Consider the following 55,924-nt stretch of genomic DNA (forward strand, 5'->3'; position numbering starts at 1 on the left):
GCCGCAGGTCAGTCCTGGATGCGCTTTCCGGTGGCTGCGTCGAACCAGTGGGCCGGGTGCTCGCCGTCCAGCCCAACAACGATCTCGTCGCCGATGGACAAGGTGCGTTCGCGAGTTTCGGCCACGGCACAGCGCAGCACCAGCGGCTGTTCGCCCCAACGGGCGTGAATCAATTGCTCGGACCCGAGGATCTCGATCATTTCGATCCTGACGCGCAGGCCCGGCACGCCGAGCCGCAGGTGTTCGGGGCGCAGCCCCAGGATCAGTGATGACGCGGCACCCGTGGGCGCCGCCAGGGGCAGGGCAGAGCCGTCCGGACCCGCGGCGCGGCCCTGGGCGTCCACGGCTACCTGCAGCAGATTCATGGGCGGCGACCCGATGAACCCGGCCACGAAAACGGTGGCCGGGCGCTCGAAGACTTCGGAGGGCGTGCCGATCTGTTCGGGCACGCCCTTGTTCATGACGACCATGCGGTGGGCCAGCGTCATGGCCTCGACCTGGTCATGGGTGACATACAGGCTGGTGGTGCCCAGGCGCTGGTGCAGTTTCTGGATTTCCAGGCGCATCTGCACACGCAGTTTGGCGTCCAGGTTGGACAGGGGCTCGTCGAACAGGAATACGGCCGGTTCGCGCACGATGGCGCGGCCCATGGCGACGCGCTGGCGCTGTCCCCCGGACAACTGGCGCGGCCGCCGTTCCAGCAACTGGTCCAGTTCCAGGATGCGGGCTGCGTCCTGGACGCGCCGGCGGATTTCGTCGCGCCCCAGACGGCGGATCTTCAGGCCGTAGGCCATGTTGTCGAATACGCTCATGTGGGGATAGAGCGCATAGTTCTGGAACACCATGGCGATGTCGCGCTCGGCGGGCTCAAGGTCGTTGACCACCCGGCCGCCGATGGCGATCTCGCCCGCGGTGATGGATTCCAGGCCCGCCACCATGCGCATCAGGGTCGATTTGCCGCAGCCTGAAGGCCCGACGATCACGACGAATTCGCCGTCCTGCACTTCCATGTCGATGCCGTGGATGACGGCCACGCCACCGGGGTAGGTTTTGCGCACATTGCGAAAACTGAGTGTTGCCATGAGGATGCGGTGTCCTTATTTTTCCGAGTCGACCAGGCCCTTCACGAACCATTTCTGCATCAGGATGACGACGGCCGCGGGCGGCAGCATGGCCAGCATGGCGGTGGCCATGACCAGGTTCCATTCGGTCACGCTGTCGCCGCCGGCGATCATGCGGCGGATGCCGACCACCACCGGGTACATGTCTTCGTGCGTGGTGATGATCAGCGGCCAGAGATATTGATTCCAGCCGTAGATGAACTGGATCACGAACAGGGCGGCGATGCTTGTGCGCGACAGCGGCAGCAGGATGTCCTTGAAGAAACGCATGGGGCCTGCGCCGTCGATGCGCGCGGCCTCGACCAGTTCGTCGGGCACGGTCAGGAAGAACTGGCGGAACAGGAAGGTGGCCGTGGCCGAAGCGATCAGCGGCAGGGTCAGGCCGGCATAGCTGTTGAGCATGCCCAGGCCGGACACCACCGCGTAGGTGGGGGCGATGCGGACTTCCACCGGCAGCATCAGGGTGACGAAGATCATCCAGAAGCACAGCATGCGCAGGGGAAAGCGGAAATAGACCACGGCGAAGGCCGACAGCATGGAAATGGCGATCTTGCCGATGGCGATCGCCAGTGCCATGAAGGTGCTGATCCACAGCATGCGTCCCACGGGGGGCGTGTTGACCGCACCGCCCTTCAGCACGGTCCAGTAGTTGTCCAGGAAATGGGCGCCTGGAATCAGGGACATCGGCGCGCGGGCCACTTCCTGGGCCGTCTGGGTGGAAGCGGTGAATGCCACGTACAGCGGAAAGGCGATCACCGCGACGCCCAGGATCAGCGTGAGGTGAGAGACGATGTCCAGCAGCGGGCGGCGTTCAACCACGGGCGGCTCCGGAAGGGAAAAGTGCGGCTTGCATCAGTAGTTCACCTTGCGGTCGACGTAGCGGAACTGCAGGGCAGTCAGGCCGATGACGATCAGCATCAGGATCACCGACTGGGCGGCCGACGACCCCAGGTCCAGGCCCTTGAAGCCGGCGTTGTAGACCTTGTAGACCAGGATGTCGGTGGCGTGCCCCGGCCCGCCCTGCGTGACCACGTCGATCACCGCGAAGGTGTCGAAGAAGGCGTAGATGAAGTTGATCACCAGCAGGAAGAAGGTCGTGGGCGACAGCAGCGGGAAGACGATGGTGGCGAAGCGCCGGACGGGGCCCGCGCCGTCGATGGCCGCGGCCTCGATGAGCGAGCGGGGAATGGATTGCAGGCCGGCCAGGAAGAACAGGAAGTTGTAGGACACCTGCTTCCAGATCGATGCGAAGACGACCAGCGCCATGGCATCGTTGCCGTCCAGGCGGGGGTTCCAGTCGAAGCCGAGCTGGGCCATGTAGACGGCCAGGATGCCGACCGAGGGCGAGAACAGGAACAGCCACAGCACCCCGGCAACCGCGGCCGCGACCGCGTAGGGCCAGATCAGCAGGGTCTTGTAGATTCCCGCACCGCGCACCACCCGATCGGCCATGACGGCCAGCAGCAGCGAAATGGCCAGCCCCCCGAAGGCTACCAGCGCAGAAAACCAGAGCGTGGTGCGGAACGAGCCCAGGTAATCCGCGTTGGCGAACAGGTCGGCGAAGTTGTCCAGGCCCGCAAACCGCGAGGACAGGCCGAAGGGGTCCTCGAGACGAAAGGACTGCCACAGGGCCTGACCCGCGGGCCAGAAAAAGAACACCAGGGTGATCGCCAGCTGCGGCGCCAGCAGCAGCCAGGGCAGGCTGCGGTGGCGGAAGACGACGCGTTTCTCCATCGACCTACTGGACGCTCTTCTCGAAGCGTTCGAGCAGGGCGTTGCCCTCGGTGCTCATCTTCTTCAGGCCGTCTTCAGGGCTCGTCTTGCCGGCGAAGATCTGTTCCATGGTGCTGTCCTCGATGTCGCGGATCTGCGGCAGGTAGCCCAGCCGGATGCCCCGCGAATTGGCGGTGGTGTTGGCATCGAGCTGCTTGACCGCGATTTCCGTACCCGGATTCTTTTCATAGAAGCCGGATTCCTTGGTGGCCTGGTAACCGGCCTTGGTGACGGGGACGTAGCCGGTGCCCTGGTGCCAGGCAGCGGCCTGCTCGGGATTGGACAGGAACTTGAAGAACTTGATCACGCCTTTGTAGGTGGCTTCGGACTTGCCCGAGAACACCCACAGCGATGCGCCGCCGATGATGGAGTTCTGCGGTGCGCCCTGGACATCGGGGTAATAGGGCAGGGTGCTGGTGCCGAAGGCGAAGCCGCCCGTCTTGATGATGGACGCGCGCATCCCGCTGGAGCCGGTGTACATGCCGCACTTGCCCGAGGTGAACAGTGCATTGCCTGCGTCGCCGCGCCCGCCGTAGGTGAAGGTGCCGGCCTTGGCCATGTCGGCCAGGAAGCCCAGGTGCTTGCGGAACAGGGGGCTGTCGAGCTGCAGGCGTGCATCCAGGCCACCGAAGCCGTTGTCCTTGCTGGCATAGGGTACGTTGTGCCAGGCGGCGAAATTTTCCAGCAGGACCCAGGACGGCCAGGCCGACGAATAGCCGCATTCCATGCCGGCGGCACGCAGTTTCTTGGCGGCTTCGGCCACTTCGGGCCAGGTCTTGGGCGGGGCTTCGGGGTCCAGCCCGGCCTTCTTGAAGGCATCCTTGTTGTAGTACAGCACCGGCGTGGAGCTGTTGAAGGGCATGGAGACCAGCTTGCCGTCGGGGGCCGAATAATAGCCAGCCACCGCACCCAGGAATGCGGACGGATCGATGGGATCGCCGACGGTTTCGGACAGCGCCTGGACGGGCTTGATGGCGCCCTTGGCGTACATCATGGTGGCGGTGCCGACCTCGAAGACCTGCAGGATGTCGGGCGCGTTGCCCGCCCTGAAGGCGGCGATCCCGGCATTCATGGATTCGCCGTAATTGCCCTTGTAGACGGCATGCACGACGTAGTCGGACTGGCTGGCGTTGAAATCCTGCGCGAGCTTGGCGACTCGCTCGCCGAGAGGGCCTTCCATCGAGTGCCAGAACGTGACGTCGGTGGCGGCCTGGGCCGTGCCTGCGCTGGTCAGCAGGGCGGCCAGGGCGGTCGCGCGGAACAAGGAAAATGCCATGGTGGGTCTCCTGTGGTTGTGCCCCCGATCCCGCCTGGGTAGGGGCGGAGGGGATTATAGGAAGCCATTGTGATGGCCTGATGACAGCTTTGGCAATCCCTGATTTCCTGGTTTTGGACGCATTTTTCTTGCTCGGCGGGCCTTCTACGCGGCGGCGCTTGTCCGTACAATGCCGATCATGAAACAAGAACTTTCTCTCGCCCTCATCGGCGGCGGCAATATGGCCACCGCCCTGGCCAGTGGCCTGATCGGCCGGCGCTGCGCGGCGGCCGACGTGCACGTGATCGACCCCAATGTGGCCACCCGCGAGCGCTGGAACGCGCTGGGCACCACCACGGCTGCGGCGCCCGATGCCCGACTGTCCGGATGCCGCGTCTGGTTCTTCGCCGTCAAGCCCCAGGTCATGGCCGAAGTCGTGCGCCAGTGCCGTCCCTGGCTGCGCCCCGACACGTTGGTCATCAGCATTGCCGCCGGCATTCCGGGCGAAGCGATCTCGCGCTGGCTGGGCACCGCCGAGCAGCCCTATGAGCGCATCGTGCGCTGCATGCCCAACACCCCCGCGCTGATCGCCAGCGGCATGACCGGCATGGCGTCCCTTGGCGGCGTGGACGAAACCGATCGCGCCCTGGCCGAGGAACTGCTGGGCGCTGTCGGCCAGGTCATCTGGGTGCGGGACGATGCCGCCATCGACGCCGTCACGGCGGTCTCGGGCAGCGGCCCGGCCTATGTCTTCCTGTTCCTCGAAGCCCTGATCGAGGCCGGTGTCGAGCAGGGCCTGACACCCGAGCAGGCGCGCCAATTGGCGCTGGGCACTTTCCATGGCGCGACCCAGCTGGCATCGCTGTCGCCGGATTCGCCCGCCGTCCTGCGTGAACGGGTCACCTCAAAGGGCGGCACCACGGCTGCGGCCCTGGCGGTCTTCCAGGAACGTGGCCTGCCCGACATCATGCGCCAGGCGGTTGCGGCCGCCGCACGCAGGGCCGGCGAACTGGCACGGGAATTTTCCAACTGATCCGTCCCCATATGGCTCGGGGCATATCAAGTCGTGTCCTGACCTAAGGGATTAACCGTAGTGACACCCCCAGGGTGAGTCGTCAGAATACGCCTGCCGCTCAGGGCGGAAGCAAAAAACCAAGGCTTGGCGCCCCTGGCTTCAACCCCGACCGGGACGTTGTAACGGCCAGCGGCGCCTCTACCGGAGACTATCGAATGAAGTTCAAACTGCGCATTACCCCCTGCATTCTCGCGTTCGGGGCACTGGCTCTGGCTGCCGGCGCCCACGCCGACACCCTGAAGATCGGCATTCCTCAGCCGATGACCGGCCCCAATACCCAGTACGGCGATCAGATCCAGGCGGGCGCCCTGACGGCGATCGATGCGCTCAACGAAGCCGGCGGCATCAAGGGCATGAAGATCGAGCCCCTGCTGATCGACGACGGCTGCGAACCCAAGCAAGCCGTGCCGGCCGCCAACCGCGTGGTGAACTCCGGCGCCAAGTTCGCCGTGGCCCATGCCTGCTCCGGCACCACCGTTCCCGCGGTCAACGTCTACGAACAGGAAGGCATCGTCGCCATCACCCCGGGCGCCACGTCTCCGCTGGTCACCGATACGATCAAGCCGCACTTCTTCTTCCGCACCATCGGCCGCGACGACCAACAAGGCCCCTTCGCCGCCGAATACATTGCCAAGCAGCTCAAGCCGAAAAAGGTCGCCATCCTGCACGACAAGCAGACCTACGGCTCGGGCGTGGCCACCCAGGTCCAGAAATCCCTTGAAAAGGACGGCGTGAACATCGCCATGTTCGAGGGCATCAATGTCGGCGACAGCGACTATTCCGCCGTGATCTCGAAACTGAAGGCCCTGGGTCCCGACCTGATCTATTTCGGCGGCTACCACCCCGAACTGGGCCTGCTGCTGCGCCAGGCGCGCGAGCAAGGTCTGGAAACCCAGTTCATGGGCCCCGAAGGCGTGGCCAACAAGGATCTGGCCGCCATCGCCGGCCCGGCCGTGGACAAGCTGCTGGTGACGCTGCCCGCCGACTTCACCAAGCGCAAGGGCAACGAGCAGATCCTCGAGCACTTCAAGAAATACCAGCGCAGCCCGGACGGCGCCTTCACCATGACGGCCTATGCGGCGGTCCAGGTGCTGGCCGACAGCATCAACGCCGTCGGCACCGACCCGTCCAAGGTCGCCGACTACATGCACGAACACAGCTTCGATACCGCCATCGGCAAGGTCGACTATGATGCCAAGGGCGACCTCAAGCACTTCGAATTTGCGGTCTTCCGCTGGGATGCCAACGGCAACCTGACCCAAATCCAGCCCTGACGGGCTCGGACGGCCCCGGTTCGCGCCGGGGCCGCCGGTGCGGTTCTTTCCGGGCGCCTGCCGCCCGGCCGTCTTTTCGTCTCACTCCCCCGACATCATGTCCGACCTGCTACCTCTATTGACGCAACAGCTGTTCAACGGCTTGTCGCTGGGCGCCATTTATGCCTTGATCGCCATCGGCTACACCATGGTCTACGGCATCATTGGCATGATCAACTTCGCCCACGGCGAGATCTACATGATCGGCGCCTACGTGGGCCTGGTCACGCTTTCGGCCATCGGCGTGGGCAGCGGCCTGCCGCTGCCCCTGATGGTGCTGGTCATGCTGATCATGGCTGTGCTGGTGACGGCGGTCTACGGCTTTGCCGTCGAGAAGATCGCCTATGCGCCGCTGCGCAACAGCCCGCGCCTGGTGCCGCTCATTTCCGCCATCGGGATGTCGATCTTCCTGCAGAACTGGGTGGCCACGGGGCAGGGCGCCCGCGACATGGCCGTGCCGGCGCTGATCACCGGGTCGTTCAACTTCACGGTGGGGGGCAGCGACTTCAGCGTCACTGCGCCGTATTCCCGCATCCTCATCATCGTGGTCACCGTCCTGATGATGATCGGCCTGACGCTGTTCATCAAGTATTCCCGCACCGGCCAGGCTTCGCGGGCCTGCTCCCAGGACCTGCGCATGGCCAACCTGCTGGGCATCGATACCGGGCGGATCATTTCCATCACCTTCATGATCGGTGCCATGCTGGCCGCCGTCGGCGGGGTGCTGATCGCCCTGGCCATCGGCAAGCTGAATCCGTTCATCGGCTTCATCGCCGGCATCAAGGCCTTTACCGCAGCCGTGCTGGGCGGCATCGGCAGCATTCCCGGCGCGATGCTGGGCGGTGTGCTGCTGGGCCTGGCCGAGACCTTCGCCGCGGCCTTCATCTCTTCGCAGTACAAGGACATCGTCGCCTTCCTGCTGCTGGTCTTCATCCTGCTGTTCCGTCCCACGGGGCTGTTGGGCAAACCCGAGGTGGAAAAAGTCTAAATGAATCAGAATCTCAAGAATGCAGCGATTGCCTCGCTGCTGGCGGGGGTGATCATTGCCCCCGTGTACGGCCTGCAGATCCTGCGCAGGGGCCAGGAAACCTATCTGCAGCCCGAATGGAAGATGATCCTGGGCGGCATGCTGGCCGTCTTCGTGATCCAGCTCGTGAACGCCTGGCTGCGCCAGCGCCGGGCGGGCAAGGTGGCGGCGCCCTCGCGGTTCCGCATTCCCGCCATCAGCGACAAGCTCCGCCACCGGGCCATCATGGTGCTGGTCCTGTTCGCCCTGGCCTGGCCGTTCTTCACGGGGCGCGCCCAGGTGGACATCGCCACACTGGTGCTGATCTACGTCATGCTGGGCCTGGGGCTGAACATCGTCGTGGGCTTCGCCGGCCTGCTCGACCTGGGTTTCGTCGGCTTCTATGCCACGGGCGCCTATACCTACGCCCTGCTGTACCACTGGGCAGGCTGGGGCTTCTGGGAAGCGCTGCCGCTCGCCGGCCTGGTGTCGGCCTTCTTCGGCTTCATCCTGGGTTTCCCGGTGTTGCGGCTGCGCGGCGACTACCTGGCGATCGTGACGCTGGGCTTCGGCGAGATCATCCGCCTGCTGCTGATCAACCTGAACGAGTTCACCGGCGGTCCTGATGGCATTTCAGGCATTCCCAAGCCGTCCTTCTTCGGCTACCAGATGGTGCGCCGTTCGATGGACGGTACGCCGACCTTCCATGAGCTGATGGGCTGGTCCTTCAACAGCCAGGACGTGGTCATCTATCTGTACCTGATGGCACTGGTGCTGGTGCTGTTCACCCTGTACTTCACCAGCCGCCTGATCCGCATGCCGATCGGCCGTGCCTGGGAAGCCCTGCGCGAGGACGAGATCGCCTGCCGATCCCTGGGCCTGAACCCGCGCAACATCAAGCTCTCGGCCTTCACCATGGGCGCCATGTTCGCCGGCTTCGGCGGCGCGTTCTTCGCTGCGCGCCAGGGCCTGGTGAATCCGGAATCCTTCACCTTCATCGAATCGGCGCTGATCCTGGCCATCGTCGTGCTGGGCGGCATGGGCTCCCAGCTGGGCGTCATCCTGGCCGCCGTGCTGCTGACCGTCATCCCCGAGATCGCCCGAGAATTCGCCGAATACCGCATGCTGATCTTCGGCCTGGTCATGGTCGTCATGATGGTCTGGCGCCCGCAGGGCCTGCTGCCGGTGAAACGTCCGCAAGTGGAATTGGAATCATGAGTGAAACATTGCTGAAGGTCAGCGGACTGACCATGCGGTTCGGCGGCCTGCTGGCCGTCGACCAGGTCGAATTCGACGTACGCCGCGACGAGGTCTTCGCCATCATCGGGCCCAACGGGGCCGGCAAGACCACCGTCTTCAACTGCGTGGGCGGCTTCTACAAGCCCACCACGGGCGAAATCCTCATGGACGGCAAGGCCATCACCGGCATGCCCAGCCACAAGGTCGCCCGCCACGGCCTGGTGCGCACGTTCCAGAACGTGCGCCTGTTCAAGAACCTGACCGTGCTGGAAAACCTGATGGTTGCGCAGCACACCCTGATGGAAACCGGCCTGCTGCAGGGCCTGCTCAAGCTGCCGTCCTTCCGGCATTCCGAAACCGAGGCCAAGAAGCGCGCGGTGCAGTGGCTGGATTTCATGGGCATCCGCGAATACGCCAACCGCGAGGCCGGCAACCTGGCCTACGGCCACCAGAGGCGCCTGGAAATCGCCCGCTGCATGATCACCCAGCCGCGCCTGCTGATGCTCGACGAGCCGGCCGCCGGCCTGAATCCCCAGGAAAAGCGCGACCTGCAATCGCTGATCGACCAGCTGCGGCGCGAATTCGGCGTGGCCGTGCTGCTGATCGAGCACGACATGAGCCTGGTGATGGGCGTGTCCGACAGGATTCTGGTCATGGAGCACGGCAAGCCCATCACGACCGGCCTGCCCGACGAAGTCCGCGCGGATCCCCGCGTCATCAAAGCCTATCTGGGGGAATGACCGTGCTCAAGCTTGAAAATGTCAGCACGTTCTACGGGGCCATCCAGGCCCTGAACGATGTATCCGTGGAAGTCAATCAGGGGGAAATCGTCACCCTGATCGGTGCCAACGGCGCCGGCAAGACCACCTTGCTCATGTCGGTGTGCGGCAACCCGCGCGCCCGGTCGGGCAAGATCTCTTTCCTGGGAGAAGACATCACCCAGGAAGCGACGCACGCCATCATGCAGCGCGGGATCGCCATCTCGCCGGAAGGCCGGCGTGTGTTTCCCGACCTGACGGTGACGGAAAACCTGAACATGGGGGCGTTCTTCCTGGACCGTGTCCAGACCGAAGAAAGCATGGAACACGTCTTCGACCTGTTTCCGCGCCTGCGCGAACGGGCGGGCCAGCGGGCCGGCACCATGTCCGGCGGCGAGCAGCAGATGCTCGCCATCGGCCGGGCGTTGATGACGCGGCCCAAGCTGTTGCTGCTCGACGAGCCCACCCTGGGACTGGCGCCGCTGATCATCGCGCAGATCTTCGACATCATCCGCACCATCCGCGAGGAAGGCGTGACGGTGTTCCTGGTCGAACAGAACGCCAACAAGGCCCTGCAGGTGGCCGACCGCGGCTACGTGCTGGAAACCGGCAAGGTCGTGCTGGCCGATACCGGCGCCAATCTCCTGAGCAACGACGAGGTCCGCAAGGCGTACCTCGGCGCCTGAGCCGGCCTGCGCGTCGCCTCGAAAGGCGAACGACAGCACGCCGGACAGCCGGTTGGGGCAGGGCGCCGCGTCAGGCCAGTCCCTGTGCCTTCAGGGCGACCCGCACGCCGGCGTCGGCCCACATGCGGGCCTGGAATGCGCGCAGCTCATCCAGGCCCGTCAGCGAAACCTGTTTCGCATCCGCCCACTTCAACAGCACGAACAGATAAGCGTCGGCGATCGAGCGCCGGCCGGTCAGCCAGTCGCGGCCTCGCAGACGATCGTTGACGATGGCGAACAAGCCCTGCAGTTTTTCGGTTGCCTTGTCGGCCACGGTCTTGCCCAGGGCCTCGTCGCCGCCACTGTAGAAGGTGGGCACGAAGACCAGGGAAAAGGTCTTGTGCAGGTCGGAATTGCACAGGCCCAGCCAGCGACGGGTCTCCGCGCGTTCGCGCGGGGTGTCGCCCTGCAGCCTGGCCTCGGGGTTGAGTTCGGCCAGGTAGTCCAGGATGGCGGCGCTCTGCGTCAGAACGAAATCGCCATCCACCAGGGTCGGAACGGCGCCCAGGGGGTTCAGGGCCAGGTAGTCGGCTTCCTTGATCTGCTCCCGCGTCAGGCGGATGGTTTCATAGGGCTTGCCGATCCATTCGAGAACGATATGGGCGGCCAGCGAGCAGGCGCCGGGAAAATAGTAGAGTTTCATGATGCGTGCGAAGTGAAAGAAGGGTTCGGCCAGTGTTATACCACCGCGGCGGCGGCAGTCATGGGGTAGACTACCGGGTTGACGCTGTCTTTCGTTGAGGCCTGTTTCATGGACACCCTGCGCATCGTTTTTCTGGATCGGGATTCCCTGCCGGCCACAGAGGATTTCGCCGGCCCGCAGGTGCCGCACGAATTGGTGGCGTATCCCCGCACGGCTCCCGAACAGGTCGTCGAGCGCATCCGGGACGCCGACATCGTGATCGTGAACAAAGTCGTGCTGGCCGCCGACGCGATCGCCCAGGCGGACCGCCTGCGCATGATCGCGGTCACCGCCACAGGCACCGACAACATCGACCTGGATGCCTGCGACCGGCGGGGCATCATCGTTTCCAATGTGCGCGACTACGCCGTGCATGCCGTGCCCGAGCATACGTTCGCCCTGATGCTGGCCTTGCGGCGCAACCTGCTGGCCTATCGCCAGTCGGTGCGCGACGGCCGCTGGCAGGAAAGCGGTCAGTTCTGCTATTTCGACTTCCCCGTGCGCGACCTGGCCGGATCGACCCTGGGCATCATCGGCCGTGGCGCCCTGGGCGAAGCGGTGGCCGAAATCGCCCGCGCCTTCGACATGAAAGTCCAGTTCGCCGCGCGGCGGGATGCCGACGGGCCCGTGCAGGACTACACCGATTTCAACCACGTGCTGCGCACCAGCGACGTGATCAGCCTGCATTGCCCGCTCAATGCCCAGACCCGCGGCATGATCGGCTCGTCCGAATTCGCCCTCATGGAACGCAAGCCGCTGCTCATCAACACCGCGCGCGGCGGGCTGGTGGATGAATACGCGCTGGAGCACGCGCTGCGCAGCGGCCAGATCAGCGGCGCCGGGTTCGACGTCTCGTCCCAGGAGCCTCCCGCGCCGGACCATCCCCTCATGCGGCTGCTGGACCTTCCGAATTTCATCCTGACCCCGCACATGGCCTGGTCCAGCGAGGCAGCCATCCGGACGATGATCCGCCAGGTGCGCGACAACATCGAAGCGTTCCTGCGAGACGATCCCCGCAACGTCGTCGCCGGCTATCGTGCCGCGCGCTGATCCCCGGAAGCCCGCCATGCCTGCCGACCGCCCGGAAGCCGCCATGTCACGTCCCTTGCGCGTCGCCATCAACGGGTACGGGCGCATCGGCCGGTGCGTGCTGCGCGCCCTGGCCGAATCCCCGTATCGCCGCAACCTGAGCGTGGTGGCCATCAATGAGCCGGCGGATCTCGAATCGATGGCCTACCTGACCCGTTTCGACTCGACCCACGGCATCTTTCCCGGCGAGGTCCGGGTGATCGACGACGGCCTGGAAATCGATGGAAGCGCGATTCCCGTATTCCATGTCCGCGAACCGGCCGACGGCCCCTGGCGCACGCTCGAATTCGACCTGCTGCTGGAATGCTCCGGCGTCTTTTCCACGCGTGAGCACCTGCAGGGTTTCCTGGACGCGGGCTGCCCGCGGGTGCTGGTCTCGCATCCTGGCAAGAGTGCTTCCGATGTGGATTGCACCATCGTCCACGGCATCAACGACGATGATCTGAAGGCCGATCAGCGGATCGTGTCCGCGGCTTCGTGCACGACCAACGCCGCAGTACCCGTCCTGGACCTGCTGGAGCGCCGGCTGGGCGTGGACGGCGCTTTTCTCACGACGCTGCATTCGGTGATGAACGACCAGCCCATGATCGATGGCTACCATCATGCCGACCTGCGCCGCACGCGTTCGGCCATGCAGTCCATCGTACCGGTGGCCACGGGCCTGGCCCAGGGCATCGAGCGCATGCTTCCCGGCCTGGCCGGACGCATCCAGGCCAAGGCCGTTCGGGTACCCATCCTGAATGTCTCGGCAATCGACCTGGCCGTGAACCTGCGCTGCGACACGAGTCCGGAAGCCTTGAACGAACTCTTCATCGAAGCCGCCCGGCTCCGCCCGGACCTGATCGCCTGCACAGGTCAGCCCCATGCTTCGGTGGACTTCAACCACGATCCGCATTCGGTCGTCGTCGACCTGGGCCAGACCCGGGTCAACCAGGGCCGTTTCGCCAATCTGCTGATCTGGTTCGACAATGAATGGGGCTTCGCCAATCGCATGCTCGACGTGGCGCGCGCCTGGTCGGGCCGATTCCTTTCGCAGCCGGGCCGCGCTGGGGCAGAAGACACCCCCGCAGCCCAGGCGGCCGGCGGCCATGGGCCGCGCGGCGTGGAGGGCGTTTTTTGATCTCCGCCGCACCCGTACACCCTCCTTTTCCCTCATCCTCATTTCCAGGAGTTTGACATCATGGCCGAAACCCGGACCGAAACCGATTCCATGGGCGCCATCGAGGTGCCTGCCGCACATTACTGGGGCGCGCAGACGCAGCGTTCCATCCAGAATTTCCCGATCGGCGTGGCCCGGTTCCGCTGGCAGCCTCCGGTGATCCGCGCACTGGGCGTGCTGAAGAAAGCCGCCGCTCAGGCCAACGCCGAACTCGGCGAACTGCCCGCGGATATTGGCAACCTGATCGTGCGCGCCGCCGACGAAGTGATCGAAGGCAAGCTCGACGGCGAATTCCCGCTGGTGGTGTTCCAGACCGGTTCGGGCACCCAGTCGAACATGAATGCCAATGAAGTCATTTCCAACCGGGCCATCGAACTGGCCGGCGGGCAGGTGGGTTCCAAGGCCCCGGTGCACCCGAATGACCACGTCAACCGCGGCCAGTCGTCCAACGACACCTTCCCCACCGCGATGCACATTGCGGTGGCCGAGGAACTGTCGCGCCATTTCTTTCCGTCCGTCGGGCGCCTGCGCGCCACGCTGGATGCCAAGGCCAAGGCCTTCCAGAACATCGTCAAGACCGGGCGCACCCACCTGCAGGATGCGACGCCGATCACGCTGGGCCAGGAAGTCAGCGCCTGGGTCGCGCAGATCGACTTCGCGCTGGATGCCGTGCAGGCGGCGCTGCCGGGCATCTACGACCTGGCGATCGGCGGCACGGCCGTGGGCACGGGCCTGAATGCCCATCCGCGCTTCGGTGAACTGGCAGCCGCCCGCATCGCCGACATCACCGGCCTGCCGTTCCGCAGCGCCGAAAACAAATTCTTCGCCTTGTCCGCCCACGACGCGCTGGTGAACCTGTCGGCGGCGCTGCGCACGCTGGCCGGCGCGCTGATGAAGATGGCCAACGACGTGCGCTGGCTGGCCAGCGGCCCGCGCTGCGGCATCGGCGAACTGCTGATCCCCGAAAACGAGCCGGGTTCGTCCATCATGCCGGGCAAGGTCAACCCCACCCAGTGCGAAGCCATGACCATGGTGTGCGCCCAGGTCTACGGCAACGACGCCGCCGTGGCCTTTGCCGGATCCCAGGGCAATTTCCAGCTGAACGTCTACAAGCCGGTCATGGTGCACAACGTCCTGGAAAGCATCGGCCTGCTGGCCGATGCCTGCCTGTCCTTCGACGAGCACTGCGCAGTGGGCATCGAGCCCAACCTGCCGCGCATCGAGGAAAACCTGCAGAAGAACCTGATGCTGGTCACCGCCCTGAACCGGCATATCGGTTACGACAAGGCTGCCGCGATCGCCAAGAAGGCTCACAAAGAGCACAGCACCCTGCGCGAGGCCGCGCTGGCACTGGGCTTTCTGACCGATGCGCAGTACGATGAGTGGATCGTCCCCCTGGAAATGACCCACCCCAGCAAGGCATGAGGCCGGGCACGGGGCTGCCCCTGCGGACTGCCCCGTGCCGACTGAATCCGAGCCGCCTGCACCATGAAATCACCCGTACAGATCAAGCGCGCATACGAAGAACCCGAAGACACCGACGGTTTGCGCGTATTCATCGACCGGCTCTGGCCGCGCGGCCTGTCCAAGGCAGCCTTCCAGTACGATCTCTGGTGCAAGGATCTGGCGCCCAGCCCGGCGCTGCGCACGTGGTTCGGCCACAAGCCCGAGCACTGGGACGGCTTTCGCCGCGACTATGCCGCGGAATTGCAGGACGAACAGGCCCAGGCCCGCATGGGCACGGTGTTTGCGGCGGCGGAAGGCCGCCGCATCACCCTGGTGTTCGGCGCCAAGGATCCAGAACACAACCACGCCCTGATCCTGGCGGATGCGATGAACGACTACGCAAGGCGCCATCGCCTTGTCTGAATGAATTCCCGGCGCACCGCGCCGGCCGCATGCGGGCCATCCGGGCCCGTGATCCGCAATCTTCCCGGGGAAGGAAATGCTGCTGGTCTACTTCGGTTCGCAGTCGGTCTGGGCACTGTCGCTGCTCGGACTGATCCTGCTGCTGGCCGCGATCATCGCCATCCAGGCACATCGCCGGCGGGTCAGGGGCGGCAACGAAGAGCTGCCCGGCATGATCGGTGAAATCACCCAGGCCTCCGATGACCGGGGCCGGGCACGCGCCCTGGTGCGTGGTGAAATCTGGCAGGTCCATGCAGGCACGCCGCTGCGGCCCGGCCAGGCCGTGCGGGTCCGGGCAGAACATGGCCTGATGCTGGAAGTCGAACCCGTCCCCGAAGGGGATGACTCACTGGGAGAACCCTCATGATGTTCCTGGAACTGGACTCGGGCATTGGCCTGCTGGTACTCGTTTTCCTGGTGTTCGTGCTGTTCAAGCTGTTTCGCGTCCTGCGCGAATACGAACGGGCAGTCATCTTCACGCTCGGCCGCTATACAAGCACCAAGGGGCCGGGCCTGATCATCGTGATCCCTTTCCTGCAGCAGGCGGTGCGCGTGGACATGCGCGTGGTGACGCTGGACATTCCTCCCCAGGACGTGATTTCCCGCGACAACGTCTCGGTGCAGGTGAATGCCGTGCTGTATTTCCGGGTGGTGGACCCGGACAAGGCCATCATCCAGGTCGAACGCTACCTGGAAGCCACCAGCCAGCTGGCGCAGACGACGCTGCGGGCGGTGCTGGGCAAGCACGAACTGGATGAAATGCTGTCCGAGCGCGAAAAACTGAACCTGGACATCCAGACCATCCTGGACGCACAGACCGATGGCTGGGGCATCAAGGTCACCAACGTCGAGATCAAGGACATCGGCCTGAACGAGACCATGGTGCGCGCCATGGCGCGCCAGGCCGAGGCCGAACGCGATCGCCGGGCCAAGGTCATCCACGCCGAAGGCGAGCGGCAGGCGGCGCAGGCGCTGGCCGACGCGGCCAACACCCTGGCGCGGGAACCATCCGCCATGCAGTTGCGTTACCTGGAAACCCTGGCGCAGGTGGCGGGCGACAAGTCTTCCACCCTGGTGTTCCCCATACCGATCGACCTGCTGGCCGGGTTCATGGGGCCGTCGCGTCCGCCTCGGCCAGAAGCTGACCAATGACGGCGCCGGTCCGCAGGTCGTCGAGCCGGCCGAAATGATGCAGGCGAACGCCGCCCTGGGCGTCCAGGATCACCAGCGAAGGCGTGCCCTGCAGGCCCCAGGCCTGCATGGTCAGGGGAATCGGATTGCCCGACGGGGCAGGGCGGTCGATGCCCACGGGAAAGCGGATCCGGTATTCGTGCAGGAAAGCCCGCAGCGCGATTTCGCCCATGGCGGCGTGATGCTCGAAGACCGTATGCAAGCCGATCACCTGTACCCGCCCTGGCGGAAACGACTCGTGGATCGCCTTGGCCTGGGGCAGCCCGTGCGATACGCAACCCGGGCACAGCATCTGGAAGGCATGCACGACCACGACCGTTCCGCGCAGCGACTCCAGGGTGGGCGGAGCGTCTTGGACGTTCAGCCAGGTCTCGATGTCCCAGGGTGGGGGCAGCGCGCCGTTGATCATGATCAGGCTCCGCGGTGTGGTCGGTCGATTCCATCATAGGACGGACGTACAATCGGGAAAAGACGCCGGCGCGGGAAAACCTACAATTCGTAGTGGTAATCTCCCGCGCATTGGCCGACCATGGTGTAATGATGCGCCTTTGCCGCGCGATGTGCCGTGCGGCAAAGCCATGCGGGGCGCTCGTGGGGCGCCCATCGAAACTTCCCTGTCTGACGGAGATTCACACATGAAACTGTCCGCTCTCGCCCTGAGCCTTTCCCTGCTGGCCATGGGCCAGGCTGCCCACGCCGCGCCGGATTTCGCCCAGGTCAAGGACATCCTGACCAAGAACGCCTGTCTGGCCTGCCATGCGGTCGACAAGAAGGTCGTCGGCCCCGCGTACGAAGAAGTCGCTGCCAAGCACAAGGGCCAGGCGGACGCCGCCGCCGTCCTGACCAAGCACATCAAGGAAGGCAGCTCGGGCGTCTACGGCCCGATCCCGATGCCGCCCAACGTCGGCATTTCCGACGCGGACATCAAGACGGTGGTCGAGTGGCTGGTGGCCGGCGCCCCGCACTGATTGCCAGACGCCCGAGGGTGCCCCGGGCCGGCCGCCGGATACCCGGGCGGACCTGCCCGGGGCGCTCCCGGAAACCCTGCGGCGGCCGGCTGGCGCCGCAGGGTTTTTTATTCCCAATTCCGGGACCCGGCATCGGGTCCGTCCTTTACCATCACAGGAGCCGGCATGAACCGAGTGGATGTTTTCTCGGGCCTGGAGACCCAGTCCATTTCCGTTGAAGTCCTGCGGGAAAAATACGCCAAGGGCGAGGAAACCTCGATCGTCGAAATCCAGCAGCGCGTGGCACGTGCGCTGGCCGCGGTCGAAAAGCCCAGGCAGCGCGCGCGGTACCGCGCCCTGTTCCTGGATGCGCAACAGCGCGGGTTCATCCCCGCGGGCCGCATCAATTCGGCCGCGGGCACGGATCTGGCCGCCACGCTCATCAACTGCTTCGTCCAGCCGGTCGGGGATTCCGTGTCCGATCCGGTGGACGGCCGGCCGGGCATCTACGATGCCCTGCAGAAAGCCGCCGAAACGATGCGGCGTGGCGGCGGGGTAGGGTACAACTTCAGCCATATCCGCCCGGCGGGCGCCGTCGTCAAGGGCACGGCCTCGAAGGCATCCGGGCCCGTATCCTACATGCGCGTGTTCGACCGTTCCTGCGAGACCGTGGAATCGGCCGGCTCGCGGCGCGGCGCCCAGATGGGCGTGCTGGACGTCGGCCACCCCGACATCGAGGCCTTCATCGAAGCCAAGCAGACAGCGGGCGAGCTCACCAATTTCAACGTGTCGGTCAGCGTCACCGATGAATTCATGCGTGCCGTCGAGGACGACACCCTGTTCCCCCTCACGCACGTGGCCGAACCGGCCGACGACCTGAAGGCCGCCGGCGCCTATCGCCGCGAGGACGGCCTGTGGGTCTACCGCGAGATCCGTGCGCGCGATCTCTGGGACCGGATCATGCAGTCCACCTACGACTATGCCGAACCGGGCGTGCTGTTCCATGACCGGATCAATGGCGAGAACAACCTGCACTATCTGGAAACGCTGGACGCCACCAATCCCTGCGGCGAACAGCCCCTGCCGGGCTACGGCTGCTGCTGCCTGGGCTCGATCGACCTGACGCGTTTCGTGCGCAATCCCTTCGGTCTGCAGGGCGAGCCGTCCGTGGACTGGGACGGGCTGGCGGAAGTCGTGGCGGTGTCCGTGCGCATGCTGGACAACGTGCTGGATGCCACCGTCTGGCCGCTGCCGGAGCAGGCTGCCGAAGCCGCCCACAAGCGCCGTGTCGGTCTGGGTGTCACGGGCCTGGGCGATGCGCTGATCATGCTCAAGCTGGCCTACGACAGCGAGCCCGCGCGCGAGATGGCCACCCGATTCGCCCGCGCAGTCGCTCATGCCGCCTACCGTGCATCGATCGATCTGGCACGGGAACGCGGGCCCTTCCCGGGTTTCCAGGCCGAGCCCTACCTGGCGAGCGGTTTCGCCCGCCGTCTGCCCGACGATATCCGCGCCGCGATCGCGGAACACGGCATCCGCAACAGCCACCTGACCTCGATCGCCCCGACCGGCACGATTTCCCTGGCCTTTGCCGACAATGCGTCCAACGGCATCGAGCCGCCGTTTTCCTGGACCTACACCCGCACCAAGCGCATGGCCGACGGCGGCAAGCAGGACTACGTGGTCGAAGACCACGCCTACCGCCTCTACCGCCTGATGGGCGGCGACGTGTCCGGCGAATTGCCGCCGTACTTCCGCACCGCGCTGGAAATTTCCGCGCGCGACCACGCACTGATGGTGGCCGCCGTCAAGGATCACGTCGATGCGGCAATCTCCAAGACCGTGAACGTGGCCGTGGACTATCCGTACGAAGACTTCAAGGATCTGTACATGCAGGCCTGGAAGCTCGGCCTTAAGGGCATCACTACGTACCGCCCCAGCGGCAAGCGGGGCGCCGTGCTGTCGGTCGCCCCGGCGGCCGATGCGCCCGCCCAGCCTGAAGCCATCTCGTTGTCCGAAGCCGACCGCCGCCTGGTGCTCAAGCGCGTCATCGAACCGGTGCTCAACAGCCTGCGCTGGCCCAATCGCCCACGGTTGCCGCGCGGGGCCTCCTGCTGGGCCTCGGACACCATCGAATCCCCGGAAGGCAGCTTTGTGGTCTTCGTGTCCGATCTGCAGAAACGGCCCTTCGAGGTCTGGGTCAACGGCGCCCGTCCGCCGCGCGGCCTGGGTTCCGTGGCCAAGATGCTCAGCCTGGACATGTACACGGACGACTTCCCCTGGCTCAACCGCAAGCTGGAAGTCCTGGCGGGCACCAACGGCGGCGTGCCTTTCCAGCTCCAGGATCCTGAAGCCGGCGAACCGATCTGGGTGCCCTCGACGGTGGCTGCCCTGGCGCGTCTGGTTGCGTTCCGCCACCGCACCCTGGGCATCGACGCCACGGCGGCATCCAAGTCCGCCATGATGGATGCCCTGATCGCGCCGCGCGAACCCAAGACTGGCCCGGACGGGACGATGGGGTGGATCTGCGACGTCCTCAACCCAGTCACGGGCGATGATTTCGTGCTGATGGTCAAGGAACTGCGCATGCCCGACGGCTCCACACGGCCGTATTCGGTGTGGGGCGCCGGCAAGTTCCCCCGCGCGTTCGAAGGCCTGTTCAAGCTCCTGAGCCTGGACATGCGCATCGTCGATCCGGCCTGGATCGCCATGAAGCTGCGCAAGCTGATGAATTACGCGGAGCCGCAGGGCGATTTCCTGGCCCGCGTGCCCGGCGCCGACAAGTCCAGCTCCTTCCCCTCGACGGAAGCCTATATCGCCCGCCTGCTGATCCACCGCTACGCGATGCTCGGCATCCTGGACGAACAGGGCGAGCCCGTCGAGCAGATGGGCGTGGTGCAGGCCGAAACCGAATCCGACGCCGCCGCGGCGCCCGTCCGTCCGTCAGGCCAGGCGCCCGTCCTCAACGGGACCGAATGCCCCGAATGCCACCTGCATAGCGTCATCAAGAAGGACGGCTGCCAGTTCTGCACCCACTGCGGCTACACCGGCGCTTGTGGATGAGACAGGACACCGGACAGTCCCTGCGGACTGTCCGGTGCCTGTCGAATCCGAGCGGCATGCAGGCCGCGAGGTGGAGAGGCGCAAGCCGAATCCGAGCGGCATGCAGGCCGCGAGGTGGAGAGGCGCAAGCCGAATCCGAGCGGCATGCAGGCCGCGAGGTGGACGGGCGCAAGCCGAATCCGAGCGGCATGCAGGCCGCGAGGTGGACGGGCGCAAGCCGAACCCGAGCGGCATGCAGGCCGCGAGATGAAAGAAACAGATATAGAATGATCCCCCCGGCCCGGGGAGACCGGAGATGCAACCACTCAAGCAAGAAGTGTCATGAAACACGAATACGACGTCCTGATCATCGGCAGCGGCCTTTCCGGCCTGACGGTGGCACTGCACCTGGCGGCCGACAAGAAGGTCGCCGTGCTATCGAAGAAAGCCCTGCTGGACGGTGCCAGCAATTGGGCCCAGGGGGGGATCGCCGCCGTTCTGGATTCCCAGGACAGTCACGATGAACATATTGCCGACACACTGGTGGCGGGTGCCGGGCTGTGCGATACCGATGCCACGCGCCACATCGTCGAGCAGGGCCGTTCGGCCATCGACTGGCTGATCGAGCTGGGCGTGCCTTTCACCCCGGACCAGGGCGCCGAACTGGGCTTTCACCTGACCCGCGAGGGCGGCCACAGCCAGCGGCGCATCATCCACGCTGCCGATGCCACCGGGCACCTGGTCCAGCTCACCCTGGAACAGCAGGTACGAGCTCACCGCAACATCACCCTGCTGGAATACCATTCCGGCGTCGAGCTCATCACCAGCCGCATCCTGGACGGCGGAACGGCTGCGGCCCCGGGCCAGCCGGCCCGCTGCCTGGGCGCCTACGTCTACGACGAGCGCGCCGACCGCGTGCACACCATCCTTGCATCCCACGTGGTCCTGGCCACGGGCGGCGCGGGCAAGGTCTACCTGCATACCAGCAATCCGGACACATCCACCGGCGACGGCATCGCCATGGCCTGGCGCGCCGGCTGCCGTGTGGCCAACATGGAATTCATGCAGTTCCACCCGACCTGCATGTACCACCCGCAGGCCAAATCCTTCCTGATTTCCGAGGCCGTGCGCGGAGAAGGCGGGGTGCTGCGGCTGCCGGCCACGGCCGGCGCCCAGGCCGGCGAGCGTTTCATGCAGTGGCACGACGAGCGGCTCGAGCTGGCGCCGCGCGACGTCGTGGCCCGCGCCATCGACTTCGAGATCAAGAAGCGCGGCCTGACCCACGTGGACCTGGACATCAGCCACAGGCCTGCCGAGTTCATCCGCGAGCACTTCCCGACCATCCATGCCCGTTGCCTGGAGTTCGGCATCGACATGACCCGCGAGCCGATTCCGGTGGTGCCCGCGATGCACTTCACCTGCGGTGGCGTGGTGATCGACATGAATGGCCGCACCGACATCCCGGGCCTGTACGCGGTCGGGGAAACGGCCTATACCGGCCTGCACGGTGCCAACCGGCTGGCCAGCAACTCGCTGCTGGAATGCCTGGTGATCGGCCGCAACGCCGCGCACGACATCGATGCCCAGCCGGCGGCCGAGCCCCTGGCCGGCCGGGTGCCCGACTGGGACGACAGCCGGGCGCGCGACAGTTCCGAGGCGGTGCTGGTCACCCACGCCTGGGACGAAGTCCGGCGCCTCATGTCCAACTATGTCGGCATTGTGCGCACGCAAAAGCGCCTGGGCCGCGCACGCCAGCGCATCAGCATGCTGGAGCAGGAAATCGAAACGTATTACCAGGAACACCGGGTCACCAGCGACTTGCTGGAATGCCGCAACCTGATCCAGGTGGCGGCCCTGGTCGTGGCCGCGGCGTTGTCGCGCAAGGAAAGCCGCGGCCTGCATTACTGCCAGGATTTCCCCTGGACACTGCCGCGGGCGCTGCCTACGGTGATGACGCCCGAAGACGGCTTCCGCTGAAGCGGATGACGCGGAGCCAGCCGGTGGCCGGCTCCGCCGGCCGGGCGTCCGTGCGGAATCAGGTGATCCGCATGGAATAATCGACGGCCTGGACATCCTTGGTCAGGCTGCCGATCGAGATCCGATCCACGCCCGTCTGCGCGATTGCGCGCACGGTCTCGTGGCGGATGCCGCCGGATGCTTCCAGCAGGGCACGGCCCGCGTTCAGCTCGACGGCGGCTTTCAGGCCATCCAGGCTGAAATTGTCCAGCAGCACGGACTTGGCGCCCGCGTCCAGCGCCTGCCGCAGTTCCTCGAGCGATTCGACCTCGATCTGGACCGGGACGCTGCCGCCCGAGACCTTTTGCGCGGCCCGCAGGGCGGCAGCGATGCCGCCCGCGGCCATGATGTGGTTTTCCTTGATCAGGATGCCGTCATACAGGGCAATGCGCTGATTCTTGCCGCCGCCCACGCGTACCGCGTATTTTTCGGCCAGGCGCAGGCCGGGCAGGGTCTTGCGGGTATCCAGGATGGCAGCGTGGGTGCCGGCCGTCAGGTCCACGTAGCGGCGGGTTGCCGTGGCGACGCCCGAGAGCAGTTGCAGGAAATTCAAGGCCGTGCGCTCGGCGGTCAGCAGGGCGCGGGCCGGGCCGTGCAGCCGGCAGACCACGGAGTCGGCCTCCATCAGGTCGCCTTCGGCATAGGCCCAATCGAGCAGGATGTGCTTGTCGACCCGATGCATCACGGCTTCGAACCAGGGCGCGCCGCACAGCACGGCGGGTTCGCGCACGATCACCTGGGCGGCCTCGACTTGCTCGCCGGGGATCAGCAGCCCGGTCAGGTCGCCCGTGCCGACGTCTTCGGCCAGGGCGCGTTCGACGTTGGCATCGAGGGACGATTGCAGGGCGGGCGAGAAGGGGGCGTGGGGGTTGCGCAGGGTGGAAGCGACGCTCATGCCGGACCGATCCCCGAAAACAGGGCCTGTTCCTGCGCCAGGTCGGGGCCGGGGCGGGTGTTGCGGCGGCGTGCCGCGGCAAAATCCAGCATGCGGTCGATGCAGATCTTGGCCTGGCGGCCCAGGGCCGGATCCAGGCGGACTTCGTTGGTGCCGAATTCGAGCGCATCGGCCACGCCCTTGAGGGAATTCATGGCCATCCAGGGGCAGTGGGCGCAACTCTTGCAGGTGGCCGACTCGCCGGCCGTGGGCGCGGCAATGAAGGTCTTGCCGGGTGCGGCCAGACGCATCTTGTGCAGCAGCCCCTGGTCGGTGGCCACGATGAAGGTCGTGGCCGGCGATTCGGTCACGGCCGCCAGCAACCGCGAGGTGGAACCCACGACGTCGGCCTGGGCCACGACGGAGGCGGGCGATTCGGGGTGCACCAGCACCAGGGCGTCCGGGTGTTCCTTGCGCATCAGGTCCAGCTCGAGACCCTTGAATTCGTCGTGCACGGTGCAGGATCCCTGCCACAGCACCATGTCGGCGCCGGTTTCGCGCTGGATGTAGGAGCCCAGGTGGCGGTCGGGCGCCCAGAGGATCTTCTTGCCCTGGCGATGCAGCTCGGAGACGATGTCCAGGCCGATCGAGGACGTCACCATCCAGTCGGCCTGCGCCTTCACGGCGGCGCTGGTATTGGCGTAGACCACCACGGTGCGGTCCGGGTACTGTGCCCGGAAGGCGGCGAAGGCCACCGGATCGCAACCCAGGTCCAGGGAACAGGTAGCGTCCAGGTCGGGCATCAGGATGCGTTTTTCGGGCGAAAGGATCTTGGCCGTTTCACCCATGAAGCGCACGCCCGAGACCACCAGGGTGTCGGCCGCGTGGTCGCGCCCGAAGCGCGCCATTTCCAGCGAATCGGAAACGCAGCCGCCGGTTTCCTCGGCCAGGTCCTGGATGTCGGCATCGACGTAGTAGTGCGCGACCAGGACGGCATTGCGGGATTTCAGCAGCCGCCGGATGCGGTCTTTCTGGAATTCGCGTTCCTGGGGAGACAGCGGCGGATTCACCCGGGCCCAGGCTTCGGCCACGGTGTGGGTGCCGACAGCCATGTCCGGGCGGTCGAATTCGACGATTCGGGTACCTGAGGGCATGATGGATATGGAAGGAAGGGGAAAAACGTGTAGAAGTCCATCATACGACAAAGCCGCCCGCATCGCCCGGCGCATCCTTGCGCGCAGGGCGGGAATCGCCGCCGCGCGTCCGCGGGCGGGGAAATCCCCGGTATAATTCGCGCCACCCGTCATCGGGGAGTAGCCGACCCGCGTGCCGCGCCGTCCCAAGGACAGCGCATCCCGCGCGGTGCATGCGTCAACACACTTGGCCATCCGGCCATGGCGCCTGCGGCCCACCGGTATCCGCACATACCGGGGCCTGGCAAGACCGCTGACTGCGTTTCCCGCCGCATGGGGCCGGCGGGGGCGTAGTCGCGTCAGCCCCGGACGTTCCTCTTCATGGATGCCTTCCTCGTTTCCACCGGTGTGGTCGCTCTGGGTGAAATCGGCGACAAGACCCAGCTGCTGGCCATGGTGCTGGCCGCCCGTTACCACCGTCCCGTCCTGATCTGCCTGGGCGTGCTGATTGCCACCCTGGCCAACCATGCCCTGGCCGGTCTGGCCGGCCAGCTGGTCGCCCGGCTGCTCGATCCCACCGTCCTGCAATGGCTGCTGGGGATTTCCTTCCTTCTCATGGCCGGCTGGCTGCTGATCCCCGACAAGCTCGACGAAGCGCCGGCGCCAATGCGCGGCCTGGGCGTGCTGGCGGCCACCATTACGCTGTTCTTCCTGGCGGAAATGGGTGACAAGACCCAGATCGCCACCGTGGCGCTGGCCGCCCGCTACGACAGCCTGGTCGCCGTGGTGGGGGGCAGCACCCTGGGCATGATGCTGGCCAATGTCCCGGCCGTGTATTTCGGCGCACGGGCGGCCGACCGCCTGCCCGCACGGCTGATACACGGTATTGCCGCCGTACTGTTCGCGAGCCTGGGCGGGCTGACGCTGCTGCACGCCGCCGGGATCCTGGGGGCCTGATGCTCGCCCTGGCCCTGTTCATCCTGACGCTGGCGCTGGTCATCTGGCAGCCGCGCGGCCTGGGGATCGGCTGGAGCGCCTGCCTGGGTGCGGGGCTGGCGTTGCTGACCGGCGTGATCCAGCCGGCCGACATCCCGGTCGTCTGGGGCATCGTCTGGAACGCCACGGGTACCTTCGTCGCGGTCGTGATCATCAGCCTGCTGCTGGAAGCCGCCGGCTTCTTCGAGTGGGCCGCATTGCACATGGCGCGATGGGGCGGCGGCCGGGGCGGGCGCCTGTTCGTCCTGATGGTGCTGCTGGGCGCCGGCGTCAGCGCCTTGTTCAACAACGACGGCGCGGCGCTGATCCTGACCCCCATCGTGGTCGCCATGCTGGCGGCGCTGCGATTCTCGCCCCGCGCGACGCTGGCCTTCGTCATGGCGGCAGGCTTCATCGCCGATGCCGCCAGCTTGCCGCTGGTGGTGTCCAACCTCGTCAACATCGTCACGGCAGATTATTTCGGCATCGGCTTCGCCCGCTACGCGGCCGTCATGATGCCCGTGAACCTCGCTGCCATCCTCGCCGCGCTGGCGGTGCTGGGCGTGCTGTTTCGCCGGGCCATCCCGCCGCGCTACGACGTGCAGCGATTGCCGCTGCCGGCGACCGCCGTGCGCGACCGGCCGACGTTCGTGGCAGGGTGGGGCGTGCTGGCCTGGCTGCTGCTCGGTTTCTTCGTGCTGGAGCCCATGGGCGTCCCCGTCAGCGCGACGGCGGCGGCCGGCGCCCTGGTCCTGGCCGCGATCGCTGCGCGGGGCGGGCGCATCCCGGTCCTGCGGCGGGTGCGCGGCGCGCCCTGGCAGATCATCGTGTTTGCCCTGGGGATGTACCTTGTGGTCTACGGGCTGCGCCATGCCGGCCTGACCGGATTTCTGACGCAGGCGCTGGGCTGGCTGGCGGGAAGAGGGGTCTGGACGGCCGCCCTCGGCACGGGGTTGCTGAGCGCCACGCTGTCGTCCCTGATGAACAATTTGCCTACGGTCCTGATCGGTGCCCTGTCGATCGAGGCATCGCAGGCGCAGGGCGCCGTGCGCGAAGCCATGATCTACGCCCACGTGATCGGCTGCGACCTGGGCCCCAAGCTGACGCCCATCGGCAGTCTGGCAACGCTGCTGTGGCTGCACGTGCTGCGCGGCCGCGACATCCGCATCGGCTGGGGGCAGTACTGCCGCACGGGGCTGGTGCTGACGCTGCCGGTATTGGCCGTTGCACTGGCGGTGCTGGCCTGGCGGCTTGGCTGAGCCTTGCCCCCGGCCACCGGTTTCATCGTTCAGGTATATCTTTTCCAGTATCGATGATAGGAATATTTCATTCTTAAAAATATGAAATAGACGCAATCCATACCTAGAATATCCGGCAGTTCTTCTCGCGAAAAGATCCCCCATAAGATTCCTTTCAGGAGACTGTCTTGAAATACCATCACCATGGGTACGTCTCGCACGACCCGCGCATCCAGGCACCCGCAGGGGCCGGGATCGATCGCCCGGAAGAATTGCCCGAACGCGTGGACGTGCTCATCGTCGGCGCGGGGCCGGCCGGGATGATCACTGCGGCCCAGTTGTCCCAGTTTCCCGGCATCGTCACGCGCATCGTCGATCGCAGGGCAGGGCGCCTCGAGGTCGGCCTGGCCGATGGCCTGCAGCCGCGCAGCCTGGAAACGTTCGAGGCCTTCGGTTTCGCGCAGCGCCTGGCCGCGGAAGCCTGCCATGTCACGAAAACCGCATTCTGGAAACCGGACCCGCAGAACCCCGCGGACATCGTCCGGGTTTCCCGCGTCGACGAAGATCCGCACGATGTCAGCGAATATCCCCATCTGACCGTCAATCAGGCCCGCGTGCTGGACTATTTCGCCGAATTCATGACCAATGCGCCCACGCGCATGAAGCCGGATTACGGCTACGAATTCCTGGGGCTGACGGTTGCCGACGAAGGCGATTATCCCGTGGCCGTGCGGCTGGCGCGGGTCGGAGACGCAAGCGGCGGGCAGCGCATCGTCCATGCACGCTACGTCGTGGGAGCCGACGGCGGGCGCAGCGGCGTGCGCAAGGCGATCGGCCTGGCGCTGCAGGGCGTATCGTCGAACCATGCCTGGGGCGTCATGGATCTGCTGGCCGATACCGATTTCCCCGATATCCGCACCAAGTGCGCGATCCAGTCCGAAGCCGATGGCAACATTCTCCTGATCCCCCGCGAAGGCGGTTTCCTGTTTCGCCTGTATGTCGACCTGGGCGAAGTGAACGAGAGCGATGCGGGTGCCGTGCGCAACATGCCGGTCGAGCAGATCATCGAACGTGCGCAGCGAATCTTCCATCCCTACCGGCTGGACGTGCGCGAGGTGGCCTGGCACAGTGTGTACGAAGTCGGCCACCGGCTGTGCGACCATTTCGACGATGCCATCCCCGTGGCGGGAAAGGCGCCGCGTTCTCCGCGCGTGTTCATTGCCGGGGATGCGGGCCATACCCACAGCGCCAAGGCGGGGCAGGGCATGAACGCCTCGATGCAGGACGGATTCAATCTGGGCTGGAAACTGGGGCATGTCCTGGAAGGCCGCAGCCCCGCCCGGCTCCTGTCGACCTATTCGGCCGAGCGCCAGAAGATCGGCCAGGACCTCATCGACCAGGATCTGCGCTGGGCCACGCAGATGGCCAAGTCGTCGGAAGCCTTTGCCACCCATGCCGAGTTCGAACAGGCCTATTTGCGGATCACAGAATTCGCCCAGGGATTCATGACCTGCTACGCGCCTTCGATGATCGTCGCCCCGGCCGCGCACCAGTCCCTGGCCGCGGGCTATCCGGTCGGCAAGCGGTTCCGGTCCGCGGAAGTGATGCGCGTGGCCGATGCCAACCGCCTGCACCTGGGGCACGAGGCCCGGGCCGACGGCCGCTGGCGGATCTACGTATTCGCCGACTCGGCGCGCGCCGGCGAGGATTCCCCCCTGGCGGCGCTCGGGCGCTGGCTGGACGAATCCCCCGAGTCGCCCATCCGGGGCTACACGCCGGCCGGCCTGGACGAGAACGCCTGGTTCGACCTGAAGGTGATCTATCAGCAGGACTATGCCGCGGTGGACATCGGCCGGGTCCCGGCGGTCTTCCTGCCGCGCGTGGGAACGCACCGGCTTCCCGATCTGGAAAACGTGTATGCGGCGTTGCCGGACCGGGATATTTTCCAGCTGCGCGGCATCGACCGGCAGGGCGCCGTCGTCATCGTGCGGCCCGACCAGTACGTGGCCAACGTGCTGCCGCTGACAGCCACGGACGAACTGGCCGGATTCATCCGGTCCTTTGCGGCCCGCCAACAATGAACATTGTCCAACAAGGAGAGAGACCATGAAACTTCACAACATCCTGGGCGCCGCCGCCCTGGCCGCGGCTGCGGCGGCGGTTGCATCGCCAGTCCAGGCCAAGGACTTGAAAATCGGCCTGGTCCTGTCGGTGTCGGGGCCCTATTCGGACTACGGCAAGCAGATCCAGAACGGCATCGAGGCCTACATGGCCCAGCACGGCGATACGGTCGCCGGCCGCAAGGTGACGCTGATCGTCAAGGATGACACCGGCATCGCCCCGGCGGTGGCCAAGCGCCAGGCGCAGGAACTGCTGATCAAGGACAAGGTCGACATCCTGGCCGGATTCGACCTGACGCCCAACGCCTTCTCCGTCGCCCCCCTGGCCACCGAGGCCAAAGTGCCCATGATCGTGATGAACGCGGCCACGTCCTCGATCACGGAAAAATCGCCCTACATCGCGCGTGTATCGATGACTCTGCCGCAGAGCTCCTGGGCCATCGCCCAATGGGCCGTGAAGAACGGCATTCATTCGGCCTACATCCTGGTGGCGGACTACGGACCGGGGCACGATGCCCAGCAGCAGTTCAAGAAGACCTTCACCGAACTGGGCGGCAAGGTGCTCGGCGAAGTCCGCACGCCGGTCAGCACGCCCGACTACGCGCCGTTCCTGCAGCGCGTGAAGGACACCCGTCCGGATGCGCTCTTCTTCTTCGTGCCGCCGGGCAGTTCGATGGTGGCCCTGGCGAAGAACTTCCGCGAAATGGGCCTGGACAAGCTGGGCATCAGGGAAATGGGCCCCGGCGACATGACCGATGAAAACTCCCTGCCGGCGCTGGGCGACAATGCGCTCGGCATGATCACGGCCTTCCATTATTCGGCGGCCCACGATTCGCCGGAAAACAAGGCATTCGTCGCGGCCTACGCCAAGTCCCACCCCAAGGACCGCCCGAACTTCATGGCCGTGGGCGGCTACGACGGCATGCAGCTGATCTACAAGGTGCTCGAAAAGACCGGCGGCGACGCCAGCGGCGATGCGTTCATGGCGGCTGCCCGGGGCATGGCATGGGAAAGCCCGCGCGGTCCCGTGCAGATCGATCCAGAAACCCGCGATATCATCCAGAACGAATACATCCGCAAACTGGAGCGGGTCGACGGCGAACTGCAGAACATCGAGTTCGCGACCTTCGAGGCCGTGAAGGACCCCGGCAAGCAGCCCTGAGTCCGAAGGTCGGTCGCCGCCGGCGCGCCCCATCCTGGAGCTTCTCATGGCTAGCGATTGGACCGACCGCATCCGGCTGCGCAATCTCAGGTTCTTGCTCAGCCTGGCCCAGACCCGCAACCTGAGCCGCTCGGCGGCCGCGCTGCACACCACGCAGCCCGGCCTGTCGAAATGGCTCAAGGACCTGGAAAGCGACGTGGGCCTGACGCTGTTCGAGCGTCATGCCCGCGGCCTGACGCCGACGGTCCATGGTCAGGCGCTGATCGAGCATGCCCGCCGCATCGAAGCCCAGCTCGACCGGGCCGCGGCTGACATGAACATCCTGCGGGAAGGCGGAGCAGGGCACGTCGCCCTGGGCGCCTCGGGGGTGGCGGCAACCGAGGCCGGGCCGCTCGCCGCGCTGGAGATGGCTGCCCGCATGCCCAGCCTGCGCATCGATCTGGTCGAAGGCACCATGGACCTGCTGCTGAATCAGCTCAGCCAGGGAGACCTGGACATCGTCATCGGCCGGACGATCGAGGACGATCCGAGCCTGGAAAGCTTCGATTCCGAACTCTTGTATACCGAACCGGTCGCCCTGGCCGTGCGGCGCGACCATCCCCTGGCCGATCGCGGCGCCATCGGCTGGGACGACGTCCTGGAGTACCGCTGGGTCGTCTGGCCGCGGGGATCGCCGATCCGCAAGGCGCTGGAAACCGCCCTGGCCGCGGCGGGCCTGAGCCTGCCCCCCAATTACATCGAATCCAATTCGGTCATCGCCAATATCGCGCTGCTCAGGAACAGCGATGCGATCGGCGTTGCCTCGCATCGTTCGGCGAGCGCCCTGGCGGAAATGGGCCTGCTGCGCATCCTGCCCCTGACGCTGCATTGCTTTGGCTCGGTGTCGATGTACTGGCGCCGGGACGAGTATCGTCCGAAATCGGTCGAACTGGCGCTGGATTGCGTTCGCCACGTACTGCGCGGGCCGGATGATGCGCTTCAGTGATTTCCCTTAGATTCTCATTTGATAAGAATAATACAGAAGAAATTATCAAAAAATCCTTATGATGAGCCTCATTCCGTAGGGGAACGAGCGTCCGGCAGAGGCCAGCCCGCCGCCGCCACGGCCTCTTCACCGAACCGCTGTTTCCATCGCGAGGGCTCATCCGCATGCAAGAAGATCACGCTGTGGCCAAAGGCGGCGCCGAGCGGGTCCTGCACGTTCTGGCAACGCTGGCCCGGCTCGGGCGTGGCGCCACGATTCCCGAATTGATGGATCTGACCGGCCTGGCACAAAGCACGCTGTATCGCCAGTTGTCGCTGTTGAAGCGCTGGGGTTTCGTGATCGGCCGGGACAACGAATTCTCGCCCGGGCCGATGTGCGTGCCCCTGGCCTGGGGGTTCGACCAATCGTCGTTCCTCACGCTCGAATCGCACGAAGAAATGGAAGCCCTGTCGACACAGAGCGGGGAGTCGATCGGCCTGCTCGTGGCCGTCAAGCACCAGATCGTCTGCCTGGACATGGTCGAGAGCCGGCATCCGCTGCGCTGTTCGTTCGTCAAGGGACGGATGCTGCCGCTGTGCAAGGGCGCTTCGGCCAAGGCGCTGCTGGCATTCATGCACGTCGAGCAGCGGCGCGCCGTGCTGGACCAGCTGCGGCGCGACCAATTGCTCGACGACGAGGCACTGGCCGGGCTGGAAGAGCAGCTGGAACGCATTCGTGCCCAAGGGTACGCGGTCACCAACGGCGAGGTCGATGCCGGTGTCTGGGGCGCGAGCGCGCCCCTGTACCAGCATGACGGCCATGCCGCGGTGGCCGTCATCACCATGATGGCGCCCTCGCTCAGGGCGCAGGGACAGGAAGAACGATTCATCGAGATGACAGTGCGCGGGGCGGCGCATATTTCATCGCGGCTGCAAAGCCTTTGACCACAGACACGCCCACACCGAGGAGACTTTCATGAAACTGACCCAGACTTTCCGCATCACCCTGATGGCCCTGGCATTGGGCGGTGCATCTGCCGCCAGCCAGGCCGCGTCCGACACCATCCGCGTGGTCACCGATCCGACGTTCCCTCCCATGGAGATGACCGTGGACGGCAAGCGGACGGGCTTCGACATCGAACTGACCGAGGCGCTGGCCCAGGCCATGGGCAAGAAGATCGCCTGGACGGACATCGACTTCAAGGGCTTGATCCCCGCGGTGATTTCCGGACGGGCCGACGCCGCCATGTCGGCAATCTACATCACCGACGAACGCAAGAAGGCCGTGGATTTCACGGATTCCTACTACGCGGGCGGGCTGGTGGTGCTGACCAAGCAGGACGGCCCGGTCAAGACGCTGAAGGATCTGGACGGCAAGCGCGTCACGGTGCAGGTCGGCACCAAATCAGTGAACTACATGCAGCAGCACTATCCCAAGGTGCAGCGGGTCGAGGTGGAAAAGAACCAGGAAATGTTCAACCTGGTGGATATCGGGCGGGCGGATGCCGCCGTGACGGGCAAGCCGGCCGCCAAGCTGTTCGCACAGCAGAATCCCGGCTTCACGGTGCTGGACGAGCAGATCACGACCGAGGAATACGGGATCGCGGTGAGCAAGAACCAGCCTGAATTGACCCAGGAGCTGAACCAGGCGCTCAAGACCATACGGGCCAATGGCGTGTACCAGCGCCTGGTCGACAAGTGGTTCGAGGGCAGCAAGCAATGAATCTCGACTTCACGCCCGCGATCGCAGGCTGGGAAGACTTGCTGCGCGGCACATGGGTGACGGTCGAAGTCACCGTGTGCGCGCTGCTGCTGTCCTGCTGCCTGGGTCTGCTCATCGGCATCGGCCGCCTGAATCCGCAGCGCAGGATTCTCTACAAGGCGTGCAGCGTCTACCTGTCCTGCTTCCGGGGCACGCCCTTGCTGGTGCAGCTGTTCATCTGGTTCTTCGGGTTGCCCCGTTTCGGCATCCTGCTGCCCGCTTTCGTCTGCGGCGTGCTGGGCATGGGGATGTACTCGGCATCCTACGTCTCGGAGGTCGTGCGCGGCGCGATCCAGTCCGTGGACAGGGGGCAGATGGAGGCGGCGCGATCCCTGGGCATGTCCTCGACACAGGCCATGGTCAAGATCATCCTGCCGCAGGCGATCGTGCGCATGATCCCGCCGCTGGGCAACGAGTTCATCGCCCTGATCAAGAACTCGGCGCTGGTTTCCCTGGTCACGATCCACGATGTGATGCACGAAGGCCAGAAGATCATCAGCGTGTCCTATCGTTCGCTGGAGGTCTATCTCGTGATCGCGCTGATCTACTGGATTCTCACCAGCGCCACATCGAAAATCCTGCGTCGCGTCGAGCTGCGCCTGCAGGCCGGAGGCATGGTGCAATGAACACATCCGATGTCATGATCCGGATCAGCGATCTCCACAAGTCGTATGGAGACAATGCGGTCCTGAAGGGCGTGGACCTGGAAGTCGACCGTTCCCAGGTCGTGGTGGTGATCGGTCCCAGCGGTTCGGGCAAGAGCACCTTGCTGCGCTGCTGCAACGGACTGGAAATCGCCCAGCGCGGCACCATCGATATCTGCGGCGAGCGCTTGCTGGACGCAGGCGCACTCATGGCCGAGAAGCAACTGAACCACCTGCGCACCCGTGTGGGCATGGTGTTCCAGTCCTTCAACCTGTTTCCGCACCTGACCGTGCTGGAGAACGTCACCATCGGCCCGCGCACCCTGCGCGGCGCTTCCGCCGCGCAGGCGGATGAAAAAGGCCTGGCGCTCCTGACCAAGGTCGGGCTCGAATCCAAGGCCCGGGCCATGCCCAACAGCCTTTCGGGTGGACAGAAGCAGCGGGTGGCAATTGCCCGGGCGCTGGCCATGGAACCCGAAGTCATGCTGTTCGACGAGCCCACGTCGGCACTGGACCCCGAACTGGTCGGCGAAGTCCTGCAGGTCATGAAGCTGCTCGCCAAGGAAGGCATGACGATGATGGTCGTCACCCACGAAATGGGCTTTGCCCGGGAAATGGCGGACACCGTGGTCGTCATGGACTATGGCCGGATCATCGAGGCCGACCGGCCGGACATCATTTTCCAGCAGCCCAGGCACGAGCGCACCCGCTCGTTCCTGCAGGCGGTGCTCAGCAAGGGACCCGTGGAGGCGGGAGCATCATGAGCGATACGCTCTGGAAGGGGCGCAACGACGCGTCCGAAATGGGGGATACCCGCAGGCTGTTCCAGATCGTGCGTACCGATCCGGCAGGCTATGGGGCCGGGGACGCCGTGTTGCTGGGCTTCGCCAGCGATGCCGGCGTGCGGCGCAACCACGGCCGCCCGGGAGCCAGCAGGGGGCCCGAGGCGATCCGCCGCATGCTGGCCAACCTGCCGGCGCACGACCTGGAGCGGTTCTGGGATGTCGGCGACGTCGTCTGCGAGGGCGATTTGCTGGAAACTGCACAGCAGGCCCAGGCACGCAAGGTCTCGGCCGTGCTGGCCGCAGGCGCGCTACCCGTGACGCTGGGCGGGGGGCACGAAGTCGCCTGGGCCAGCTTCCAGGGGCTGGCGGGCCATCTGGCAGAAGAGGGCGGGGCGCCGCCGCGCATCCTGATCGTCAATCTGGACGCGCATTTCGACTTGCGCACCAGCCGGCCGGGATCATCGGGCACCCCTTTCGACCAGATCCTGGAATACGGCAGGAACCATGGCCTGCCGATCCGCTACGCCTGCCTGGGCGTTTCGCCCGTGGGCAACACGCGGGGACTGTACGACCATGCGCGGGCACTGGATGTCTTCTACGTCGAAGACATGGACATGCAGGAGCGCCACCTGGCCAAGCGCCTGCGACAGATCGACGCGCTGCTGGCCGAGGCCGACCTGGTCTACCTGACGATCGACCTGGACGTGCTGCCCGCGGGCGTGGCCCCCGGTGTATCGGCGCCTTCTGCGCTGGGGGTGCCCCTGAGCGTCGTGGAGGCCTGCGCGTTGGCCGTCAAGCGCAGCGGCAAGCTGCGCCTGGCCGATATCGCAGAGATGAATCCGGATCACGATATCGATCACCATACGGCCCGCGCCGCCGCCCGGCTGGCCTGGCATCTGCTCAGACCCTGAACCATCGTGAGTCCTGAAGGCTTTTCCGACACGCTGCCCGCCGTGGATGGCCGGGCAGCTGCAAGCGGCTTGCGCGTCGTCCGCGCCGCCGGGCTGCGCGAGATCGCCTGGAAAAATGGCGGCGGCGTCACGCGGGAGATTGCCATCCATCCGGAAGGAGCGGGAATGGACGATTTCCTGTGGCGCGCCAGTGCCGCCGACATCGATGCGCCCGGACCATTTTCCCGATGGGAAGGCTTCGACCGCGTGCTGTTCGTTACCCGGGGCGGCCCAGTACGCCTGGCCCGGGAAGATACCGGACAGTCTGTCGTCCTGTCGGCAGGGCAAGGCTTCTGCTTCGCCGGTGAGACACCGTACCGCTGCGACGAACTGTCCGGTGGGCCTGTGCGGGACTTCAACCTGATGCTGCGGCGATCCAGGGCGCTCGGCCGCGTGCAGGCATGGCGCGGCTCACTCGTCAGGCATCTGGCGCCGGGGCATTGGCTGTGCCATGGATACCGTGGTACGTACGAGTTCGAGATATCGGACCGCTCGGGCCGGGACGTGCTGGAGGCCGGCGACACAGCGCATCTTTCCGTGGCGTCAGGCGAGCACCCGATCCTGAGGATGGTGCCCAGGTCCAATGATGCGGGGCTGATCATCGCGTGGATCGAAGCAGCCTAGGGCCCCGGAGACAGTTCAGAATCCGATTTCCATTACTTTACATAATATACATTATGCGAATTAAAGAAGGATCGGAACGGATAGCCGATCCGTCGTCCGCGAACTGCCCCCTGGCCGCATCCGGTTCCCGTCCGGGCCGGCGGCCCGGAAAAAACCCATTGTTTTTCAAGTGCCCGCTTCGCCGATCACGGTAAGATGCGTCTGTTTCATCCAATGGCTCCACACATGAACCCATCCACCTTGATCGGCATCGTCGCCAGCATCGTACTGCTGGTCATCGTCCTGTTCCTGTCGGCCGAGGATCCCGGACTTTTCATCGATTGGCCGGGCCTGGGAATCGTGCTGATCGGAACAGCGGCAGCCACCTTCATCGCCTATCCCTTGCGCGAAGTGATGCGCGTCTTCGGCCTGATCCGCAGTGTCGTGCACCACGAGCGCCTGGACGCCGACAAGGATCTCGAAGACCTGGTCGAGATTGCCCGCATCTGGATGCAGAGCGATATCCACGCCGTCGAGCAGGCCCTGGAACGGGTATCCAGTCCATTCCTGCGCAACGGCGTGCAATTCGTGATCGACAACGTGCCCGAGCAGGACATCCTCGACCTGCTGCAATGGCGCATCGCCCGCATGAAAGCCAAGGAGCACGCCGAGGCCCAGCTGTTTCGCACGATGGCGGGCTTTGCACCGGCCTTCGGCATGCTGGGCACGCTGGTGGGCCTGGTGAACCTGCTGTTCCTGCTGGGCGACGGCGACATCACGGCCATCGGCCGGCAGATGGCGCTGGCCCTGATGACGACTTTCTACGGTGTGCTGCTGGCCAACCTGGTCTTCAAGCCCATCGCGGTGAAGCTTGAACGCCGCACCGAACAGCGCCTGATCCTGATGAACACCCTGATGCAGGGCATCGCCATGATGAGCCAGAAGCGCAGCCCGGCCCTGATGCGGGAAACGCTCAAGGCCTTCATCGAGGATATCCGCGATGAGATCCGCGACCAGCAGCCTGCGCCCGCTGCGACCCCCGGGGACAAGGAACCGGAGCCCTCATGAGGCACGCATCCGGCGACTTGAATCCGGCCCAGGCCATTGTCCAGCGCATGCGGGCGATGGAGACCGAGCTGCAGCAGGCCCGGCAGGCCTTGCGGCGCGATCGCAAGCGCGCGGACGTCGACCGCTGGAGCCTGGAGCAGAAGCCGGCCGACTCGGCCCAGGAAGAAGGCTGGTTCATGACCTATCTGGACATGATGACCCTGCTGCTGGTCGTCATGATCGTGATGCTGGCGTTCTCCGGGTCGATCGGCAAGCGGGCCGGCAAGCCTGGCACGGCCGGACAGGCCGGCACGCAGCCTGTCGTCGCCATGGCGCCGATTCCCGAGCCGGACGCGCCCTATCCCTATCCTCCGGTCCCGGCCGACGAAATCTTCCTGCCTCCTCCGCCTCCGGCCGAACCGGTGCATTCCCCGCTGTACGGAACATTTCCCGAATTCGAACCCGCGCCCTCGCCTGTTCCTGCCGCCTCTGCCGGGATGGCGGCGCCGGACGGAGCCGAGGCGCCGGCGGATCATGCTGCCCAACCCATGCCGACCGGGGCGCCAGATGTCCCCGAAACGCCGGCTGGGAGCCCCTCGGCGGCAACGGACCATGCCGCCGAGCCGGCAGCGCCGGGCGCTTCGACGACTGCTCCCGCACCCGACCAGGCTCCCGCCTCCGTTCCTGCACCGGCAGCCCAGCCCCCGGCTGCCGAACCGGAGGCACCCGCCACCGCCACGCCGCCCTCCTCGCCTTCCGCCGGCATGGAAAATTCCCGGCCGGCTTCCGCACCGGCCGTGCCGGAGGCAAAACCGGAAGAATCGTCCGAAGGCGCCGCCTTGGCGGCCTCGCTGCCGCTTGGGGAACTGGGCCATGACGTCGAGGTGATCGTCAACCGGCGTTCCATCAGCTTCCGCATCAATAGCGAGATCCTGTTCGGAACGGGTCAGGCGGACCTGAGCCGGGAAGGCCTGTCGGTGCTTCAACGCATGGCCAAGGTGCTGTCCGACGCCGGCTACGATGTCACGGTCGAAGGCCACACGGATTCCGTGCCGGTGCGCAGCAACGCCCGCTATCCGTCGAACTGGGAACTGTCCAGCGCCCGGGCAGGCAGCGTGGTGCGCTATCTGCAGGCCAACGGCATTTCCAAGGGGCACCTGAAGGCCGTGGGCTACGCCGACTCGCGGCCAATCGCCGACAACCGCACGGCCGATGGCCGGGCGCGCAATCGCCGCGTGGAACTGGTGGTGGAAAAACCGCACGAAGACACGGACGACGCCCGCCCCGCGCGATGACGGCCCGGCCCCGAAGCTGCCTCAGTCGCGCGAGAACGGCCTGCCGTCGAAGTCGACCGTGACCAGGTTGCCGTCCATCGCTCCCATGCCGGGGGAATTCAGGGGCATGCCGGGCGCTGCGGCGCCGCGCATGTCTTTCGATGCCAGCAGCTTGCGCACCGCCGAGGCGGGAACGTGGCCTTCGATGATCTGGCCGCTGGATTCCAGCCGCGCCGTGTGGCAGGACGCCAGATCCATCGGCACGCCCAGCCGGGCCTTGACGGCCGCCATGTCGGACGAAGGCACCTCGCGCACATCGAAACCCTCGGCACGCATGTGCTCGGCCCAGCCGTGGCAGCAACCGCAGTTCGGATCCTGGTAGACGGTGACGGCCTCGCCCGCCTGAGCATGCACGGACAGGGATGCGCTCAGGATGGCGGCCAGCAAGCCGATGGTGGAGAGTCGTTTCATGCATACCTCGGATATGGGCAAGCCCGCCGGCCATCGGCGGGACATGGGGATTGGGCAGCGAAAAGGCGGTTTGGTTCAATCGCCCCTCGGGTGGCGCCCCGGATCAGATCTGTTCGAATCGCTCGTAATGCCGATCGGTCGGGGTTTCCGTGTGCGATACGCCGGTCACCCGCGCTGCGGGCGGCCCCTGGAGCAACCAGGACAGCATGCGGTCGACGGCGGTGCGCTCGCCCTGGATCAAGGCCTCGACGCGGCCGTCGGGCAGGTTGCGCACCCAGCCGCCCAGCTTGAGCTGGTGGGCCTGGCGGACGGTGGCGGCGCGAAAGCCGACGCCTTGCACGCGGCCTTCGACGAGGACGGACAGGGTTTCGAGATCGTGGTGTTCAGGCAGGGATTTCATAAGCCTTGAGCAAACAGGCAGAGTCGGGATTTCGGAAAATGGCAAGAGCTTGCCCGATCACCGCACTGTAACCGAAACAGGCGGCGATGCCTTGGCGCCCCTGGAATCATCGGCAGATACCGGGCCCGCCACCAGGCGGTCCCGAATACCCATTCACAGGTTCAGGTTTCTTGTTGCGACAGTCATAAAGACATAGCCCATCGGTCGTTCTCGCGGCGAAGACCCGATCCTAGAATGATCGCATCGTGCCGCAGGGCTCCCTGCCCCAGGCTCCATCCGACCCATTCGAGGCCTTCATGAGCAACGCATCCATCCGCAAGCACTCCGTGGTGATCGTCGGTGCCGGCACCGGCGGGACCACCGTCGCCGCCCAGCTCCGGCGCCAGGAGCCCGGCCTGGACATCGCCATCATCGACCCGTCCAGCCACCACGACTACCAGCCCGCATGGACGCTGGTGGGCGGCGGCGCCTACAAAGCCGAGGACACCCGACGTCCCCTGCACGACTGCCTGCCCGACGGCGTGCGGCACATCGCGCAGCGCGTGACCGCACTGCTGCCAGACGAGCGCCAGGTGGAGCTGGACGACGGCACCCGCGTGGCTTACGACTACCTGGTGGTGGCCGCCGGGATCCAGATCAACTGGAACGCCATCGACGGCCTGGCCGAGGCCTTGGGAAAGAACGGCGTGACCAGCAATTATCGCTATGATCTTGCGCCCTATACCTGGGAACTGGTGAGCCGGTTCCAGGGCGGCACCGCGATCTTCACCCAACCGGCCGGTGCCGTGAAATGCCCCGGCGCCCCTCAGAAGGCCCTGTACCTGGCGGCCGACGATTTCCGCCGCCGGGGGGTCAAGGCCGACAGCCTGCAATTCCGCACGGCCGGCGCCTCGGTCTTCGGCGTGCCGTTCTATGCGCAGGCGCTGGACAAGGTGATGGCATCCTACGGCGCGCAACCGCGCTTCGGCCAGAACCTGGTGCAGGTGCGCGGCGAGGAAAAGATCGCCGTCTTCGAGTCGGTGATCGACGGCGAAAAAGTGCGCGAGGAAGTCAGCTACGACCTGCTGCATGTCGTGCCGCCGCAAAGCGCGCCCGATTTCATCCGCAACAGTTCCCTGGCCGACGCCAATGGCTGGCTGGAAGTGGACAAGAACACGCTGCGCCATGCCCGCTATCCCAACGTGTTCGGCCTGGGCGACTGCACCTCGACGCCGAACAGCAAGACGGCCGCGGCCATCAAGAGCCAGGCTCCCGTGCTGACGCTGAACCTGCTGAGCGTCCTGCGCGGCGCCGGCAATGTCGAAAGCTACGACGGCTACGCCGCCTGCCCGCTGACGACATCGCGCGGCAAGGTCCTGCTGGCCGAATTCACCTACGGCGGCACGATCACGCCCAGCTTTCCGTTCGATCCGCGCATTCCACGGCGCTTCTACTGGTGGCTCAAGCGCAGCTTCATGCCCTGGTTCTACTGGAACATCCTGCTGAAGGGGCGCGGCCTGCCGGTGACGCACCGCACGCGCAGCTTCCCGACCGGCGTCCCCTCGGTCCAGCCCTGAGGCGGTTTCCGCGCGAGCCCCGGGCCGTCCCATGTGCGGCCCGGGGCGCCTCCGTTCATGGGCTTGCCGCGCGCCGCCGCCCTAGCCCCGGATCAGCAGCACGGACAAAGAAGTCGGCTCGATGATGGTGGTACCGGTGAAGGGCCGGTCGAACGAGGCAATCAGGTAGAGCGTGGCACCGAAGCCCAGGGAAAACAGCACCAGGGACAGGGCCAGCGGGCGCCTCTGGCCCATGTGCAGTTCGCTGAGCACGCAGGCGGCAACGAACAGCAGCACCAGCACGGCAACCCATTTGGTCGGCAGCACCCGGTCATGCGAAACCAGCAGGCGCTGGTTGCGGGCATTTTCGATATCCGTCGTGTAGCGCCGCAATGATTCGGCGGCGCGCTGCAGCCCGATCTGGTCGGTTCCGGCCTCGATCCGCACCGAGATGACCATCAGGGTCTCCAGCTGGTCTTCCGCAACCTGGCTCGCTCGTCCGTCGCCCATCAGGGGCCATTCGACCTCGATGACTTCGCGGATGTAATCGTCAAGCACGCCGGTGACCTGTTCCCGCAGTTCGGCCGGCAGGAACTTGGCGACGCGCAGCGTGTCGGCCACGGCAATGGCTTCCTGCTCCACGGCGGCACGGCCCTTGGCGTCCTGCTGCCAGATGTCGGACGCCACGAAAGCGATCACGATGCCGGTGGGCAGCAGGATGCCCGAAAGCATGGTGTTGACCATATTGGAGCTGTGCGGGCCGGGCGGCCACAAACGGCGCAGGATGCGCATCAGGATCAGGGCGGTGGCCGAAAGGAACCCCACCAGCAGCACACAAACGGCGAACATGGCCCATTCGGGCAGGTCATACATGAAATCGAACACGGCGAGGCCCTCGCTGGGTGTCGGTGCATATGGTCCGCCGCAGGCCCATGCCGGGCGGACACCGGAACGGGATCAGAGGATTTCCTGGATCCTTTCGAAGGGGCGGCACAGGCGCGTGCCCTTGTCCGTGACGACGAAGGGCCGGTTCAGCAGAACCGGATGCCGTTCGACGGCGTCGAGCAATTGTTCGTCGGTCAGCGCGGTGTCCGCCAGCCCCAGGGATTCGTAGGCGGGTTCCTTGGGGCGCAGCGCGTCGCGCACCGACAGGCCGGCCGCCCGGATCATATCGCGCAGTTCGGCGCGCGGCGGCAGTTCGTGCAGGTATTCGACCACTTCGACGGGGCGGCCCGTGGCCTGGAGCGTTTCCAAAGCCTTGCGTGACGTGCTGCAGCGCGGGTTGTGGTAGATTCTGATCATGCGGACCCCACAGGTTGAAAAGCCCTCATTATCCATGATTGGAGCGCCTGAAATCACCCGTTCCGCCTTCGATCAGGAACACCGCCAAACATCCCGCCCATGATGATTCCGCCGATGTACCCGTCGTCCCTGAACCGCTCACCGTTTTCACTGCGCCCTGCCCTGTCGATCGCCGCGCTGGCGCTGACCCTGGGGCTGGCCGGCTGCGCCAGCGGCCCCAAAGACGATCTCAGCCTGATGCCTGCCCAGCTGGATCAGCAGACCAGCCGCTCGGGCCTGTTCACGCAACCGGTCAAATGGTCGCGCGAACGGCCGGGTTGCCAGGGCGAATGCCCGAAGCTGACGGTCGATTCACTGGCTTTCCCCGGCCATCCCCGCCTGACGGAACTGGTCGACCACGCCCTGGCCGCCATGACCTGGGTCGATACGCAGAACCCGGCCCCCTACGACACGCTGGACAGTTTCGAAGCCTATTACTGGAAGACCGCCGCATCGCGCGACGAGGTCCAGCTGACGGCGCGCACTCGTTACCGCAACGAGCGGCTGACCGTGGTCGAACTGGACGCTGGCCAATACCGGACCGGCATGGCCCACGGCATCACCGGGTCGCAGCTGCTGAACTGGGACAATACGGCGGAAAAGGCCCTGACGATCGATAATCTGCTGGCGCCAGGCGCCAGGCCCGCCTTCGATGCCGCGCTGCGCGAAGAACACACGCGGTGGCTGGATCAGCATGCCGACGCCATCGACAACCGGGACAACTTCAACCGCATGTGGCCTTTTGCGTCCAGCGACAACGTGGGGCTGACCGACCTGGGCGTGCTGGTCAAATACCAGCCCTACGAGATCGCACCCTATGCCTGGGGACAGCCCGAGCTGCTGATTCCCTACGAACGCCTGCGCGGCATCCTGCGCCCGCAGTTCCTGCCGCCGCAATCCTGAGGCACGACACGCACGGGGTGCCGCCGTGCACGGCGGGCATCCGGGGCCACGAGGCCCCGCATACGCATATAGCAGCGCTGCATAATGCGCGGCATTCATATCGTTGGACAAAACGATTCGTTCTTTCCCGGAAAGGAACTCTTTAACCTGATACCTCGATTCCCGTATCTCGAGGTTCCTTCCCATGCGATTCCGATTCCTGCTGTCCCTTGCGGCGGCCGTCTGCCTGGCCGGCGCGGCCCAGGCAGCCGACATCACACTGCTGAACGTGTCCTACGACCCCACGCGGGAGCTGTACCAGGCCTACAACCAGGCATTCGCCCGGTACTGGCAGGACAAGACCGGCGACCACGTCACCATCCGCCAGTCGCACGGCGGCTCGGGCAAGCAGGCGCGTTCGGTGATCGACGGCCTGCGGGCCGATGTGGTGACCCTGGCGCTGGCGCCCGACATCGACGCCATCGCCGAGCGTGGCTCGATCCGCCCGGACTGGCAGCAGCAACTGCCCCTGAACAGCGCGCCCTACACATCCACCATCGTTTTCCTGGTGCGCAAAGGCAACCCCAAGCACATCCGCGACTGGGACGATCTGATCAAGCCCGGCATCCAGGTCATCACGCCCAACCCCAAGACGTCCGGCGGCGCGCGCTGGAACTATCTGGCGGCCTGGGGCTATGCCCTGCGCCAGCACGGCGGCGACGAGGCCAAGGCGCGGGAATTCGTCGGCAGGCTCTACCGGCAGGTGCCCGTGCTGGATTCGGGCGCGCGGGGATCCACCACCACCTTCGTCGAACGAGGGATCGGCGACGTGCTGCTGGCCTGGGAAAACGAGGCTTTCCTGGCCATCGAGGAACTGGGTCCCGACAAGGTGGACATCGTCGTGCCATCCGTCAGCATCCTGGCCGAGCCGCCCGTGGCCGTGGTGGACAAGGTCGTCGATGCCCAGGGCACCCGCAGCGTGGCCCAGGCCTACCTGGAATACCTGTATTCCGAAGCCGGCCAGGAAATCGCCGCGAAGAACCACTACCGCCCCACCCTGCCGGCGGTGGCCGAGCGGCACGCGCAGCAGTTCCCGCAGCTGTCGCTGTTCAAGATCACGGACGTGGCGCCGAGCTGGGCCGAAGCGCAGAAGACGCATTTCGGGGATGGCGGTGTGTTCGACCAGATCTACAAGCCGAGCGGGCAATAAGGCCATGGCCACGACTCTCACTTCCCGGGCGCCGGGTGCGCGCCGGGTCCTGCCCGGCCGCAACCTGACGCTGGGCCTGACGCTCACTTACCTGTGCCTGGTGGTCCTGCTGCCCTTGTCGGCGGCCTTTCTGACTGCCTCGTCCCTGAGCTGGAACGCCTTCTGGCAGGCCGTCACCGCACCCAGGGTGCTGGCCTCGTACCGCCTGAGCTTCGGCGCGGCACTGCTGGCGGCAGCCGTGAATGCGGTGTTCGGCGGCATCGTGGCCTGGGTCCTGGCACGCTACGAATTCCCCGGCAAGCGCCTGATAGACGCCCTGGTGGACCTGCCCTTCGCCCTGCCCACGGCCGTGGCCGGGATCGCACTGACCGCGCTATACGCGCCCAACGGCTGGCTGGGCGGGCTGCTGGCGCCGTTGGGGATCCAGGTGGCCTTCAAGCCGCTGGGCGTGGTGGTGGCACTGATCTTCATCGGCCTGCCTTTCGTGGTGCGCACCGTCCAGCCTGTGCTGGAAGACATGGCGCCCGAATACGAAGAAGCGGCCAGCAGCCTGGGCGCGTCCCGCAGCCAGGTCTTTGCCCGTGTGGTCTTCCCCGCGATCCTGCCGGCGCTGCTGACGGGGTTCGCGCTGGCCTTCGCCCGGGCGGCCGGCGAATACGGTTCGGTGATCTTCATCGCCGGCAACATGCCGATGGTTTCGGAAATCGCGCCCCTGCTGATCGTCACCAAACTGGAGCAATACGACTACGCGGGCGCCACGGCCATCGCCGTGGTGATGCTGGGGATTTCCTTCCTGCTGCTGCTGTCCATCAACCTGCTGCAGGCCTGGGTGCGGCGGCGTTCCACCGGCCAGGCCGATTGACCACGGATACCTCGATTCCATGACCACCATCGTTCTCGATCCCCTTGCCCGGAACGCGTCTGCCGCGCAACCGGCCGCGGAGGGCCGGTTCGTCCGCCTGGCACTCATGACGGCGGCATTCGGCTTCCTGTTCCTGTTTCTCTTCATTCCGCTGGCGGCGGTTTTTCACGAGGCGCTGAGCAAGGGCTGGGAAGCTTGCCTGGCTGCCATCGTCGAGCCGGACGCCCGGTCCGCGATCCGCCTCACCCTGATCGCTGCCGGGATCGCCGTGCCGCTGAATCTGGTCTTCGGGGTCTGCGCCGCCTGGGCCATCACCCGTTTCGAGTTCTGCGGCAAGAATCTGCTCATCACCCTGATCGATCTGCCCTTTTCCGTATCTCCCGTGATCGCGGGCCTGATCTATGTGCTGATGTTCGGCGCCCAGGGGTGGTTCGGCCCCTGGCTGCAGGCGCACGACATCCAGATACTCTTCGCCGTGCCCGGCATCGTGCTGGCCACGGTCTTCGTCACCGTGCCCTTTGTCGCGCGCGAACTGATCCCGCTGATGCAGTCCCAGGGCTGCGAGGAGGAGGAAGCCGCCATCGTGCTGGGAGCCTCGGGCTGGCGCGTCTTCTGGCACGTGACGCTGCCCAACATCCGCTGGGGGCTGTTCTACGGCGTGATCCTGTGCAATGCGCGCGCCATGGGGGAATTCGGCGCGGTGTCGGTGGTGTCCGGCCATATCCGCGGCCTGACCAACACCCTGCCCCTGCACGTGGAAATCCTCTACAACGAATACAACTTCGCGGCGGCCTTTTCGGTGGCGTCGCTGCTGGCGCTGCTGGCACTGCTGACGCTGGCCCTGAAATCCCTGGCCGAATGGCGCCTGCGCGTCCAGGCCGCCCGCATCGCATCGGAGCAATCCTCATGAGCATCGAAGTCCGTCATATCCGCAAGCAGTTCGGCGCGTTCAGGGCGCTGGACGACGTATCACTGGCCTTTCCGGATGGCCGGCTGACCGCGCTGCTGGGGCCGTCCGGCTGCGGCAAGACCACACTGTTGCGCATCATCGCGGGCCTGGAGCACCCGGATGAAGGACAAGTCCTGCTGGAAGGCCAGGACGCGTCCCACACGCACGTCCGGCAGCGGCAGGTCGGCTTCGTATTCCAGCACTATGCGCTCTTCAAGCACATGACGGTATTCGAGAACGTCGCTTTCGGCCTGCGGGTGAAGCCTCGCGCCCAGCGGCCGGACGAGCGCCGGATCCGCGAAAAAGTCATGGGGCTGCTGGAACTGGTGCAGCTGGACTGGCTGGCCGACCGCCGTCCGGCCGCCCTGTCGGGTGGCCAGCGCCAGCGGATCGCGCTGGCTCGCGCCCTGGCGGTGGAACCGCGCGTGCTGCTGCTCGACGAACCGTTCGGCGCGCTGGATGCCAAGGTGCGCAAGGAACTGCGGCGCTGGCTGCGCCGCCTGCATGATGAACTGCACATGACCAGCCTGTTCGTCACGCACGACCAGGAAGAGGCGCTGGAAGTCGCCGACGAGGTCGTGATCATGAACAAGGGCCGGGTCGAACAGCAGGGTGCCCCGCAAGCGGTGTACGACGCTCCGGAAACGGCTTTCGTCTACGGTTTCCTGGGACACGTGAACCTGTTCCACGGTCGGGTCCGGGACGGGCGCCTGCACACCGGAGGCGCGGCACTGGAAGTGCCGGGCCTGGAAGCCGCGGCCGACGCACCGGGCACAGCCTATGTCCGGCCGCACGATATCCAGATCGAGCCGCTGCCGGCGGCGGGCCAGCCTGCGGTCGGACGGGGGTTGCTGGTGAACCTGCAGCGGGCGCACGCCTTCGGGCCGCTGGCGCAGCTGGAATTGCGCCGCGAGGACACCCAGGAAATCATCGAAGTGGTGATGCCCAGCCTCGAATTCGACCGCATCCGCGCGCAAGGCCACCGGCGCTTCATCGCCAGGCCCCGCCAGGCGCGGGTATTCCTGAACTAGTCCGGTGCAGTGCCGGCGGGCGCAAGGCGCCCGTGCCGCACCGGTGCCGCCGGTTCACCGCCCCTGCGGCGTGTCCTCGAAGCGGCCAAGATCGAAGTAGCGCGAGAACGAGGACTGGTCCTCCGCACCTTCCTTCGTTTCCGCCGCGGGCGCCGCTGCGGCCGGCGCAGCGGGCGCAGAAGCCGACGGCGTGTCGGTCTCGCCGCGCCGCATCCTGGCCCGGCGTCCGGCGACTTCGTCCAGGGCCGCGGCCAGGGACTGGTGATTGCGCTTGCGCGCCCAGTCCGCCGCCGTTTCGTGGGCAGCATTGAACATGGTCGGATCGGCGCCCTTCGATAGCAGCAGGCGGACCATTTCCGGCTTGCCCGACAGCGCCGCCATCATCAACGGCGTGGTCCCGTCCGGACCGGGAGCATTGATGATGGCGCCATGCTCGATCAGCATGCGGGCCGTCTCCACCTGTGCCTTCGACGCGGCATAGTGCAGAGGCGTCCAGCCCAGGCGGTTCACCTGGGCCCCCGCTGCGATGAGTGCCCGGGCCCGGTCGGTCTGGCCCAGGATGCACAGATACATCAGCGCCGTTTCGTCCCGCGCGTTGGGCTCGTCGATGCGCACGTCGGGCGCCGCACGCAGGGCATCGAACACCTTCCAGGATTGATCCCGCACCGCCTGCGTCAGCGCGGGATTGCCCAGGGCGTTGAATGCATTGGGATCGGTATAGCGCAGCAGCATGCCCTGGACGGTGGACACATCGTCGCGACGGATGGCCGACCACCAGTCGGCCGTCGGCGCCTGCTGGGCATCGGCCGCAGGCGGCAGGCCCGCACCCAGGGCCAGCACGAGGACCAGCCCGGTCAGCAAGGGACGGCGCCGCGCGCCGGATCGAATGAACAGGGACAAGGACATGGCGGAAGACCTCAGTCGGCTGGAGTGAAGGCGGGCTGCCCTGTCGGCAGGTCGGAATCAGGCTGGCGCGGCGGCCTTCTCGAACAGCCGCCAGTAGTTTTCGGCGCTCGCACGTTCGATGTCGGCAACGGGCACGCCGCGCAGTTCGGCGATCTTCTCGGCCACATGGATCACACGGGACGGATCATTCAGTTTGCCGCGGTATGGCACCGGCGCCAGGTAGGGGGAATCGGTCTCGATCAGCAGGCGGTCCAGCGGGACCTTGCGCGCCACGTCCTGGATCTGGGCGGCGTTCTTGAAGGTCACGATACCGGACAGGGAAATGTAGAACCCCAGGTCCATCGCGGCCTGCGCGACTTCCCAGGATTCCGTGAAACAGTGCATGACCCCGCGCGGCGCCTGCTCTTCGCGCATCAGGCGCAGCGTGTCCTCGGCTGCGGCGCGGGTGTGGATGATCAGCGGCAGCCCCGTTTCATGGGCCGCACGGATATGGGTGCGGAAGCGCTCACGCTGCCATTCCAGCGGCTCTGCCTGACGGTAGTAGTCGAGCCCGGTTTCGCCGATGGCAACGACGCGGGGATGGGCTGCCCGGCTGGTCAGGTCCGCCAGGGTTGGCTCGACGCCGTCATCGTCCTCGGGATCATTGTCCGGATGCACGCCTACCGAGGCCCGCAGGAAGGGATGCTGCTCCACCAGCGCCATCAGGCCGGGCCAGTCGCGCAGGTTGACGCTGACGACCAGGGCATGCCCCACACCGGCCGCATGCATGCGTTCCAGCACTTCGGGCAACTGGGCCCGCAAGTCGGGGAAGTTCAGATGGCAGTGGGAATCGATGTACATGATGCAAGAATCTATCGGGGCTGCACCGACTGCAGCAAGTAGCGTGCGGCGTGGTCGGCCAGCAGCTTGGGGTTGAGGGGATGGTTGACCAGGCGCCGTTGCGACCGGAGCCAGTCTGCTGCACGGGCCAGGGCCGCCGGATCCAGCTTGCGGGCGATGGCCATGATCCGCCCCGCCTGTCCTGGATGATAGCGCGGCGGCAGGCCATGCGCGGCCAGGCTCAGGTCCAGCCACAGGCGCTGGAAGCCGTCCACCCAGTCAGCCGGCTCGCCGGCCTGCAGCATGTCGGCCAGCGCAGCGCCGTCGCCCCCGTTGCCAGCCTGGTCCAGAAACAGCTCCAGCCAGTCGGGCGTCACGGGCCGCCCTTCCCGTGCCTGCTCCAGGGCCAGCAATGGTGCGCCGCCGGCGACGGCCAGGCGCGCGGCGGCATCCTTCACCCCCTGCGATTCCAGCCAGGCCTGTGCTTCGGCGGCGGGCGGCACCGCCAGCGGCAGGCGCCTGCAGCGCGATACCAGCGTCGGCAGCAGGCGGTCGGGCGCCTGAGCCGCCAGCAGGAACACGGTGTGTTCCGGGGGTTCTTCGAGGATCTTCAGCAGGGCATTGGCCGCGATGGTATTCAGGGATTCGGCCGGGTACAGCAGCGCGACGCGCCAGCCACCTCGGTGCGTGGCGGTGTTGAACCAGGGCAGCAGACTGCGGATCTGCTCGATCCGGATCTCGCGCGAGGGCTGTTTCTTGGCGTCTTCGGCGACGTCCATCGCGCCTTCGCGCACGGCCTGGGCATCGGACCGAATGCGGCGCAGATCGGGATGGTTGCCGGCCTGTACCCAGCGGCACGCCTGGCATTCGCCGCAAGCCAGGCCGTCGCGCGGCGCTTCGCACAGCAAGCTGGCAGCGCCCGCCAGGGCGAATTCCATCTGGCCGCAGCCGGCCAGCCCGTGGATCAGCCAGGCATGGGCGAAGCGCTCCCGCGCGGCCAGCCAGCGGCGCGCTGGGGCCTGTTGCCAGGGCAGGAAGTGCGTCATGACGGATCCGGCTCCCCAGCCGCGGTACCGTAGCCGCGGGCATGCAGCAATTCGTCCAGGATTCCGCCCAGTTCGGCGCGGATGTCCGCGATTTCCCGGCGAGCATCGATCACGCGAAAACGGGACGGATCGGCCGCCACCCGGGCATGATAAGCCTGCCGCGTGCGCTCGAAGAAAGCGGCGTCTTCGCGCTCGAAGCGGTCGGCCTGTTCGCGGCCCCGCGTCAGGCGTTCGCGGGCGATTTCCAGCGGCACGTCGAACAGCAGCGTGCAATCCGGCCCCCTGCCCTGCTGCACCCAGTCCTCCAGGATGCGGACCGGCGCCGCGCCCAGAGCCCGGCCACCACCCTGATAGGCGAATGAAGCGTCGGTGTAGCGATCACACAGCACCCATTGGCCGCGTTCCAGCGCAGGCAGGATGCGCGTGCGCCAGTGCTCGTTGCGGGCGGCGAACATCAGCAGGGTTTCGGTGCGCAGGTCCATCGGCTGGTGCAGCAACAGTTCACGCAGGGTTTCCCCCAAGGGCGTGCCGCCGGGTTCGCGGGTGGACAGCAGGTCCACGCCGGCCCGGCGCAGCCTGTCCTCGATCCAGGGGATGTGCGTGCTCTTGCCGGCCCCGTCCAGGCCTTCGAGCGTGATGAAGCAGGCGCTCCGGGTCATCGGGCTATCGCTTGAGAATGTATTTGCCGACGGCGCGGTTGTGCGCCGCCAGGTTGGTGGAGAATTCGCTGGTGCCGTCGCCCCGCGATACAAAATACAGATAGGCGTGTTTTTCGGGATGCACGGCAGCCTCCAGCGCAGCCTTGCCCGGACTGGCGATGGGAGTGGGCGGCAGGCCGGCGCGGGTGTAGGTGTTCCAGGGCGTGTCGCGCTCCAGGTCCTTCTTGCGCAGGCGGCCCCGATAATCGGCCCCCAGGCCATAGATCACGGTGGGATCGGTCTGCAGCGGCATGCCGGTGCGCAGGCGGTTGATGAATACGCCCGCGATGCGCGCCCGGTCGGCGCCATGGCCGGTTTCCTTTTCGATGATCGAGGCAAGGATCAGGGCCTGATACGGCGTTTCCAGCGGCAGGTCGCGGTCGCGTCCGGCCCAGGCGCGTTCCAGCGCCTGGCGGCCCGCCTGGGCGGCGCGGCGCAGGATGTCCAGGTCGGAACTGCCTGGCGCGAACACATAGGTGTCGGGGTAGAACAGTCCCTCGGGCGCGTCGGCCTCGAGCCCCAGGCGCTGCAACAGGGTGCGGTCGTCCATGCCGAGCGTGTCGTGGCGGACCTGCGGGGAGGCATCCAGCGCCGCCCGGATCTGGGCGAAGGTCCAGCCTTCGGGGAAGGTCAGGCGCGTCTGGGTCATGTCGCCATTGGCCATGCGTTCCAGCAGCTGCCATGGGGTGTCGCCCTGGCGTGCCTCGTAGGCGCCTGCCTTGAGCCATTTGTCGCGGCCGCTCAGCCGGGCCAGCCAGACGAATGCTTCGGGCTGGATGCCGATCCCCGCATCCCGCATGACCTGGGCAATCTGGTGCGGCGTGCTGCCGGCATCGATGAGGTAATCCACCACGGGCGTCTGCATGGGCACGGGGCGTTTCCAGCCCCACCAGGCGGCGGCTGCGATGGCGACCGCCGCGGCCGCCAGGCCGAGGATCAGCAACCAGAGGAATCCGCGCAGGGCCTTTTTCATTGCCAGGCAGTCCCGAGAGGCAAGGTGTCCCCCGAGGACATGGGCCCGCAGGACTCAGCGTAGGGGTATTTTTTCATGCCCGCCAGTTTAACTGGAACGCTGGGCGATGGCCCGAAGGACTTGTGACGATTCTCCGTGGCGGGCGCAGTTTGCCCGCGCCGGGGGCTCAGAGGCTGCCTGTGAGCAGTTGCATGCCCAGACTGCCGAGCGCCACGGCCATCCATGTGCCCAGCCCGAGCAGCAGCGGACGGACCCCGGCCAGGGCCATGCGGCGCAGGTCGGATGACAGCCCGATGGCCGTGAGCGCCATGATGATGAGGAATTGCGAGAGCAGGTGCAGCGGCTCGAGCAGCGCCTCGGGAATCAGGCCCAGGCTGCGCGTTGCCGAGGCCGCCAGGAACCAGAGGATGAACCAGGGAAAGATCGTGGCCAGGGACACCCGGGTTTCCGAATGCTGGTTGCGCCAGGCCACCCAGAAGGCGATGACGATGCAGATCGGGATGATCAGCGTCGCGCGGGTGAGCTTGACGATGGTGGCGATATCTCCCGCCGCCGTGCTGTAGCTGTAGCCCGCCGCCACGACCGAAGACGTGTCGTTGATCGCGGTACCGGCCCACAGGCCGAAGCCGTGGTCGCTTAGCCCCATCCAGTGGCCCAGGACCGGAAACACCAGCACTGCGACGATGTTGAAAAGAAAGATCGTGGAAATCGACAGGGCCGTTTCGTGATCGTCGGGCTTGATGATGGGCGCCACTGCCGCGATGGCTGAACCACCGCAGATCGCGGTGCCCACGCCGATCAGGGTGCTCAGGCGGCTGCCCAGTTTCAGCCAGCGCCCCAGCAGCCAGGCCGTCAGGAAAGCCACGCTCAGGGTAACCAGTGTGACGGCAAGGGACGAAGCCCCGGTTTTCATGACCTGGCCGAGGCTCAGGCCGAAACCCAGGCCGATGATGGACCATTTCAACACCTGGCGACTGCAGAAGACCACCCCGGGAATGAAGACCGGGGACAGGCCCAGCACGTTGCGCCAGGCCATGCCCAGCAGGATGCCGAACACGGGGCCGCCGATGAGCGGGAACATGGCGCCCAGCAGCCAGGCCGCCAGGCCCAGGCCCGCGGCCAGCAGCAGGCCGTACCACAGCGAAGGGGTGCGCGAAGAGCCGTGGGACCGCGCCTGTGCGGCGGGACGGCCGGCGGCAGATGGCAAGGGGTGCGGCACGGCGGAAATGGGCAGCATGCTGAAGAACCATGGGCGAAAGGAAACCGAGGGCCATTCTAGGGATGAGTTATAAATAAATAAATTCAAATCATTTTAGATAGCACATAAAAAATATTTAATTATTGAATACGGCCTTCCGGAACGGCGGAATACGAGCGCCGGTTCGCGCTATCCTATGCGGTCCGTCCCCTTCCGCGGACTCCCGTTTCCGCCATGTCGCCCAGCGTTGATCTCGTCTATGGCGCAGTCCTGGCATCCGCCCTCTTCCATGCGGCCTGGAATGCGCTGATCAAGGGTAGCTCCGACAAGCTGCTGAGCGCCATCGGCATCGCAGGTGTGGCGATGCTGCTCGCCGCGCTCGGTCTGCCCTGGCTGCCGCGCCCTGAGCCGGCCAGTTGGCCCTTTCTGCTGGCTTCGCTGATCCTGCAGGTGGTTTATATGCAGTTGGTCGCTCGCATCTACCGCGTGGCCGACATGAGCATCGGCTATCCCGTGATGCGAGGCACCGCGCCGATGCTGGTGGCGATGGTTTCCGTTCTTTTCCTCCAAGACGCCCCAGGGCCGGCCGCGCTCGCGGGCGTGGTCACGATCTGCGCTGGCATCCTATGCATCGGCCTGCCTGGCGACGCGCGGCCGCGCAAATCCGGCGGATTGGAACTCGCCCTGCTGAACGCTGTCGTGATCGCTGGCTACACCTTGGTGGACGGCACGGGGGCCAGGCTCTCGCAAGCACCGGCCAGCTACACACTGTGGATCTTCCTGCTGCGCGGCGCCGTCATGATCGGCATGGTCCTGCCCAGCCGGGCCAGCGACTTGGTACGCCATTTCAAGGACCATTGGAGCGCGGCCGTGCTGGGCGGCTGCGGCACCGTGATTTCCTACGGCGTGGCGCTCTGGGCCATGACCCTGGCTCCCATTGCCATCATCGCCGCATTGCGCGAGACATCCATTCTGTTCGGCATCGTGGTGTCGGGTCTGTTCCTGCATGAACGCCTGACGCCCGCCCGCGTCGCAGGCGCCTGCATCCTGGTGATCGGCGTGATCGTGCTGCGCCTGGCCCCATAGCCGACGCAGCCGGGTCGTCCCGTTCAACCGGGGTGGCGCCATGAATCCCGGGAAAAACCCGTTTGGCATCAGCATTTACCCTAGATCCTCCCCATCCTGTACCAGACGATAGCAGCCGATTAGTCAGTGTTTACGCGACTTTCGAATGATCTGGATCAAATTCCGGAATATTCTGGCTCTAAAGTTCGAAGCAAACTGGACCTAGTTTACTTAGCGGACTATGTGCACCATGGACAAACAAGTGACGCGCCGGAACAGATCCACGGACTGGCATCCGGCGCGTCATCCACAAAGGAGACGACCGTGAAACCATCATTTCGCTTCATTCGCAAGCTGACCATGCTGGGCGTTGCCGCGGGGGCCCTCACCCTGGGCAGCGGCGCCTTCGCCGCGACAAAGGTCGTAGTCGGCTATCAGCAGATCGTGGGACCCTTCGTCAGCGCCATCGCCGACGGCAGCTTCGACAAGGCACTCCAGGAAGCCGGCTACGAAGTGGACTGGCGCCAATTCAGCTCGGCGGGCGACATCTCCAGCGCGTTCGCTTCGCGCGACGTGCCCGTGGGCGTGCTCGGGTCCACCGGCATCACGGCGGCCGTTACGCGCGGCGTGGACATGCAACTCTTCTGGATCCTGGACAACATAGGGAAATCCGAGGCGCTGATCGCGCGCAATGGCTCCGGCATCGAGAAACCCAAGGATCTGGCGGGCAAGAAGGTCGGCGTGCCTTTCGTGTCGACATCGCACTTCCACCTGCTGCTCGCCCTGAACGATATATGGCGCCTCAAGGCCAATGAGGTGCAGATCCTGAACATGCAGCCGCCGCAGATCGTGGCTGCCTGGCAGCGCGGTGACATCGACGCCGCCTACGTCTGGCCGCCCGCGCTCACGGAAATCATGAAGACGGGCAAGGAGATCGCCAATTCCGAGGAAATCGGCGCCAAGACCGTTCCCACCTTCGACGGCATCGTAGTCGACAAGGACTGGGCGGCCAAGAATCCCAAGTTCATGGCCGCCTTCACCGAAGTCCTGGCCAAGTCATACCAGGGCTTCGACGCGCGCAAGGGATCACTGACGCCGGATTCGCCCGAGATCAAGGGGATCGTTAAGATGATCGGCGGTACGCCCGCCGACATCGTCAGTGCCATGAACCTGCTGCTCTTCCCCGACGTGAAGGAACAGGCGTCCGACGTCTGGCTGGGCGGCGGCGCACAGGGCGGTGCCGTCAAGGCCCTGACGGCCAGTGCGAAGTTCCTGAAGGCCCAGCGTCAGATCAACGCGCCTCTGGGCGATTACACCCCCTTCGTCACCTCCGGTTTCGCCGATGAAGCCGCAAAGACCGTGAAGTGACGGAAACACCCGGGACCGGAACCGGTCCGCGCGGCCGCCGAGGCATCGCTCCATGAGGCCCCGGCGGCCGGGCAACACCTTGAAGGAGACCCGTATGTCCGCCGCCATGGCCAATCTCAGCATCCGCAATGTCAGCGTGACTTACCCCTCCCAGATGATGGGCGGTGCGGTCACCGCGCTCAAGGACGTCAATCTCGAAATCGCCCCAGGGGACTTCGTCGTCGCCCTGGGGGCTTCCGGCTGCGGCAAGACCACGCTGCTCAGCGTGATCGCGGGGTTTCTGACCCCGACCGAGGGCGAAGTCCTGCTCGGGGGCAGCCCGGTCGTCGGTCCCGGCGCCGACCGGGGAGTGGTATTCCAGAAGCATGCCCTGCTGCCCTGGCTCAACGTCATCGACAACACTGAATTCGGGCTGAAGCTGCGCGGTGTGCCCAAGAACAAGCGCTTCGAGGTCGCTGCCCGGAACCTCGAGTTGGTGGGCCTGCAGGACTTCCACAAGCACATGATCTACCAGTTGTCGGGCGGGATGCAGCAGCGGGTCGGGATCGCCCGGGCGCTGACCTGCGATCCGGCCATGCTGCTGATGGACGAACCGATGGCGGCGCTGGACGCACTGTCACGCGAGACCATCCAGGAACTGCTGCTCGAAGTCTGGCAGCACACTCACAAGATGTTCTTCTTCATCACGCACAGCGTGGAGGAGGCCCTGTTCCTGGGCACCAAGCTGATCGTGATGTCGCCCCGTCCGGGGCGCGTCACCAACACCTACGAACTCGATTTCAACCGGCGATTCCTGCAGGAACGAAACGCCCGCGCCATCAAGTCCAGCCCCGATTTCATTCAGATGCGGGAAACCGTGCTGGACATCATCTACGGAGACGAACGTGCCGCTGGCGATCCCGAATACCACAAGAGCGCCTGAGACGCTTCCTCAATCGCACCACAGGAGCCACAGCATGCCCATCGTATCCAAGCGCAAGCGTCATTCTGCGGAGCCCGGAAAAGTCTACGGCGCGCCAGGGGCCGGCTACAGCGGCTACATCAGCGTCATGACGGCGGTCGTGCTGATCGCGCTGTGGTTTCTCGTCACCGGCATGGGATGGATCAAGCCTATCTTCCTGCCTTCACCCGGCGCCGTATACGGCAAGTTCATAGAGGCCGCGACCGAGGGCGTCGCCAATTCCACGCTGGCCCAGCATACCCTGGTCAGCCTGAGCCGGGTCATGGGCGCCTTTTTGCTGGCGCTGGTGACGGCCGTCCCGATCGGCATCATGATGGGCGTGAACCGCACGATGCGCGGACTTTTCGATCCCATCATCGAGTTCTACCGTCCCCTGCCGC

At 65.9% G+C, this 55,924-nt stretch carries 56 protein-coding genes and 1 riboswitch (1 of these 57 running past the window's edge); of the genes, 38 read left to right on the plus strand and 18 right to left on the minus strand.

All coding sequences use genetic code 11. From position 1 onward, the window contains the following. Positions 1-8: 8 nt before the first annotated feature. From ABD022_RS07345 to ugpB, 4 genes are read right to left on the minus strand one after another with little or no spacing between them, the layout of a single operon-like run. Positions 9-1,082 carry a sn-glycerol-3-phosphate import ATP-binding protein UgpC gene (locus ABD022_RS07345; protein ID WP_343820696.1) on the minus strand — a complete coding sequence of 358 codons (1,074 nt, stop codon included), beginning with the start codon at positions 1,080-1,082 and terminating at the stop codon, positions 9-11. Between the two features lie 15 nt (positions 1,083-1,097). Further along, on the minus strand, positions 1,098-1,940 hold the full coding sequence (ugpE, locus tag ABD022_RS07350) for a sn-glycerol-3-phosphate ABC transporter permease UgpE (RefSeq protein ID WP_325125792.1): 843 nt from the start codon (positions 1,938-1,940) through the stop codon (positions 1,098-1,100). A 33-nt stretch (positions 1,941-1,973) separates the two neighbouring features. After that, complete coding sequence (gene ugpA, locus ABD022_RS07355; RefSeq protein ID WP_325125794.1) at positions 1,974-2,855, minus strand: sn-glycerol-3-phosphate ABC transporter permease UgpA; 882 nt, start codon at positions 2,853-2,855, stop codon at positions 1,974-1,976. A gap of 4 nt (positions 2,856-2,859) precedes the next feature. Further along, complete coding sequence (ugpB, locus tag ABD022_RS07360; protein ID WP_325125796.1) at positions 2,860-4,170, minus strand: sn-glycerol-3-phosphate ABC transporter substrate-binding protein UgpB; 1,311 nt, start codon at positions 4,168-4,170, stop codon at positions 2,860-2,862. Positions 4,171-4,348: 178 nt separating this feature from the next. Between ugpB and proC the strand changes: the two genes are divergently transcribed. The 6 genes from proC (at position 4,349) to ABD022_RS07390 (ending at position 10,226) form a co-directional block, all read left to right on the plus strand. After that, positions 4,349-5,182, plus strand: a complete 834-nt coding sequence (proC, locus tag ABD022_RS07365) for a pyrroline-5-carboxylate reductase (protein WP_343820698.1) — start codon at positions 4,349-4,351, stop codon at positions 5,180-5,182. Between the two features lie 197 nt (positions 5,183-5,379). After that, entirely contained in the window at positions 5,380-6,498 is a 1,119-nt protein-coding gene (locus tag ABD022_RS07370; protein ID WP_325125801.1) for a high-affinity branched-chain amino acid ABC transporter substrate-binding protein, read from the plus strand. 97 nt (positions 6,499-6,595) lie between these two features. Then, positions 6,596-7,525, plus strand: a complete 930-nt coding sequence (livH, locus tag ABD022_RS07375; RefSeq protein WP_325125803.1) for a high-affinity branched-chain amino acid ABC transporter permease LivH — start codon at positions 6,596-6,598, stop codon at positions 7,523-7,525. Continuing rightward, entirely contained in the window at positions 7,526-8,761 is a 1,236-nt protein-coding gene (gene livM, locus ABD022_RS07380; protein ID WP_325125805.1) for a high-affinity branched-chain amino acid ABC transporter permease LivM, read from the plus strand. Next, the gene (gene livG / locus ABD022_RS07385) at positions 8,758-9,522 is read left to right on the plus strand and encodes a high-affinity branched-chain amino acid ABC transporter ATP-binding protein LivG (protein WP_325125806.1); all 765 of its coding nucleotides are present in this window, start codon (positions 8,758-8,760) and stop codon (positions 9,520-9,522) included. Before livM ends, livG begins: the two co-directional genes overlap by 4 nt. A 2-nt stretch (positions 9,523-9,524) precedes the next feature. Further along, entirely contained in the window at positions 9,525-10,226 is a 702-nt protein-coding gene (locus ABD022_RS07390) for an ABC transporter ATP-binding protein (RefSeq protein WP_325125808.1), read from the plus strand. Between the two features lie 70 nt (positions 10,227-10,296). Here the strand turns inward: ABD022_RS07390 and ABD022_RS07395 are convergent, their stop codons facing one another. Beyond that, a complete protein-coding gene (locus tag ABD022_RS07395) occupies positions 10,297-10,908 on the minus strand; it encodes a glutathione S-transferase family protein (protein ID WP_343820701.1) in 612 nt (203 codons plus the stop codon). Positions 10,909-11,016: 108 nt separating this feature from the next. On the opposite strand from ABD022_RS07395, the gene ABD022_RS07400 reads away from it, so the two are divergent. From ABD022_RS07400 to ABD022_RS07425, 6 genes are all read left to right on the plus strand, one after another. After that, entirely contained in the window at positions 11,017-11,997 is a 981-nt protein-coding gene (locus ABD022_RS07400) for a D-2-hydroxyacid dehydrogenase (protein ID WP_325125812.1), read from the plus strand. A 43-nt stretch (positions 11,998-12,040) separates the two neighbouring features. After that, positions 12,041-13,156, plus strand: a complete 1,116-nt coding sequence (locus tag ABD022_RS07405; RefSeq protein WP_325125814.1) for a type I glyceraldehyde-3-phosphate dehydrogenase — start codon at positions 12,041-12,043, stop codon at positions 13,154-13,156. A gap of 60 nt (positions 13,157-13,216) precedes the next feature. Beyond that, positions 13,217-14,620: a class II fumarate hydratase gene (fumC, locus tag ABD022_RS07410; RefSeq protein WP_343820702.1), complete on the plus strand. Its 1,404-nt coding sequence runs from the start codon at positions 13,217-13,219 to the stop codon at positions 14,618-14,620. 63 nt (positions 14,621-14,683) lie between these two features. Beyond that, entirely contained in the window at positions 14,684-15,064 is a 381-nt protein-coding gene (locus ABD022_RS07415; RefSeq protein WP_325125818.1) for a DUF488 domain-containing protein, read from the plus strand. 76 nt (positions 15,065-15,140) lie between these two features. Further along, entirely contained in the window at positions 15,141-15,470 is a 330-nt protein-coding gene (locus ABD022_RS07420; protein WP_325125820.1) for an NfeD family protein, read from the plus strand. Then, the gene (locus tag ABD022_RS07425; RefSeq protein WP_414647453.1) at positions 15,467-16,255 is read left to right on the plus strand and encodes a slipin family protein; all 789 of its coding nucleotides are present in this window, start codon (positions 15,467-15,469) and stop codon (positions 16,253-16,255) included. Before ABD022_RS07420 ends, ABD022_RS07425 begins: the two co-directional genes overlap by 4 nt. On the opposite strand, the gene ABD022_RS07430 is transcribed toward ABD022_RS07425, so the two are convergent. Then, on the minus strand, positions 16,212-16,703 hold the full coding sequence (locus tag ABD022_RS07430) for a thioredoxin domain-containing protein (protein WP_325125822.1): 492 nt from the start codon (positions 16,701-16,703) through the stop codon (positions 16,212-16,214). The genes ABD022_RS07425 and ABD022_RS07430 overlap by 44 nt on opposite strands. 232 nt (positions 16,704-16,935) lie before the next feature. On the opposite strand from ABD022_RS07430, the gene ABD022_RS07435 reads away from it, so the two are divergent. From ABD022_RS07435 to nadB, 3 genes are all read left to right on the plus strand, one after another. After that, complete coding sequence (locus tag ABD022_RS07435; protein ID WP_414647456.1) at positions 16,936-17,262, plus strand: c-type cytochrome; 327 nt, start codon at positions 16,936-16,938, stop codon at positions 17,260-17,262. Between the two features lie 165 nt (positions 17,263-17,427). After that, positions 17,428-20,304 (plus strand): adenosylcobalamin-dependent ribonucleoside-diphosphate reductase, encoded by a 2,877-nt coding sequence (locus ABD022_RS07440; RefSeq protein WP_325125826.1) that lies wholly within the window; start codon positions 17,428-17,430, stop codon positions 20,302-20,304. A gap of 321 nt (positions 20,305-20,625) precedes the next feature. Next, on the plus strand, positions 20,626-22,260 hold the full coding sequence (gene nadB, locus ABD022_RS07445; protein WP_325125828.1) for an L-aspartate oxidase: 1,635 nt from the start codon (positions 20,626-20,628) through the stop codon (positions 22,258-22,260). Between the two features lie 58 nt (positions 22,261-22,318). Here the strand turns inward: nadB and nadC are convergent, their stop codons facing one another. After that, positions 22,319-23,194: a carboxylating nicotinate-nucleotide diphosphorylase gene (nadC, locus tag ABD022_RS07450; protein WP_325125830.1), complete on the minus strand. Its 876-nt coding sequence runs from the start codon at positions 23,192-23,194 to the stop codon at positions 22,319-22,321. Next, positions 23,191-24,327 carry a quinolinate synthase NadA gene (nadA, locus tag ABD022_RS07455; protein WP_325125833.1) on the minus strand — a complete coding sequence of 379 codons (1,137 nt, stop codon included), beginning with the start codon at positions 24,325-24,327 and terminating at the stop codon, positions 23,191-23,193. Before nadA ends, nadC begins: the two co-directional genes overlap by 4 nt. A gap of 142 nt (positions 24,328-24,469) precedes the next feature. Continuing rightward, positions 24,470-24,609: riboswitch (yybP-ykoY riboswitch) on the plus strand. 78 nt (positions 24,610-24,687) lie between these two features. On the opposite strand from nadA, the gene ABD022_RS07460 reads away from it, so the two are divergent. The 13 genes from ABD022_RS07460 (at position 24,688) to ABD022_RS07520 (ending at position 37,850) form a co-directional block, all read left to right on the plus strand. Beyond that, on the plus strand, positions 24,688-25,263 hold the full coding sequence (locus ABD022_RS07460; RefSeq protein ID WP_325125835.1) for a TMEM165/GDT1 family protein: 576 nt from the start codon (positions 24,688-24,690) through the stop codon (positions 25,261-25,263). Next, positions 25,263-26,540, plus strand: coding sequence for an arsenic transporter (locus tag ABD022_RS07465; RefSeq protein WP_414647455.1), 1,278 nt, complete (start codon positions 25,263-25,265; stop codon positions 26,538-26,540). The genes ABD022_RS07460 and ABD022_RS07465 overlap by 1 nt, the downstream gene beginning before the upstream one ends. 167 nt (positions 26,541-26,707) lie before the next feature. After that, entirely contained in the window at positions 26,708-28,600 is a 1,893-nt protein-coding gene (locus ABD022_RS07470) for an FAD-dependent monooxygenase (protein WP_343820707.1), read from the plus strand. Between the two features lie 25 nt (positions 28,601-28,625). After that, positions 28,626-29,801 carry an ABC transporter substrate-binding protein gene (locus tag ABD022_RS07475; protein ID WP_343820708.1) on the plus strand — a complete coding sequence of 392 codons (1,176 nt, stop codon included), beginning with the start codon at positions 28,626-28,628 and terminating at the stop codon, positions 29,799-29,801. Positions 29,802-29,847: 46 nt separating this feature from the next. Further along, positions 29,848-30,786, plus strand: a complete 939-nt coding sequence (locus ABD022_RS07480; RefSeq protein WP_325125841.1) for a LysR family transcriptional regulator — start codon at positions 29,848-29,850, stop codon at positions 30,784-30,786. A 164-nt stretch (positions 30,787-30,950) separates the two neighbouring features. Beyond that, on the plus strand, positions 30,951-31,709 hold the full coding sequence (locus ABD022_RS07485) for an IclR family transcriptional regulator (protein WP_343820709.1): 759 nt from the start codon (positions 30,951-30,953) through the stop codon (positions 31,707-31,709). Positions 31,710-31,746: 37 nt separating this feature from the next. Further along, the gene (locus ABD022_RS07490) at positions 31,747-32,487 is read left to right on the plus strand and encodes a transporter substrate-binding domain-containing protein (RefSeq protein ID WP_414647457.1); all 741 of its coding nucleotides are present in this window, start codon (positions 31,747-31,749) and stop codon (positions 32,485-32,487) included. Beyond that, positions 32,484-33,152, plus strand: coding sequence for an amino acid ABC transporter permease (locus ABD022_RS07495; RefSeq protein ID WP_325125845.1), 669 nt, complete (start codon positions 32,484-32,486; stop codon positions 33,150-33,152). The genes ABD022_RS07490 and ABD022_RS07495 overlap by 4 nt, the downstream gene beginning before the upstream one ends. Continuing rightward, entirely contained in the window at positions 33,149-33,934 is a 786-nt protein-coding gene (locus ABD022_RS07500) for an amino acid ABC transporter ATP-binding protein (protein ID WP_343820711.1), read from the plus strand. The genes ABD022_RS07495 and ABD022_RS07500 overlap by 4 nt, the downstream gene beginning before the upstream one ends. Further along, entirely contained in the window at positions 33,931-34,866 is a 936-nt protein-coding gene (gene hutG, locus ABD022_RS07505; protein ID WP_343820713.1) for a formimidoylglutamase, read from the plus strand. The genes ABD022_RS07500 and hutG overlap by 4 nt, the downstream gene beginning before the upstream one ends. Positions 34,867-34,935: 69 nt before the next feature. Beyond that, positions 34,936-35,529, plus strand: a complete 594-nt coding sequence (locus ABD022_RS07510) for a HutD/Ves family protein (protein ID WP_325125852.1) — start codon at positions 34,936-34,938, stop codon at positions 35,527-35,529. A gap of 225 nt (positions 35,530-35,754) precedes the next feature. Continuing rightward, positions 35,755-36,576: a motility protein A gene (locus ABD022_RS07515; RefSeq protein WP_325124704.1), complete on the plus strand. Its 822-nt coding sequence runs from the start codon at positions 35,755-35,757 to the stop codon at positions 36,574-36,576. After that, on the plus strand, positions 36,573-37,850 hold the full coding sequence (locus tag ABD022_RS07520) for an OmpA family protein (RefSeq protein ID WP_343820716.1): 1,278 nt from the start codon (positions 36,573-36,575) through the stop codon (positions 37,848-37,850). Before ABD022_RS07515 ends, ABD022_RS07520 begins: the two co-directional genes overlap by 4 nt. A gap of 21 nt (positions 37,851-37,871) precedes the next feature. Here the strand turns inward: ABD022_RS07520 and ABD022_RS07525 are convergent, their stop codons facing one another. Both ABD022_RS07525 and ABD022_RS07530 read right to left on the minus strand, forming a co-directional pair. Continuing rightward, positions 37,872-38,300, minus strand: coding sequence for a DUF411 domain-containing protein (locus ABD022_RS07525; protein ID WP_325124706.1), 429 nt, complete (start codon positions 38,298-38,300; stop codon positions 37,872-37,874). A 103-nt stretch (positions 38,301-38,403) separates the two neighbouring features. Next, positions 38,404-38,700, minus strand: coding sequence for an acylphosphatase (locus ABD022_RS07530; RefSeq protein ID WP_325124707.1), 297 nt, complete (start codon positions 38,698-38,700; stop codon positions 38,404-38,406). A gap of 296 nt (positions 38,701-38,996) precedes the next feature. Here ABD022_RS07530 and ABD022_RS07535 point away from each other — a divergent pair, with 296 nt between their 5' ends. After that, complete coding sequence (locus ABD022_RS07535; protein WP_325124708.1) at positions 38,997-40,256, plus strand: NAD(P)/FAD-dependent oxidoreductase; 1,260 nt, start codon at positions 38,997-38,999, stop codon at positions 40,254-40,256. Positions 40,257-40,337: 81 nt separating this feature from the next. Here ABD022_RS07535 and ABD022_RS07540 read toward each other — a convergent pair whose 3' ends face one another. Further along, positions 40,338-41,120: a bestrophin-like domain gene (locus tag ABD022_RS07540; RefSeq protein WP_325124709.1), complete on the minus strand. Its 783-nt coding sequence runs from the start codon at positions 41,118-41,120 to the stop codon at positions 40,338-40,340. A gap of 72 nt (positions 41,121-41,192) precedes the next feature. After that, on the minus strand, positions 41,193-41,537 hold the full coding sequence (gene arsC / locus ABD022_RS07545; protein WP_343820719.1) for an arsenate reductase (glutaredoxin): 345 nt from the start codon (positions 41,535-41,537) through the stop codon (positions 41,193-41,195). Between the two features lie 99 nt (positions 41,538-41,636). Here arsC and ABD022_RS07550 point away from each other — a divergent pair, with 99 nt between their 5' ends. The 5 genes from ABD022_RS07550 (at position 41,637) to ABD022_RS07570 (ending at position 46,510) form a co-directional block, all read left to right on the plus strand. Then, complete coding sequence (locus tag ABD022_RS07550) at positions 41,637-42,479, plus strand: RsiV family protein (protein ID WP_325124711.1); 843 nt, start codon at positions 41,637-41,639, stop codon at positions 42,477-42,479. Positions 42,480-42,663: 184 nt separating this feature from the next. Next, positions 42,664-43,668, plus strand: a complete 1,005-nt coding sequence (locus ABD022_RS07555) for a sulfate ABC transporter substrate-binding protein (RefSeq protein WP_325124712.1) — start codon at positions 42,664-42,666, stop codon at positions 43,666-43,668. Positions 43,669-43,672: 4 nt separating this feature from the next. Continuing rightward, the gene (gene cysT / locus ABD022_RS07560; RefSeq protein WP_325124713.1) at positions 43,673-44,530 is read left to right on the plus strand and encodes a sulfate ABC transporter permease subunit CysT; all 858 of its coding nucleotides are present in this window, start codon (positions 43,673-43,675) and stop codon (positions 44,528-44,530) included. A gap of 19 nt (positions 44,531-44,549) precedes the next feature. Further along, positions 44,550-45,440, plus strand: coding sequence for a sulfate ABC transporter permease subunit CysW (gene cysW, locus ABD022_RS07565; protein WP_343820720.1), 891 nt, complete (start codon positions 44,550-44,552; stop codon positions 45,438-45,440). Then, positions 45,437-46,510, plus strand: coding sequence for a sulfate/molybdate ABC transporter ATP-binding protein (locus ABD022_RS07570; protein ID WP_325124715.1), 1,074 nt, complete (start codon positions 45,437-45,439; stop codon positions 46,508-46,510). The genes cysW and ABD022_RS07570 overlap by 4 nt, the downstream gene beginning before the upstream one ends. Positions 46,511-46,564: 54 nt before the next feature. On the opposite strand, the gene ABD022_RS07575 is transcribed toward ABD022_RS07570, so the two are convergent. The 6 genes from ABD022_RS07575 to ABD022_RS07600 form a co-directional block, all read right to left on the minus strand. Beyond that, complete coding sequence (locus tag ABD022_RS07575) at positions 46,565-47,416, minus strand: ankyrin repeat domain-containing protein (protein WP_325124716.1); 852 nt, start codon at positions 47,414-47,416, stop codon at positions 46,565-46,567. Between the two features lie 57 nt (positions 47,417-47,473). Then, complete coding sequence (locus ABD022_RS07580; protein ID WP_325124717.1) at positions 47,474-48,256, minus strand: TatD family hydrolase; 783 nt, start codon at positions 48,254-48,256, stop codon at positions 47,474-47,476. Between the two features lie 11 nt (positions 48,257-48,267). After that, entirely contained in the window at positions 48,268-49,281 is a 1,014-nt protein-coding gene (gene holB, locus ABD022_RS07585) for a DNA polymerase III subunit delta' (RefSeq protein ID WP_343820721.1), read from the minus strand. Continuing rightward, positions 49,278-49,940, minus strand: coding sequence for a dTMP kinase (tmk, locus tag ABD022_RS07590; RefSeq protein ID WP_343820722.1), 663 nt, complete (start codon positions 49,938-49,940; stop codon positions 49,278-49,280). Before tmk ends, holB begins: the two co-directional genes overlap by 4 nt. A gap of 4 nt (positions 49,941-49,944) precedes the next feature. Next, positions 49,945-50,952, minus strand: coding sequence for an endolytic transglycosylase MltG (gene mltG, locus ABD022_RS07595; RefSeq protein ID WP_343820723.1), 1,008 nt, complete (start codon positions 50,950-50,952; stop codon positions 49,945-49,947). 166 nt (positions 50,953-51,118) lie between these two features. Beyond that, positions 51,119-52,189 (minus strand): YeiH family protein, encoded by a 1,071-nt coding sequence (locus ABD022_RS07600; protein WP_343820724.1) that lies wholly within the window; start codon positions 52,187-52,189, stop codon positions 51,119-51,121. 195 nt (positions 52,190-52,384) lie between these two features. On the opposite strand from ABD022_RS07600, the gene ABD022_RS07605 reads away from it, so the two are divergent. From ABD022_RS07605 to ABD022_RS07620, 4 genes are all read left to right on the plus strand, one after another. After that, positions 52,385-53,236, plus strand: coding sequence for a DMT family transporter (locus tag ABD022_RS07605; RefSeq protein ID WP_343820725.1), 852 nt, complete (start codon positions 52,385-52,387; stop codon positions 53,234-53,236). A gap of 303 nt (positions 53,237-53,539) precedes the next feature. After that, complete coding sequence (tauA, locus tag ABD022_RS07610; protein ID WP_343820726.1) at positions 53,540-54,583, plus strand: taurine ABC transporter substrate-binding protein; 1,044 nt, start codon at positions 53,540-53,542, stop codon at positions 54,581-54,583. Between the two features lie 106 nt (positions 54,584-54,689). Beyond that, positions 54,690-55,505: a taurine ABC transporter ATP-binding protein gene (locus ABD022_RS07615; RefSeq protein ID WP_343820919.1), complete on the plus strand. Its 816-nt coding sequence runs from the start codon at positions 54,690-54,692 to the stop codon at positions 55,503-55,505. Between the two features lie 34 nt (positions 55,506-55,539). Then, on the plus strand, positions 55,540-55,924 hold the 5' portion of the coding sequence (locus ABD022_RS07620; protein ID WP_343820727.1) for an ABC transporter permease subunit. It continues 446 nt past the right edge of the window; only the first 385 of its 831 coding nucleotides appear in the window; it begins with the start codon at positions 55,540-55,542; its stop codon lies beyond the right edge, outside the window.

Origin of the sequence: Castellaniella daejeonensis (assembly GCF_039523555.1) — a bacterium.
Classification (GTDB): Bacteria; Pseudomonadota; Gammaproteobacteria; order Burkholderiales; family Burkholderiaceae_B; genus Castellaniella; species Castellaniella daejeonensis.

Bases quoted from the DNA above. Each gene is read 5' to 3' on its own strand.
- ABD022_RS07530 (WP_325124707.1), bottom strand. From the start codon at position 38,700: ATGAAATCCCTGCCTGAACACCACGATCTCGAAACCCTGTCCGTCCTC.
- ABD022_RS07425 (WP_414647453.1), top strand. From the start codon at position 15,467: ATGATGTTCCTGGAACTGGACTCGGGCATTGGCCTGCTGGTACTCGTT.
- nadB (WP_325125828.1), top strand. From the start codon at position 20,626: ATGAAACACGAATACGACGTCCTGATCATCGGCAGCGGCCTTTCCGGC.
- ABD022_RS07400 (WP_325125812.1), top strand. From the start codon at position 11,017: ATGGACACCCTGCGCATCGTTTTTCTGGATCGGGATTCCCTGCCGGCC.
- ABD022_RS07465 (WP_414647455.1), top strand. From the start codon at position 25,263: ATGCTCGCCCTGGCCCTGTTCATCCTGACGCTGGCGCTGGTCATCTGG.
- cysW (WP_343820720.1), top strand. From the start codon at position 44,550: ATGACCACCATCGTTCTCGATCCCCTTGCCCGGAACGCGTCTGCCGCG.
- ABD022_RS07415 (WP_325125818.1), top strand. From the start codon at position 14,684: ATGAAATCACCCGTACAGATCAAGCGCGCATACGAAGAACCCGAAGAC.
- ugpA (WP_325125794.1), bottom strand. From the start codon at position 2,855: ATGGAGAAACGCGTCGTCTTCCGCCACCGCAGCCTGCCCTGGCTGCTG.
- ABD022_RS07580 (WP_325124717.1), bottom strand. From the start codon at position 48,256: ATGTACATCGATTCCCACTGCCATCTGAACTTCCCCGACTTGCGGGCC.
- ABD022_RS07405 (WP_325125814.1), top strand. From the start codon at position 12,041: ATGTCACGTCCCTTGCGCGTCGCCATCAACGGGTACGGGCGCATCGGC.
- ABD022_RS07500 (WP_343820711.1), top strand. From the start codon at position 33,149: ATGAACACATCCGATGTCATGATCCGGATCAGCGATCTCCACAAGTCG.
- arsC (WP_343820719.1), bottom strand. From the start codon at position 41,537: ATGATCAGAATCTACCACAACCCGCGCTGCAGCACGTCACGCAAGGCT.
- ABD022_RS07515 (WP_325124704.1), top strand. From the start codon at position 35,755: ATGAACCCATCCACCTTGATCGGCATCGTCGCCAGCATCGTACTGCTG.
- ABD022_RS07345 (WP_343820696.1), bottom strand. From the start codon at position 1,082: ATGGCAACACTCAGTTTTCGCAATGTGCGCAAAACCTACCCCGGTGGC.
- ABD022_RS07370 (WP_325125801.1), top strand. From the start codon at position 5,380: ATGAAGTTCAAACTGCGCATTACCCCCTGCATTCTCGCGTTCGGGGCA.
- ABD022_RS07550 (WP_325124711.1), top strand. From the start codon at position 41,637: ATGATGATTCCGCCGATGTACCCGTCGTCCCTGAACCGCTCACCGTTT.
- ABD022_RS07475 (WP_343820708.1), top strand. From the start codon at position 28,626: ATGAAACTTCACAACATCCTGGGCGCCGCCGCCCTGGCCGCGGCTGCG.
- fumC (WP_343820702.1), top strand. From the start codon at position 13,217: ATGGCCGAAACCCGGACCGAAACCGATTCCATGGGCGCCATCGAGGTG.
- mltG (WP_343820723.1), bottom strand. From the start codon at position 50,952: ATGAAAAAGGCCCTGCGCGGATTCCTCTGGTTGCTGATCCTCGGCCTG.
- ABD022_RS07615 (WP_343820919.1), top strand. From the start codon at position 54,690: ATGGCCAATCTCAGCATCCGCAATGTCAGCGTGACTTACCCCTCCCAG.
- holB (WP_343820721.1), bottom strand. From the start codon at position 49,281: ATGACGCACTTCCTGCCCTGGCAACAGGCCCCAGCGCGCCGCTGGCTG.
- ABD022_RS07605 (WP_343820725.1), top strand. From the start codon at position 52,385: ATGTCGCCCAGCGTTGATCTCGTCTATGGCGCAGTCCTGGCATCCGCC.
- tmk (WP_343820722.1), bottom strand. From the start codon at position 49,940: ATGACCCGGAGCGCCTGCTTCATCACGCTCGAAGGCCTGGACGGGGCC.
- livG (WP_325125806.1), top strand. From the start codon at position 8,758: ATGAGTGAAACATTGCTGAAGGTCAGCGGACTGACCATGCGGTTCGGC.
- ABD022_RS07460 (WP_325125835.1), top strand. From the start codon at position 24,688: ATGGATGCCTTCCTCGTTTCCACCGGTGTGGTCGCTCTGGGTGAAATC.
- ABD022_RS07485 (WP_343820709.1), top strand. From the start codon at position 30,951: ATGCAAGAAGATCACGCTGTGGCCAAAGGCGGCGCCGAGCGGGTCCTG.
- ABD022_RS07480 (WP_325125841.1), top strand. From the start codon at position 29,848: ATGGCTAGCGATTGGACCGACCGCATCCGGCTGCGCAATCTCAGGTTC.
- ABD022_RS07520 (WP_343820716.1), top strand. From the start codon at position 36,573: ATGAGGCACGCATCCGGCGACTTGAATCCGGCCCAGGCCATTGTCCAG.
- proC (WP_343820698.1), top strand. From the start codon at position 4,349: ATGAAACAAGAACTTTCTCTCGCCCTCATCGGCGGCGGCAATATGGCC.
- cysT (WP_325124713.1), top strand. From the start codon at position 43,673: ATGGCCACGACTCTCACTTCCCGGGCGCCGGGTGCGCGCCGGGTCCTG.
- ABD022_RS07555 (WP_325124712.1), top strand. From the start codon at position 42,664: ATGCGATTCCGATTCCTGCTGTCCCTTGCGGCGGCCGTCTGCCTGGCC.
- ABD022_RS07575 (WP_325124716.1), bottom strand. From the start codon at position 47,416: ATGTCCTTGTCCCTGTTCATTCGATCCGGCGCGCGGCGCCGTCCCTTG.
- livH (WP_325125803.1), top strand. From the start codon at position 6,596: ATGTCCGACCTGCTACCTCTATTGACGCAACAGCTGTTCAACGGCTTG.
- ABD022_RS07600 (WP_343820724.1), bottom strand. From the start codon at position 52,189: ATGCTGCCCATTTCCGCCGTGCCGCACCCCTTGCCATCTGCCGCCGGC.
- ABD022_RS07570 (WP_325124715.1), top strand. From the start codon at position 45,437: ATGAGCATCGAAGTCCGTCATATCCGCAAGCAGTTCGGCGCGTTCAGG.
- livM (WP_325125805.1), top strand. From the start codon at position 7,526: ATGAATCAGAATCTCAAGAATGCAGCGATTGCCTCGCTGCTGGCGGGG.
- ugpB (WP_325125796.1), bottom strand. From the start codon at position 4,170: ATGGCATTTTCCTTGTTCCGCGCGACCGCCCTGGCCGCCCTGCTGACC.
- ABD022_RS07430 (WP_325125822.1), bottom strand. From the start codon at position 16,703: ATGATCAACGGCGCGCTGCCCCCACCCTGGGACATCGAGACCTGGCTG.
- ABD022_RS07535 (WP_325124708.1), top strand. From the start codon at position 38,997: ATGAGCAACGCATCCATCCGCAAGCACTCCGTGGTGATCGTCGGTGCC.
- ABD022_RS07525 (WP_325124706.1), bottom strand. From the start codon at position 38,300: ATGAAACGACTCTCCACCATCGGCTTGCTGGCCGCCATCCTGAGCGCA.
- nadA (WP_325125833.1), bottom strand. From the start codon at position 24,327: ATGCCCTCAGGTACCCGAATCGTCGAATTCGACCGCCCGGACATGGCT.
- ABD022_RS07420 (WP_325125820.1), top strand. From the start codon at position 15,141: ATGCTGCTGGTCTACTTCGGTTCGCAGTCGGTCTGGGCACTGTCGCTG.
- nadC (WP_325125830.1), bottom strand. From the start codon at position 23,194: ATGAGCGTCGCTTCCACCCTGCGCAACCCCCACGCCCCCTTCTCGCCC.
- ABD022_RS07495 (WP_325125845.1), top strand. From the start codon at position 32,484: ATGAATCTCGACTTCACGCCCGCGATCGCAGGCTGGGAAGACTTGCTG.
- ABD022_RS07440 (WP_325125826.1), top strand. From the start codon at position 17,428: ATGAACCGAGTGGATGTTTTCTCGGGCCTGGAGACCCAGTCCATTTCC.
- hutG (WP_343820713.1), top strand. From the start codon at position 33,931: ATGAGCGATACGCTCTGGAAGGGGCGCAACGACGCGTCCGAAATGGGG.
- ABD022_RS07395 (WP_343820701.1), bottom strand. From the start codon at position 10,908: ATGAAACTCTACTATTTTCCCGGCGCCTGCTCGCTGGCCGCCCATATC.